At 65.8% G+C, this 49,129-nt stretch carries 71 protein-coding genes and 1 pseudogene (1 of these 72 cut by a window edge); 8 read left to right on the top strand and 64 right to left on the bottom strand.

Going from position 1 to position 49,129, the window contains the following annotated elements; genetic code table 11:
- Positions 1 to 514: 514 nt before the first annotated feature.
- Positions 515 to 769 carry a hypothetical protein gene (locus tag G6N47_RS00005; protein ID WP_003921282.1) on the bottom strand — a complete coding sequence of 85 codons (255 nt, stop codon included), beginning with the start codon at positions 767 to 769 and terminating at the stop codon, positions 515 to 517.
- Positions 766 to 1,140: a hypothetical protein gene (locus G6N47_RS00010; RefSeq protein ID WP_139799290.1), complete on the bottom strand. Its 375-nt coding sequence runs from the start codon at positions 1,138 to 1,140 to the stop codon at positions 766 to 768. The genes G6N47_RS00005 and G6N47_RS00010 overlap by 4 nt, the downstream gene beginning before the upstream one ends.
- A 91-nt stretch (positions 1,141 to 1,231) precedes the next feature.
- Here G6N47_RS00010 and G6N47_RS00015 point away from each other — a divergent pair, with 91 nt between their 5' ends.
- On the top strand, positions 1,232 to 1,444 hold the full coding sequence (locus G6N47_RS00015; RefSeq protein WP_003921285.1) for a type II toxin-antitoxin system HicA family toxin: 213 nt from the start codon (positions 1,232 to 1,234) through the stop codon (positions 1,442 to 1,444).
- The gene (locus tag G6N47_RS00020; protein WP_003921287.1) at positions 1,441 to 1,821 is read left to right on the top strand and encodes a nucleoside/nucleotide kinase family protein; all 381 of its coding nucleotides are present in this window, start codon (positions 1,441 to 1,443) and stop codon (positions 1,819 to 1,821) included. Before G6N47_RS00015 ends, G6N47_RS00020 begins: the two co-directional genes overlap by 4 nt.
- An 87-nt stretch (positions 1,822 to 1,908) precedes the next feature.
- On the opposite strand, the gene G6N47_RS00025 is transcribed toward G6N47_RS00020, so the two are convergent.
- The 24 genes and pseudogenes from G6N47_RS00025 to G6N47_RS00140 form a co-directional block, all read right to left on the bottom strand.
- Positions 1,909 to 2,466 carry a hypothetical protein gene (locus G6N47_RS00025; protein ID WP_083129693.1) on the bottom strand — a complete coding sequence of 186 codons (558 nt, stop codon included), beginning with the start codon at positions 2,464 to 2,466 and terminating at the stop codon, positions 1,909 to 1,911.
- Positions 2,463 to 2,801 carry a hypothetical protein gene (locus G6N47_RS00030; protein ID WP_003921289.1) on the bottom strand — a complete coding sequence of 113 codons (339 nt, stop codon included), beginning with the start codon at positions 2,799 to 2,801 and terminating at the stop codon, positions 2,463 to 2,465. The genes G6N47_RS00025 and G6N47_RS00030 overlap by 4 nt, the downstream gene beginning before the upstream one ends.
- Positions 2,798 to 3,634, bottom strand: a complete 837-nt coding sequence (locus G6N47_RS00035) for a hypothetical protein (RefSeq protein ID WP_163659457.1) — start codon at positions 3,632 to 3,634, stop codon at positions 2,798 to 2,800. Before G6N47_RS00035 ends, G6N47_RS00030 begins: the two co-directional genes overlap by 4 nt.
- Complete coding sequence (locus tag G6N47_RS00040; RefSeq protein ID WP_003921291.1) at positions 3,631 to 3,915, bottom strand: WhiB family transcriptional regulator; 285 nt, start codon at positions 3,913 to 3,915, stop codon at positions 3,631 to 3,633. The genes G6N47_RS00035 and G6N47_RS00040 overlap by 4 nt, the downstream gene beginning before the upstream one ends.
- Positions 3,912 to 4,067: a hypothetical protein gene (locus tag G6N47_RS00045; RefSeq protein WP_157139271.1), complete on the bottom strand. Its 156-nt coding sequence runs from the start codon at positions 4,065 to 4,067 to the stop codon at positions 3,912 to 3,914. Before G6N47_RS00045 ends, G6N47_RS00040 begins: the two co-directional genes overlap by 4 nt.
- Positions 4,064 to 5,233, bottom strand: coding sequence for a hypothetical protein (locus G6N47_RS00050; protein WP_232080079.1), 1,170 nt, complete (start codon positions 5,231 to 5,233; stop codon positions 4,064 to 4,066). The genes G6N47_RS00045 and G6N47_RS00050 overlap by 4 nt, the downstream gene beginning before the upstream one ends.
- Positions 5,233 to 5,835, bottom strand: a complete 603-nt coding sequence (locus G6N47_RS00055) for a hypothetical protein (RefSeq protein ID WP_083129696.1) — start codon at positions 5,833 to 5,835, stop codon at positions 5,233 to 5,235. The genes G6N47_RS00050 and G6N47_RS00055 overlap by 1 nt, the downstream gene beginning before the upstream one ends.
- Positions 5,835 to 6,053, bottom strand: a complete 219-nt coding sequence (locus G6N47_RS00060; protein WP_083129697.1) for a hypothetical protein — start codon at positions 6,051 to 6,053, stop codon at positions 5,835 to 5,837. The genes G6N47_RS00055 and G6N47_RS00060 overlap by 1 nt, the downstream gene beginning before the upstream one ends.
- On the bottom strand, positions 6,050 to 6,232 hold the full coding sequence (locus tag G6N47_RS00065) for a hypothetical protein (RefSeq protein ID WP_163659459.1): 183 nt from the start codon (positions 6,230 to 6,232) through the stop codon (positions 6,050 to 6,052). The genes G6N47_RS00060 and G6N47_RS00065 overlap by 4 nt, the downstream gene beginning before the upstream one ends.
- A gap of 168 nt (positions 6,233 to 6,400) precedes the next feature.
- Positions 6,401 to 6,643: a DUF3310 domain-containing protein gene (locus tag G6N47_RS00070; protein WP_139799360.1), complete on the bottom strand. Its 243-nt coding sequence runs from the start codon at positions 6,641 to 6,643 to the stop codon at positions 6,401 to 6,403.
- Between the two features lie 113 nt (positions 6,644 to 6,756).
- Complete coding sequence (locus G6N47_RS00075) at positions 6,757 to 7,581, bottom strand: DUF2303 family protein (protein ID WP_163659461.1); 825 nt, start codon at positions 7,579 to 7,581, stop codon at positions 6,757 to 6,759.
- A gap of 10 nt (positions 7,582 to 7,591) precedes the next feature.
- Positions 7,592 to 7,933, bottom strand: coding sequence for a hypothetical protein (locus G6N47_RS00080; RefSeq protein WP_139799291.1), 342 nt, complete (start codon positions 7,931 to 7,933; stop codon positions 7,592 to 7,594).
- Entirely contained in the window at positions 7,926 to 9,038 is a 1,113-nt protein-coding gene (locus tag G6N47_RS00085; protein ID WP_163659752.1) for a recombinase RecT, read from the bottom strand. Before G6N47_RS00085 ends, G6N47_RS00080 begins: the two co-directional genes overlap by 8 nt.
- 484 nt (positions 9,039 to 9,522) lie before the next feature.
- A pseudogene (locus G6N47_RS29435) lies at positions 9,523 to 9,951 on the bottom strand (YqaJ viral recombinase family protein); the annotation flags it as partial.
- On the bottom strand, positions 9,948 to 10,229 hold the full coding sequence (locus tag G6N47_RS00095) for a hypothetical protein (protein ID WP_083129702.1): 282 nt from the start codon (positions 10,227 to 10,229) through the stop codon (positions 9,948 to 9,950). The gene G6N47_RS00095 and the pseudogene G6N47_RS29435, both read right to left, overlap by 4 nt.
- Positions 10,226 to 10,576: a DUF7368 family protein gene (locus G6N47_RS00100; protein ID WP_428839051.1), complete on the bottom strand. Its 351-nt coding sequence runs from the start codon at positions 10,574 to 10,576 to the stop codon at positions 10,226 to 10,228. The genes G6N47_RS00095 and G6N47_RS00100 overlap by 4 nt, the downstream gene beginning before the upstream one ends.
- On the bottom strand, positions 10,573 to 11,142 hold the full coding sequence (locus tag G6N47_RS30240; RefSeq protein ID WP_372517489.1) for an NUMOD4 motif-containing HNH endonuclease: 570 nt from the start codon (positions 11,140 to 11,142) through the stop codon (positions 10,573 to 10,575). Before G6N47_RS30240 ends, G6N47_RS00100 begins: the two co-directional genes overlap by 4 nt.
- On the bottom strand, positions 11,073 to 11,261 hold the full coding sequence (locus G6N47_RS00110; protein WP_163659465.1) for a hypothetical protein: 189 nt from the start codon (positions 11,259 to 11,261) through the stop codon (positions 11,073 to 11,075). The genes G6N47_RS30240 and G6N47_RS00110 overlap by 70 nt, the downstream gene beginning before the upstream one ends.
- Before the next feature lie 58 nt (positions 11,262 to 11,319).
- Positions 11,320 to 11,733, bottom strand: a complete 414-nt coding sequence (locus G6N47_RS00115; protein ID WP_083129705.1) for a hypothetical protein — start codon at positions 11,731 to 11,733, stop codon at positions 11,320 to 11,322.
- On the bottom strand, positions 11,730 to 11,870 hold the full coding sequence (locus G6N47_RS00120; protein WP_163659467.1) for a hypothetical protein: 141 nt from the start codon (positions 11,868 to 11,870) through the stop codon (positions 11,730 to 11,732). The genes G6N47_RS00115 and G6N47_RS00120 overlap by 4 nt, the downstream gene beginning before the upstream one ends.
- Positions 11,867 to 12,178, bottom strand: a complete 312-nt coding sequence (locus tag G6N47_RS00125) for a hypothetical protein (protein WP_083129706.1) — start codon at positions 12,176 to 12,178, stop codon at positions 11,867 to 11,869. Before G6N47_RS00125 ends, G6N47_RS00120 begins: the two co-directional genes overlap by 4 nt.
- A 243-nt stretch (positions 12,179 to 12,421) precedes the next feature.
- On the bottom strand, positions 12,422 to 12,679 hold the full coding sequence (locus tag G6N47_RS00130) for a helix-turn-helix domain-containing protein (RefSeq protein WP_197945461.1): 258 nt from the start codon (positions 12,677 to 12,679) through the stop codon (positions 12,422 to 12,424).
- A 76-nt stretch (positions 12,680 to 12,755) separates the two neighbouring features.
- Entirely contained in the window at positions 12,756 to 13,562 is an 807-nt protein-coding gene (locus G6N47_RS00135) for a phage antirepressor KilAC domain-containing protein (RefSeq protein WP_083129708.1), read from the bottom strand.
- A gap of 109 nt (positions 13,563 to 13,671) precedes the next feature.
- Positions 13,672 to 13,908 carry a helix-turn-helix domain-containing protein gene (locus tag G6N47_RS00140; protein ID WP_083129709.1) on the bottom strand — a complete coding sequence of 79 codons (237 nt, stop codon included), beginning with the start codon at positions 13,906 to 13,908 and terminating at the stop codon, positions 13,672 to 13,674.
- Positions 13,909 to 14,100: 192 nt separating this feature from the next.
- Here G6N47_RS00140 and G6N47_RS00145 point away from each other — a divergent pair, with 192 nt between their 5' ends.
- Positions 14,101 to 14,751 carry a helix-turn-helix domain-containing protein gene (locus G6N47_RS00145; protein WP_163659469.1) on the top strand — a complete coding sequence of 217 codons (651 nt, stop codon included), beginning with the start codon at positions 14,101 to 14,103 and terminating at the stop codon, positions 14,749 to 14,751.
- 196 nt (positions 14,752 to 14,947) lie between these two features.
- On the opposite strand, the gene G6N47_RS00150 is transcribed toward G6N47_RS00145, so the two are convergent.
- Positions 14,948 to 16,048 carry a tyrosine-type recombinase/integrase gene (locus tag G6N47_RS00150; protein WP_083129711.1) on the bottom strand — a complete coding sequence of 367 codons (1,101 nt, stop codon included), beginning with the start codon at positions 16,046 to 16,048 and terminating at the stop codon, positions 14,948 to 14,950.
- A gap of 85 nt (positions 16,049 to 16,133) precedes the next feature.
- Here G6N47_RS00150 and G6N47_RS00155 point away from each other — a divergent pair, with 85 nt between their 5' ends.
- The 3 genes from G6N47_RS00155 to G6N47_RS00165 are packed head-to-tail and all read left to right on the top strand — an operon-like array spanning position 16,134 to position 17,169.
- Positions 16,134 to 16,544, top strand: a complete 411-nt coding sequence (locus G6N47_RS00155; RefSeq protein ID WP_163659471.1) for a hypothetical protein — start codon at positions 16,134 to 16,136, stop codon at positions 16,542 to 16,544.
- Positions 16,541 to 16,924 carry a hypothetical protein gene (locus G6N47_RS00160; RefSeq protein ID WP_163659473.1) on the top strand — a complete coding sequence of 128 codons (384 nt, stop codon included), beginning with the start codon at positions 16,541 to 16,543 and terminating at the stop codon, positions 16,922 to 16,924. The genes G6N47_RS00155 and G6N47_RS00160 overlap by 4 nt, the downstream gene beginning before the upstream one ends.
- Positions 16,921 to 17,169, top strand: a complete 249-nt coding sequence (locus tag G6N47_RS00165; RefSeq protein ID WP_163659475.1) for a hypothetical protein — start codon at positions 16,921 to 16,923, stop codon at positions 17,167 to 17,169. Before G6N47_RS00160 ends, G6N47_RS00165 begins: the two co-directional genes overlap by 4 nt.
- Before the next feature lie 195 nt (positions 17,170 to 17,364).
- Here the strand turns inward: G6N47_RS00165 and G6N47_RS00170 are convergent, their stop codons facing one another.
- The 36 genes from G6N47_RS00170 to G6N47_RS00350 all read right to left on the bottom strand — a co-directional run bounded on the left by G6N47_RS00170 (position 17,365) and on the right by G6N47_RS00350 (position 48,133).
- Positions 17,365 to 18,474 carry a PPE family protein gene (locus tag G6N47_RS00170; protein ID WP_083129662.1) on the bottom strand — a complete coding sequence of 370 codons (1,110 nt, stop codon included), beginning with the start codon at positions 18,472 to 18,474 and terminating at the stop codon, positions 17,365 to 17,367.
- A complete protein-coding gene (locus G6N47_RS00175; RefSeq protein ID WP_083129663.1) occupies positions 18,402 to 18,704 on the bottom strand; it encodes a DUF7427 family protein in 303 nt (100 codons plus the stop codon). Before G6N47_RS00175 ends, G6N47_RS00170 begins: the two co-directional genes overlap by 73 nt.
- On the bottom strand, positions 18,701 to 18,850 hold the full coding sequence (locus tag G6N47_RS00180; RefSeq protein ID WP_163659477.1) for a hypothetical protein: 150 nt from the start codon (positions 18,848 to 18,850) through the stop codon (positions 18,701 to 18,703). Before G6N47_RS00180 ends, G6N47_RS00175 begins: the two co-directional genes overlap by 4 nt.
- 9 nt (positions 18,851 to 18,859) lie before the next feature.
- On the bottom strand, positions 18,860 to 19,195 hold the full coding sequence (locus G6N47_RS00185; RefSeq protein WP_083129664.1) for a DUF2746 domain-containing protein: 336 nt from the start codon (positions 19,193 to 19,195) through the stop codon (positions 18,860 to 18,862).
- Positions 19,195 to 19,422 (bottom strand): hypothetical protein, encoded by a 228-nt coding sequence (locus tag G6N47_RS00190; protein WP_083129665.1) that lies wholly within the window; start codon positions 19,420 to 19,422, stop codon positions 19,195 to 19,197. Before G6N47_RS00190 ends, G6N47_RS00185 begins: the two co-directional genes overlap by 1 nt.
- A gap of 20 nt (positions 19,423 to 19,442) precedes the next feature.
- Positions 19,443 to 19,961 (bottom strand): hypothetical protein, encoded by a 519-nt coding sequence (locus G6N47_RS00195; RefSeq protein ID WP_163659478.1) that lies wholly within the window; start codon positions 19,959 to 19,961, stop codon positions 19,443 to 19,445.
- A complete protein-coding gene (locus tag G6N47_RS00200; protein WP_163659480.1) occupies positions 19,906 to 20,445 on the bottom strand; it encodes a PE-PPE domain-containing protein in 540 nt (179 codons plus the stop codon). The genes G6N47_RS00195 and G6N47_RS00200 overlap by 56 nt, the downstream gene beginning before the upstream one ends.
- Positions 20,442 to 20,777: a hypothetical protein gene (locus tag G6N47_RS00205; RefSeq protein ID WP_083129667.1), complete on the bottom strand. Its 336-nt coding sequence runs from the start codon at positions 20,775 to 20,777 to the stop codon at positions 20,442 to 20,444. Before G6N47_RS00205 ends, G6N47_RS00200 begins: the two co-directional genes overlap by 4 nt.
- Positions 20,777 to 22,042: an NlpC/P60 family protein gene (locus G6N47_RS29260; RefSeq protein ID WP_083129668.1), complete on the bottom strand. Its 1,266-nt coding sequence runs from the start codon at positions 22,040 to 22,042 to the stop codon at positions 20,777 to 20,779. Before G6N47_RS29260 ends, G6N47_RS00205 begins: the two co-directional genes overlap by 1 nt.
- Positions 22,039 to 22,872, bottom strand: a complete 834-nt coding sequence (locus G6N47_RS00225; protein ID WP_083129669.1) for a hypothetical protein — start codon at positions 22,870 to 22,872, stop codon at positions 22,039 to 22,041. The genes G6N47_RS29260 and G6N47_RS00225 overlap by 4 nt, the downstream gene beginning before the upstream one ends.
- A 9-nt stretch (positions 22,873 to 22,881) precedes the next feature.
- Positions 22,882 to 23,139, bottom strand: a complete 258-nt coding sequence (locus G6N47_RS00230) for a hypothetical protein (protein WP_003921248.1) — start codon at positions 23,137 to 23,139, stop codon at positions 22,882 to 22,884.
- Positions 23,139 to 23,687, bottom strand: a complete 549-nt coding sequence (locus G6N47_RS00235) for a phospholipase D-like domain-containing protein (RefSeq protein ID WP_083129670.1) — start codon at positions 23,685 to 23,687, stop codon at positions 23,139 to 23,141. Before G6N47_RS00235 ends, G6N47_RS00230 begins: the two co-directional genes overlap by 1 nt.
- A gap of 117 nt (positions 23,688 to 23,804) precedes the next feature.
- Positions 23,805 to 24,233 (bottom strand): hypothetical protein, encoded by a 429-nt coding sequence (locus G6N47_RS00240; RefSeq protein ID WP_083129671.1) that lies wholly within the window; start codon positions 24,231 to 24,233, stop codon positions 23,805 to 23,807.
- 71 nt (positions 24,234 to 24,304) lie between these two features.
- Entirely contained in the window at positions 24,305 to 25,429 is a 1,125-nt protein-coding gene (locus G6N47_RS30020) for a glycine-rich domain-containing protein (protein ID WP_163659482.1), read from the bottom strand.
- A complete protein-coding gene (locus tag G6N47_RS00250) occupies positions 25,426 to 27,792 on the bottom strand; it encodes a glycine-rich domain-containing protein (RefSeq protein WP_083129673.1) in 2,367 nt (788 codons plus the stop codon). Before G6N47_RS00250 ends, G6N47_RS30020 begins: the two co-directional genes overlap by 4 nt.
- Complete coding sequence (locus G6N47_RS00255) at positions 27,789 to 28,892, bottom strand: hypothetical protein (protein WP_139799286.1); 1,104 nt, start codon at positions 28,890 to 28,892, stop codon at positions 27,789 to 27,791. Before G6N47_RS00255 ends, G6N47_RS00250 begins: the two co-directional genes overlap by 4 nt.
- Before the next feature lie 14 nt (positions 28,893 to 28,906).
- Positions 28,907 to 29,044 carry a hypothetical protein gene (locus tag G6N47_RS29455; protein ID WP_157139268.1) on the bottom strand — a complete coding sequence of 46 codons (138 nt, stop codon included), beginning with the start codon at positions 29,042 to 29,044 and terminating at the stop codon, positions 28,907 to 28,909.
- Positions 28,995 to 30,656, bottom strand: a complete 1,662-nt coding sequence (locus G6N47_RS29460) for a Gp37-like protein (protein WP_232080081.1) — start codon at positions 30,654 to 30,656, stop codon at positions 28,995 to 28,997. The genes G6N47_RS29455 and G6N47_RS29460 overlap by 50 nt, the downstream gene beginning before the upstream one ends.
- Positions 30,653 to 31,741, bottom strand: a complete 1,089-nt coding sequence (locus G6N47_RS00265) for a hypothetical protein (protein ID WP_003921259.1) — start codon at positions 31,739 to 31,741, stop codon at positions 30,653 to 30,655. Before G6N47_RS00265 ends, G6N47_RS29460 begins: the two co-directional genes overlap by 4 nt.
- Complete coding sequence (locus G6N47_RS30025; RefSeq protein ID WP_083129678.1) at positions 31,738 to 36,516, bottom strand: phage tail tape measure protein; 4,779 nt, start codon at positions 36,514 to 36,516, stop codon at positions 31,738 to 31,740. The genes G6N47_RS00265 and G6N47_RS30025 overlap by 4 nt, the downstream gene beginning before the upstream one ends.
- A gap of 3 nt (positions 36,517 to 36,519) precedes the next feature.
- Positions 36,520 to 36,909, bottom strand: a complete 390-nt coding sequence (locus G6N47_RS00275; RefSeq protein WP_083129679.1) for a hypothetical protein — start codon at positions 36,907 to 36,909, stop codon at positions 36,520 to 36,522.
- A 55-nt stretch (positions 36,910 to 36,964) separates the two neighbouring features.
- A complete protein-coding gene (locus tag G6N47_RS00280; protein WP_099539500.1) occupies positions 36,965 to 37,444 on the bottom strand; it encodes a hypothetical protein in 480 nt (159 codons plus the stop codon).
- Positions 37,445 to 37,532: 88 nt separating this feature from the next.
- Positions 37,533 to 38,573: a hypothetical protein gene (locus tag G6N47_RS00285; RefSeq protein WP_083129681.1), complete on the bottom strand. Its 1,041-nt coding sequence runs from the start codon at positions 38,571 to 38,573 to the stop codon at positions 37,533 to 37,535.
- Positions 38,574 to 38,647: 74 nt separating this feature from the next.
- Positions 38,648 to 39,067, bottom strand: coding sequence for a hypothetical protein (locus G6N47_RS00290; protein ID WP_083129682.1), 420 nt, complete (start codon positions 39,065 to 39,067; stop codon positions 38,648 to 38,650).
- The gene (locus G6N47_RS00295; RefSeq protein WP_139799288.1) at positions 39,064 to 39,618 is read right to left on the bottom strand and encodes a hypothetical protein; all 555 of its coding nucleotides are present in this window, start codon (positions 39,616 to 39,618) and stop codon (positions 39,064 to 39,066) included. Before G6N47_RS00295 ends, G6N47_RS00290 begins: the two co-directional genes overlap by 4 nt.
- Positions 39,615 to 40,022 (bottom strand): hypothetical protein, encoded by a 408-nt coding sequence (locus G6N47_RS00300; protein ID WP_083129684.1) that lies wholly within the window; start codon positions 40,020 to 40,022, stop codon positions 39,615 to 39,617. Before G6N47_RS00300 ends, G6N47_RS00295 begins: the two co-directional genes overlap by 4 nt.
- A complete protein-coding gene (locus tag G6N47_RS00305) occupies positions 40,015 to 40,497 on the bottom strand; it encodes a hypothetical protein (protein WP_083129685.1) in 483 nt (160 codons plus the stop codon). The genes G6N47_RS00300 and G6N47_RS00305 overlap by 8 nt, the downstream gene beginning before the upstream one ends.
- 1 nt (position 40,498) lies before the next feature.
- Complete coding sequence (locus tag G6N47_RS00310; protein WP_083129686.1) at positions 40,499 to 40,825, bottom strand: hypothetical protein; 327 nt, start codon at positions 40,823 to 40,825, stop codon at positions 40,499 to 40,501.
- Positions 40,825 to 41,862, bottom strand: coding sequence for a phage major capsid protein (locus G6N47_RS00315; protein WP_083129687.1), 1,038 nt, complete (start codon positions 41,860 to 41,862; stop codon positions 40,825 to 40,827). The genes G6N47_RS00310 and G6N47_RS00315 overlap by 1 nt, the downstream gene beginning before the upstream one ends.
- 109 nt (positions 41,863 to 41,971) lie before the next feature.
- Positions 41,972 to 42,370 (bottom strand): capsid cement protein, encoded by a 399-nt coding sequence (locus tag G6N47_RS00320; protein WP_083129688.1) that lies wholly within the window; start codon positions 42,368 to 42,370, stop codon positions 41,972 to 41,974.
- A 1-nt stretch (position 42,371) separates the two neighbouring features.
- On the bottom strand, positions 42,372 to 43,703 hold the full coding sequence (locus tag G6N47_RS00325) for a DUF6582 domain-containing protein (protein ID WP_083129689.1): 1,332 nt from the start codon (positions 43,701 to 43,703) through the stop codon (positions 42,372 to 42,374).
- On the bottom strand, positions 43,697 to 45,103 hold the full coding sequence (locus G6N47_RS00330) for a phage portal protein family protein (RefSeq protein ID WP_232080288.1): 1,407 nt from the start codon (positions 45,101 to 45,103) through the stop codon (positions 43,697 to 43,699). Before G6N47_RS00330 ends, G6N47_RS00325 begins: the two co-directional genes overlap by 7 nt.
- A 180-nt stretch (positions 45,104 to 45,283) precedes the next feature.
- Positions 45,284 to 46,804 carry a hypothetical protein gene (locus G6N47_RS00335; protein WP_163659484.1) on the bottom strand — a complete coding sequence of 507 codons (1,521 nt, stop codon included), beginning with the start codon at positions 46,802 to 46,804 and terminating at the stop codon, positions 45,284 to 45,286.
- Positions 46,805 to 47,173: 369 nt separating this feature from the next.
- The gene (locus tag G6N47_RS00340; protein ID WP_003921280.1) at positions 47,174 to 47,500 is read right to left on the bottom strand and encodes a hypothetical protein; all 327 of its coding nucleotides are present in this window, start codon (positions 47,498 to 47,500) and stop codon (positions 47,174 to 47,176) included.
- Between the two features lie 7 nt (positions 47,501 to 47,507).
- Entirely contained in the window at positions 47,508 to 47,762 is a 255-nt protein-coding gene (locus tag G6N47_RS00345; protein WP_003921282.1) for a hypothetical protein, read from the bottom strand.
- On the bottom strand, positions 47,759 to 48,133 hold the full coding sequence (locus G6N47_RS00350) for a hypothetical protein (protein WP_139799290.1): 375 nt from the start codon (positions 48,131 to 48,133) through the stop codon (positions 47,759 to 47,761). Before G6N47_RS00350 ends, G6N47_RS00345 begins: the two co-directional genes overlap by 4 nt.
- A gap of 91 nt (positions 48,134 to 48,224) precedes the next feature.
- On the opposite strand from G6N47_RS00350, the gene G6N47_RS00355 reads away from it, so the two are divergent.
- Entirely contained in the window at positions 48,225 to 48,437 is a 213-nt protein-coding gene (locus tag G6N47_RS00355; protein ID WP_003921285.1) for a type II toxin-antitoxin system HicA family toxin, read from the top strand.
- Positions 48,434 to 48,814 (top strand): nucleoside/nucleotide kinase family protein, encoded by a 381-nt coding sequence (locus tag G6N47_RS00360; RefSeq protein WP_003921287.1) that lies wholly within the window; start codon positions 48,434 to 48,436, stop codon positions 48,812 to 48,814. Before G6N47_RS00355 ends, G6N47_RS00360 begins: the two co-directional genes overlap by 4 nt.
- An 87-nt stretch (positions 48,815 to 48,901) precedes the next feature.
- Here the strand turns inward: G6N47_RS00360 and G6N47_RS00365 are convergent, their stop codons facing one another.
- On the bottom strand, positions 48,902 to 49,129 hold the 3' portion of the coding sequence (locus G6N47_RS00365) for a hypothetical protein (RefSeq protein WP_163659486.1). The gene runs 135 nt beyond the window's last position; 228 of the gene's 363 nt are visible here — the last part of the coding sequence; its start codon lies off the right edge, out of view; the stop codon is at positions 48,902 to 48,904.

The raw sequence follows: 49,129 nt of genomic DNA on the forward strand, positions 1-49,129 counted from the left end.
GGTACTTCGTTCCGGTTACGTATTGCTAAGGTTAAGAGAGGACAAAGGTTTCAACGCTTCAGCACCTGTCGCTGCGACCACCCCCGCCCTCGATTTTTTTGCCGGGGTGGTATCTGCGCTGGTACGCGCCTTGTTGGCGTTCGCTAGCCGGTTACCATGGCCACTGCAGTGCTCGCGGCCCGATGTCGACCAGCTCCCGGTTTGCTCGTTTGCCGGTCAGCGCTGGTCGCAGGTGAGTCGCGCTGCCGTCTTCCGCGCTTCGCTGTTGCAGCCGGACCATGGCCAGCATGGCCAGGGTTCGGCCGGTCAGCGCTGGTCGCCGCGGCGCCGTTGCGCGCTGGTACGCTGGTGCCGTTGCGCCGGTAGACCTTGCGATAGGTACATGGGTTCGCCGCACCACCAGCAGGGTGTGCCGTCGATGTGCTGGCGTTTGAGGTGGGCGACTTGCTGTTTATGTCGGTGGCCCAGGCCGCGCTGGGTGGTGGTCTTGGTGTGGCGGCCGGGCATTGGCGCGCTAGGCGTCTGCGGCCAGCGGGGCCGCTGCGGCGGTGTCTGGTGTGACGTGGATGGTGAGGCTGCCGTCGTCGTTGTGGGTGACTGTGGTGCTGACCGGCAACCGTTCTGTGCGGTCGAGTGCGTCGGCGATGCGTTCTGCGAATTGCATGCCTTCGGCGACGGTGTAGATCTTGGATGCTGCTGCGCGTGTGGGCAGGAAGTCTTTGGGCAGGAACGCTCGTAGCTGTTCGGCCAGCGGGTTCGGTGCGGTCATTGGTGTGGGCACTCCGGGTTGATCTGCGTGAGGGTGCGGATTGCCAGGCGGCTGAGGTGGGCTTTCATGTCGTGGTCGACGGTGAGCGAGTAGAGGCGTTCGCCGCAGCGTTCGCAGTAGACGTTGGCGATTTTGTAGCCTTCGGCGTCTGCGGCGTGTTTGTCGTCGCGGTGGCCGATGGTGTAGCCGCGGCGTTCGAGTAGGTGGACGATGGATTCGCCGACGCCGGCCGCGAGTTGGTTGATGCGGTCGCGGGTTTCGGTGGTCTGGTTGAACTGGCTGAAGTGCATCAGTCGGCGTGGGCGGCCGTCTGGGTGTGGGAGGCTGTGGAGGCTTTCGGCGATGAGTTTGGCGGCGTCTGGGCGTGGCATGGCGTGGCTAGGCTCCCTATAGGAAAAGGGCCGATCAATAGGTGTTTAACCGCTTGACACTTGCGGTGTTTAGCGACTAAACTTTAGGCTTATGCGTGCTCGGGAAGTCAACCGGAAAATCGAAAAGCTCGGCGGCGTGCACATCCGCACCGTCGGATCGCACAAGCGTTACCGCGTCACCCGCGGCGAAATCACCGCGAGCACTGCGGTCCCGCAACACCCCGGCGACATTCCCACCGGAACACTGCACAAGATCGAACGCGACCTAGAACCGGCGCTTGGGAAAGGATGGCTGCTGAAATGACCTACAGCGTTCACGTCACCCGCGAGGGCGACGCGTGGCTGGCCGACGTGCCCGCCGTCGCTGGCGCGCACACCTTCGCCCACTCACTGGCTGGACTCGCCAAATCGGTACGCGAGGTCATCATCCTGATGGACGATCTTCCGGATGACGCCGATGTGGAGCTCGATTTTCATTACGACGTCGACGATGAGTCGGTGCTCGATGCCGAGCGTCTGCGCCGAATGCGCGAAGAGATCGAGCGCCAAGAGGCCGAATTGGTCTCGGAAACGGGACGCGTAGCATCCGCGCTGTCGCGCAAGTATTCGGTGAGAGACACGGCCGCGATGCTCGGTGTTACCGCTGGGCGAGTGTCCCAGCTGGCGAACGCTGGGAAGTGAAACGGCAGAGCGCCTTGGTGCGGGCATAGGTCGTCCGCCTGCAATCTGGTTCCAAAGGTAAGTCACACGCGTGTGATTTCGCAACTTTCATGCTGGTTTGTTCTCGCGTGTCGCCTCGATGAGCGCGTAGACGTCGGCCAGCCAGTACATCGGCTCGTCGCTGTCGTTTTGGCGCTGCGGTAGCCGCACACCGGCGCGGGTTTGGTAGCTGCGCGGTTTGAGCCAGCCGCGTTTGCACCAGGAGTAGAACGTGGATCGCGACAGTTTGTCGCCGAGCTGCTCGAGCGCGCCCGGGAGGTCGCTGACGCGGCTGCCGACGATCTGCACCGCCGATAGCGGCTCGTAGAGCAGGTGGTTGCGCAGCAGCTCAATCAGATGGTCGACCTGGTGCAGCGTGCCGCAGGTTGGGCATCGGACTTCGGTTGCGTCGCGTGGCGCGACGAGTTGCATTGCGCAGGCTTGGCGCCTGGTGACCAGGTGTGGGCATGGGCCGAGGAAGCGTGGGGGTTTGGGCCGGTTGATGCGGTATTCGATGTCGTCGATGAGTTTCTGGATTTCGCGGTAGCACCGGCCGGCGTCTTGGTGTGCTGCGATCGCGGTGACGTTGTCGGCGAGTGTGCGGGCCATCTGGACGGCGGTGGTCACGGCTGGTCCTTTCCTAGGATGGCGAGTGTTTCGGCGTTGCGGTTCACGATTTCGACCCAGCGGGCGAGCATTGCGTGCGCTTCGTTGAGCAGGTCGGATGCGGTCTTGTTGAACGGCAGCGGTGTCGTGTAGTCGGTGGAGTGGCGTACTGAGACGCCGAGCCGGGTTTGGCCGAGTGCGGCGTCGGTGAGGTATTGCAGCCAGCTTGCGCCGCGGTGACCGGATGGGAGCTCTTGGCCTTCGACGAGGCCGCGGAGCATGTCGCGCAGGTCGCTGGTGCAGCTCTGGCAGAGGAAAAGCTGTGCGCGGCAGCCGCAGTGCTGGCATTCGCTCATCGAAACCCTCCTCGGTGTAGCCGAGGAAACTCGCCGGGCGCGAACTCAGGGAAGCGGGTAAGCGTCATATCGGTGACGCCGGTTTCCTCGTCGGTTTCGACGTTGGCCACGGTTCCTGTGATGATGCGGCCGCGGACGTCCACGAAGCTGACACGTGAACCCCGCTGCGGAATCTGCGCAATTGCGCGGCGCTGGTTTTGCGGCACCACGGGATGGGTTACCACGCCGGGCGCTGTCAGCGGCTCCCATGTGCCGCCGATGCTGGGCGCAAAGTCGGCCAGGACGTCGACGACGTTGCCGTTGCGGCGGAGGTGTTCGGCTTTGAACGTCTGCGATGCGTCGCCGACCACCACCGTGAACTCGAATCGCTCCATGTCTTCGGTGATTTCGGCGTTGTCGGGGAGCGTGGTTCGCCACCAGCGGCGGTTCACGTTGAGCTGGAGTTCGGGCGTCAGCGCCAGACGGTAGCCGCTGAGCAGGTCGTGGATGGCTCGTCGGTGCGCGAGGGCGATGTCCCGCTGGATCCACTGCTCGAGCCACTCGAGGCCCGGTGGTATTTCGGCCGGCATGGGTCCGATGAAGTCTGAGCCTTGGCAGAGCACGCGGCTGGTGTCGGTGTCGGCGCGGTAGTCCTCGTCGTAGATCCCATTGGCGTACATCGCGGCGATGCGTTCGGTGATGGGCAGGCCGTGCCAGTGGCGGTCGCAGTGCGGGCAGCGCGGGTAGGTCGGGTCGCCGAAGTCGTAGCCGACGCGTGGTTCGCCATCGGCCATCTGCTCGTCGACGAGCCGGTCAATCTCGTCGAGGATCCGGTCAGCGTCGCGGATCGTCATCGCTGCGGCCGCTTTCCGATGGCGGCTTTGTGCTTGAGCTGGCGTTGGGCGTCGGCGTATCGCCGGGCGCGTTTGCGTTCGGGCACGTAGACGCCTGCGCAGACGACGGTTTCGAGTTGCTCGGACAGCGTGTACCAGGCGCATTGGGCGATGACCGGGCAGCCGTCGCAGATGGCTTGCATTGCCGCCATTTCGGCCGCGTGTGGCTCGCTGGCGGGCGTCCAGGCGGGGTGTGGCCGGCAGGCGGCGTGCTCGGTCCAGGCCAGCAGTGTGGCGCTCATCTGGCCTCCAGTTTGTCGAGCATGGCTTTGAGGCTGGCGATGGCTTTGTCCCAATCGAATTGGGGCTGGTCGCGTTGGTGGCGTTCGCGGGTGGCTTTGGCCGAGTTTCGGCGGGCGTTGGCGATCTGCTGAGCGGAGTGTCGAAAAGTCACTTGGCGCTGCCTTTCGCGAGTGCTGCCCGGACTGCGGCGATGCCGGCTTTGGTGGTTTCGGTTCGGTCGATGTGGTCGCAGACGTGGGCGCCGCGGTAGCCGTTGTCGTCGCAGAGATCGCAGTCGGTGATGGCGAGTTGTCGGTCGACGGCGAGTTGTGCTCGGCGGCTGGCTTCTTCGCGGGCTGCGGCTTGCTGGGCGCGTTTTTGCTCGATGTCGGCGTTGGCTAGCCAGCGGTCGTGTCGCTGCCGGTGCTCCTTGCAGGCGCCGCACGGGTCGAGGGTGCCGCCGGGCATGTGCTTTGGGCAGTGTCGGGGTGGGGGGTCGTTCGAGTCGGGTGGCGGTTCGTTGTCGGCGTTGGGTTCGCGCTCGCGCGCCCCCCCAACTTGAGAACTACCCAAGGTAACTGATCCATATCCAGATCCATATCCCTGGGGTTCCGTTGGGGTTTCGGAACCGTTCAACCGTTCAGGAACCGTTGCCGGAACCGTTTGCGGGAGGGTTTCGGAAGGGTTCGGCAGGGTTTCGGAACCGTTCAGTTGAGGTTCATCAAAATCGGGCTCAAAACCGGGTGGATCGATCGCGTCTGCAACCTGGTCAGCGTCAGCCTTATGCAGCCGGCGCAGCTCCTTGGCGAGCTCGTGACGCAGCTTCTCCGACGCCACCATGCGGGCGCAGCGCAACGCGTTCTTGAGAATGTTCGGATACCGCGCAACGTCGCAGTGCCGCATATACGAGCGAACGAACAACTCGTCGGTGTCCTCGTCGACGAACACAAACCTGTGCTGCTCGAGCACCTTCAGATCCGCGCACAGATCCTCAGCGGTTAGGTCGTTGCAGCCCTTCGCCCACTTCGCGACCTGCAGCGGCTGTATGCCGGCGCGGTCGAGCTCCTTCTGACTGATCAACTGCACATAGGTGGCCTGCGCGGTGCGCGGCAGCAGGCGCCAATCCTTGTCGCGCCAGATCGACTCCTTCAGCATCCCAGCCGAGTTAGCCACAGACTCCTCCATCTCTTCGTCGTCGCCAGGCTCGTATCCCGGGCAGTCGCAATCGACATGCCCGAATTTGGTCGCGTATTCGCGAGCTCGGCAGCGCCGGCCGGGGTCGATGTCGGCCGGTGTGTGCTCGCTCTCGTAGTGCAGGCACAGCGCGCATTCAGGCATCAGGCACTACCTACCTCGAACAGCGCGTCCATCTGGGCTTCGAGCGCAGCGGTGCGCGTGCGCTGGGCGGTCTGTGCGTGATGCTCGCGGTGGGCGCTCAGGATTTCGGGCAGTAGTTGGTCGAATGGCACGCGATACGGAGAGAATCGGGAGCGGCTATCGCCTACTGCGCGGTCCGGGTTGTTCAGCGTGCAGGCGTCCGTATCACCGATCACCGCGGTTGGGATGACCCAGGCGTGGATGAGGTCGCGTCGGTCGAGGCCGATCAGGACTACGACGGTCGACGCATTGCTGCGGGAGCTCCCGCGCAGTGAGACGAACCGGAACACCTGGCGAGCGCCTTGGCCGAATCGCATTATGCATTCGGCGGCGAATTTAACCTCGACGCGGATGCTGCCGAGCTGCACGTCCCAGCCGTGTCCTGTTGGCGTGAGCCGGCCGCCAGTGTGTCGTGCGACGACACCTTCCCACAGTCCATAGAACCGTGCTGGGTCTCCAAGCTGGCCGGCGCGGAGCGTCTCCACCGATCGGTATTCCGATGGCGAGAGCACATCGCGAAGCGGAACGCTTAAGCCGCCGCGGTTCTCGGGGCGGATCGGCATCAGCGGCCCTCCCTGATCATCCGCTGCAGCGCGTAGGCGCAGTCGACGTAGGAGTCGCGTTCGGCGATTTCTTCGGCCGTCAGTGGTGGCGCGTTGGGGTTTTGGCGCAGTATCGGCCCGAACGCGCGTAGGCATTCGCCGCATGGCTCACCAACCTGGCCGACAGGGTTCCGGCAGCCGGGCAGTACGCAGCTTGGGAGGGCGAGTTGAGCGGTCATGATGCGCCATCCATGAGGCTTGTTTGTTGCGGTGTGTCGATGTGGTTGCGGCACCAGGCGGCGAAATGCCCGTCGCGCCAGGAGATGTAGCCGATGGCGGGCGCGCCGCATGTGGAGCATGGCGGGGTTGGTGGGAGGCCGGCGCGGGTGCGGGCATCGAGCACGCGGTCGAGTGTCATGCGGTGGATCTCCCGTAGTGGACTATGCGGCCGTGTAGGGGGTGTCCGTTGATGGGCAGGTTTGTGCAGTCGTCGCCTGGCAGGGCGCCGCATTGTTCGCATTTGCGGGTGAGCGCAGCTTGGACGATGTCGCTGTTGCGGTCGCCGAGCTGGTCGAACAGGGTCGGCTCATGGCGTCTCGCTGGTCGGGTTGTCGAGCCAGTCACGCAGGTACCAGCAGGCTTTTTCGATGTCTTCGCGGTCGTTTGCTTTGCCGCCGAAAGCGACGCGCCAGATGTATTTCATGGCTGTTGCGAGCCGAAAGTCGCTGATGTGGCGGATGACTTCGATGCACTCGACGACTCTGGCGCCGCCAGTCGTCGCCGCTTTGATCCGCGGCCCGCGTGTGTAGTGCGGCGGGTGGTTCACCATGTCAGGCGCCGTGGCGGCGTGTTTCTGGCAGTAGCAGACGTCGCCGCGTTGCACAGGTGCGGCCGTCGGCCGGCCGCACTCTGCGCACTTGCGAAGTTTGACGGTTGGGTTTGTCACGGCTGCGCGTAGACAGGCTTGCCAGTCTGCTCGATGACCTTCGCGGCCAGGTCGAACCAGGCTTTGCGCAGGATCTGCCGGGTGGGCTTGAGCTTGATCGCCAGGAACAGGTCGCCGTCGGAGACACGGACCCGGAAATAGCCGTCTACGGGGTAGGTTTCGTGGTGGCCTTCCCACGGGCGCAGCTCGAGGCCGATGATTTGCGGTACTTCGAGTTGTCCTGTGCGGCCGGCTTTGACGGTGTGTTCTTGCTTGTAGACGAGTCGTTGACCGCCGTTGGCGCGTTCGATGCCTGACTCGAATTCGCCTTTGCTCGAGGCGCGGACGCTGTCGATGACTTCGAGTAGTTCAGCTTGGTCGGGGCTGGTGACAGTGTGCAGCAGTTCCTCGACCTTGTCGCCGAATTCCTCCTGCCGGAAGTACTTGCCCGACAAGGCGTGCCAGGCCGTCCAGTCCTCGTCGGCGGCGAGTTGGAGTTCGAGGCGGTCGTCACGCCAGCCCGCGGTGTCGCCGCGGTGGTCGTTGTAGATGGCGGTGAGTCGGCCGCGCTGCGCGTTACCCCACAGGGTGCCTTCGCTGGCAAGTGGCCGGCGTTCCAGCTCGTCGAGGAACGAGTCGAGCTCGGCGACGGTGCGGGTTCCGCTGACGCGGTACGGGTTCGGCAGCAGGTCTTCACGGGCGACGATTTCGTAGACCTGCATGCCATGCTCGGCCGTGGTCCCGACAGCCCATGAGACGCGGGGTTCATCCGGCTTGCGAACAATGACGATCTGCTGCTGGTCACGCGAGTGCTGAATAATGGTGGGGCCGTTGTCGGTCATGGCGGTCCTTTCAGTTATCTGCGGCGGCGGTCTTGTTGTCGGCGGGTTCCCACAGGGAGCCTTGGTTGGGGTCGTTGCGGTGCAGGCCGCCCTGTTCGTCGGCGAACCACATCGACGTGCGCGGGTCATCGGGGATCTTCGCGGTCACCTTGTCCTCGATGCGGAATGCGTTGGGAATCTTGGGAACCGGCTTGATTGCGAGCTCGACGATCACCTTGGCGTCCTTGCCGGTGCGCTTCACCGCTTCGACGGCCTCGCGCATCTTCTCCGACGCCTCATCGTGGGCGCGGCCTTTCGCGTGCTGGAGCAGCACGGCGGCGAATTCATCTGGGGTGTTGGGTGTTTCAGGCATCGGCGTTCCCTTCGGTGGTGGTGTCCTCTTCCGCGGCGAGTGTTGCGGCGTTGAGGATTTCGGTGATCTGCTGGCCGAGGACGCCTGCCTTGTTCCAGGCGTTCATCTGGTTGACGACGGCGCGCAGCTCGTCGTCGCTGATGGCGTCTCGGTGCTCGATCTCCCCGACCGGCAGGCCGGCCAGCGCGGCGATGACGATGAGCTGGTCCTGGCGGTCGTTGCAGTCGCCTTCGGACAGCAGAGCGAACATGCGGTTCAACCACTTGCGGCGCGCAACGTCTGACATGCCGGTTTGGTCCTGGTCACGCGAGTCGGGGGGAAGAGTGGCGCCCGACGACGGCTCAGCGTCCTGACTCGCGTCGTTACCGCCGTCCTGACCAGGAGCGGCATCATCGGCGCCCAGCGCGGCGCGTAGGCCGTCGACGCCGCGGCGCTGGCTGGGTACGCGGACCGGCGCGCCGTCGCTGTCGATGACCTGTCCTTGGTCGGTGCCTTCGAGGATGATGTCGGAGAAGTCGGCCGGGAAAGCCTTCTTCCATGCCTGCGCCTCAGCGCATTTGGCGAGCTGGTTGGCCGACATCTTGTTCCACATCGAGTTGAGCTCGCCGTTCTTGGTGTACTGGGCGAATTCCTCGAACATGACCGTCGCGGTGTTGGGCGCGCCGTCGACGCGGATGGTGTACTTCGCGGCGACTGGCTTGCCTTCTGACTTCGGCCAAAAGTCGCGCCACACACCGTCTTTGCCGCACCACAGCGGGTCGTCGTTGGAAACCACGACGCCTTCGCGGCGGGCGGCGCGCTTGCCGATGACGCGATAGCCCTCAATTCCGGTCTGGATCGTGTACTTCATCACCCGCTGCTTCTCGATACGGGTGTTGCCGTTGTCGAGTTGCACTCGGACGTTGACGTCGGTTTCGCGGCCGATCATGTAGATCTGGCGGGCGAACGGGTCCAGGCCGGTGCGCCGGCAGTGGTGGAAGAACACCTGCAGGTCGGCGTCGGTGGCGTCCTCGATTCCGATCTGCCGCAGCGCGGCGACCTGGGTTTCGGTGAAACCGGTTTGGCCGCCGGCGATGGCGAGTTCGGTGCTGGCCTGGTCGGCCAGGGCGGGGGGCGTGAGCTGTGGTCATGCGATCAGTTCCTCCAGTTCGGGCAGGTTTTTTGACGGAAAGGTTGAGCGCCACACTGCCTTTGGCGTGTTGGCGGCGGTCGGCGATGCGGAGCTCGCCGACGCAGGCGTATTGTGCGTTGCCCATCTGGTCCAGCAGCCGGGTCTTCATTCCCCGAAGCCGGGTTTCCATGCTCTTGCCAAGGGCCGATGCTCTGAGCAGAGCCAGCGCATCGTCGGGGTCGACTTGGACCGTCTCGCCGGGGTTGATTTCGGGGTGGAGCTTGCGCACGCACTCGTAAGTTGGCACGGAGTCGTCGAGATCCGGCGGCTCACTGCCCTTCAGGGAATGCCAGAACTCGCTGCAGCGCTTGTGCATCATCGCCACGACCTGCTCGTCGTATTCGATGACGTAGGTGTGCGCCTCGAAATACGGGCCCAACACCATCAGGTGCGCCGGGTGCTTGGTGTAGCCGGTGAACGCCATCAGCGCGAGCACCTGCGCGACATAGTCGGCCGGCGCCTGATCGGTGCCGAAATCTCCCCAATCCTCCAGGCGGCGCGCGGTTTTGAACTCCACGACCCTGCGGGCCCGACCGCGCCGACCGCGGCGGTCCAACGTCGCCGCGGCCGGATAGCCGAACTTGGCGTCAGCGACTATCTGAACCTCGCCGGGCGAGAGCTGCCAACCCGGGTTGCGGCGCTTCCACATCGCCGCCATCGCCGGCTCGAAGTCGTGGCCCACGTCGAAGATATCCTTTGGCGGCTCGGGGTCAACGAGTCCCTTCATGCGATGCCACAGCCTGTATGGCGACTCCCAGCGCGAAACACCAAGGATGGCCGCCACCTTCGACGACGTGATGATCCGATGCCACTCCGGCGAACCTGGTTCGATCACGACCCCGCTCACTCTGGTTCACCCGTTTCGAAGTCGCAGACGGCCCCCAGGCCCCGGCTGTCGAAACCGGCGACAGGCTCTCCGTGCTCGTCGTAGACGATCGTGGTCTTGACGTGTCGGCGTTCACGCTCATCCCAGAGCCGTTGCCGCATCGCGACTACGTCGTCGAGCGTGTACCCCGGAGCTGGGAGGCCGGCCCGGCGTGGGCGCCATCGACGCCGCAACGCGATCACATTCGCCACGAGCACCACCACCGCAGCGGCGCAGACGAGCACAGTCTCCGCAATCATGCGACAGCCTCGACGTCGCCGCGCAGACCCTCGACCCAGGCCAGCAGTTCGCTCATCGGTCGGTCGACGTCAACCGCGGCCAAGGCGATGACGAGCCATTCGCGCAGCTGCGCGTTGGTGGCGTCGGCCAGCACGTTGTGGAAGGCGTCGAGGTCGTCGCGCAGCTCGGCGGCAAGCCGCATCACATGCGCCGCTGATTCCTCCAGCTCGGCCTGGCGTAGCGAACTCGGCGGCACGGGACGGCGCGACATCGGGCATGGCATAAACGCCGTGTCCACATGAGCTTTCACTATGCCATCAGAGGCCCCGACAACGCGCCAGCAAACCGGGCAATTCAGCTGAATCATGAGGCAGCCTTCAGCTTCCGACGGCCGATGCGTTTACGCTCAGCGTGTTCGGCTTGCTGACGCTCATAACAGATTCGGCAACGCCGCGCCTTCGGGGCGTGTCGCAGCCTGAGTGTGTTCTCGTCGTCGTAGGGATGGCCAGCGGGGCAATGCGTCTTGTTTGCATTCGCATGTGTGCCATGTCGAACCAGGTCGAAGTTGTTCGTAGAGGGGCTGTCCCATCGCAGATTGTCTGCACGGTTGTTCGACGTGTCGCCGTCGTTATGGCAGCCAACAAACCCTGGTGGACAAGGGCCCACGAACGCCTCAAGGACGAGTCTGTGCACCTTGTGTGTGCGGTGATGGCCGTTCTTAGCCAAGGTGACCTGTCGATAACCACCCCTAGGATGGACAGCCTGCTTCAAAATCCGGAAGCGCCGCTTCAAACTGCGAACGCGGCCATCGCTACTAACTTCGTAGAAGCCTTCATAGCCGACAACGGGTAGCCAACGGTCCGTCACGCTGGCACCGCCCAGCGCGCGTCGTCGCGCACGTAGTCGAGTGCTGCGTCGAGCATCTGCGACCACGACGGGTTCAAATCCCTTGGTGTGGCGTCTGTTTCGTGCCAGACGATTTCGGTGAAGTCGAGCAGCACGGCCAGGTGGTCGTCCTGTGCGGGCGGTCTTGCTAAGCTGCTGTCTGACATTGGGAATCATCCCTTCCTGTTGTCGGCGCCCTCGGCCGTGGACCCGGCCGGGGGCGATTTACTTGTGGTGGACGATCTGTTCTGCCGCGTCCTCGAGCTGCTTGGACAGCGACCGGCAGTAGTGCGGCGCACCGCATCCGGCGTCGGCGGCCCAATCGCGCAACTGGTGCGCTGCGGCGCGCAGGAGGTTTGGATGCCCCGCCGGAGCAGCGCCGGGAGTGTCAGCGCTGGCGATCTCTCCGGCGGGGCGTTCCGCTGCAGCATCGGGAGGCGTCACCGGCGCAGCGGAAGAATCGGCAAGGTCTCGGATTTCGGCGACGAGGGCGTCGAGTCGATCGAGCGCGCTCTGCACAGCCAGCAGTTCGTCGTAGCTGGGCAGCGTTTCGCGCGGGCAGCAAACGTCCAATCCCATGCCGACACCGCGTAACAACTCGCGGCCGAGAGCGAACGGGAACGTCAACAGGGCTTTCACGCCGCCTCCTTGGTGCGCGCCAACGTGATTCGCATCCCCCGCTTGCAGCGCGGGCATTTGCCGCGTTCGGCCAGCCGGCATTTGTCGCCGCCGCAGCGGCGCCACTGCGCAATCAAGCTGTCGAGAAGAGCGCTCATGGCGCCATCCGATCCGCGTCCCGAAGCGCCCGGGCGGTCGCGAGCTGGTTTTCCAGCCGTGCGTTGTCTGCCGCGAGCTGGTCGGCGCAGGCGCCGTAGTGGCGGCCGAGCCAGCGGTTGAGCGCCGCATACTCCTCCAGCGTCGAATCCTCAGCGAACTCGAACTGGGCCCCACACGGGCAGCTGTAGTAGCCGACCGCAGCGGCGAACGCCTCACGCACCGAGTCGTTTTCGGCGCGCAGCTCATCGACCTGCGCCACCACGCTAGCGATAGAATGCTCCAGCACAACGGTGCGTTGCGTAGTCACCTCATCCTCCTCACTAGTTGGCGTCGCGCATGCTTGCCTTGCTGGCGGCGCGCAAACACCTGGAACTCAGCCGTGTCACGAAACCCGAACACCGCCGCCAGGATTCGACATTCGTCAGCCGTCAACGCCAACGCATCTAAACCAGCCAGGCGCTCACCGGTCACGATGTTCTCCGCAGCCACTCGAACCCGATCAACGACGCCAACGCGGCCAGCAGCGCGGCAACAGCAGTCAAAACATCAATCACGACGCGCTCCTTAGCTTCCGGCGCGACGTCGGAGTAAAAGACAACTGTCTCGACGGCCGCTCAGCCCGAACAGTGGTGTTGCGGTGCTTAGCGATCAGGTCATCGACGTCGTCTTGAGTCATCCGCCACGTGTGGCCGACCTTGTAGCCGCCGATCAACCCGCGCCGCAAACGCCGCTGCAACCAGCGCTCGGAGTCCTTCCACTCCGGCGGCAGCACCATCGCCGCCACCTCAGCCAGCGAATACGTTTTCACCGCGAAACCCCCAGCAAGAAAACAATCAACAGCCCGTACGGCGCCACCGCGGCCAACGTCCACCAGAAATCGCCGCTCATGCGTCGAATCCCTCCGCGGCCAGCTCCCACACCCACTTGCGCAGGAACTCCAACCCGGGCGGCCGAACATAGGTTGTGGCCGTGGGTATCTGCTCCCCGGTTTTGGGGTGCGTGTAGGTTCCTGGCACGACTTTGAAGTGGTGCGCGTAGCGCTGGTAGGGCAGGTTGTTGCCCTGCAGCACGCCGGCTCTGCGCAGTTCGCGCATCATGACGTTGCGGCCCCAGCCGAGGATCTTCGACGCCGCGAGCATGGAGTAGGTGCCGTCGGCTTCCATCAGCGCGTCGTAGAACTCGGCCTTGGGCTCGAGCTCGGCGATCCGTTCGTCCTTGGCGGCGAGCATCTTCTGGGCCTCGATGACGGCGTGGGCCAGCAGTTCGGGGCCGGAAAGTGCGGGCGTGACCGTCTCGGCCTCGCGGGTTCGGATCGCGAAATACGCCTGTGCGGCGGCGACTTCGGGCTTGTTCGGGTCGCCGTTCATCGCCACGAGGTAGGCGGCGAAGCGGGACAGCTCGCAATCTTCGGCATCAGGCCCCGACGCTGCGACTTTGCGGGATCGCGCAAAGTGGCGCTGCACGTCGTGTCCTTGGTTCTGCGCGGTCATCATGGCGCGCTGAAGCGGTACGCCGAAGTTGCGCCACGCGCTGTAGCCCATGAGTGGCATCAAGTCGCGAGCCGACCAGTACTCGGAGCCGTCTAGGCGGACGCGGCGGATGCGGTCGAACGGCGATGCGCCAGGCTGCGTCTTTTCCAGCGCGGCGAAGTAGCCGGTCGGCGGCGTGGACTCAGGCATGCGGATGCTCATCTGGCACCGCCTTCGGGGTGGGCCGCGCCAGAGGTGTGAGCCCGAATCTCTGCCCCTGGCGCGGCCCCGTCTCCTACGCCCAGCGGGTCGCCGTAGTAGTCGGCGCTCATCACGCAACCTCTTCGGCTGTGAAGCTGGTCGTGATGGCGGCGAGCGGGACGCCGAGGGTATCGGCGATCTTGCGGGCCATCTCCGGGGTGCACCGCTTACGGCCGGCCTCAATGTTGGACAGGTGCGGGTGTGTTGTTCCGATGGCGACGGCGAACTTGCCTAGTTTCCAGCCGTATGCCTCTCGGAGTGCCTTGATTGTGGCCCCGGTCCTCACCGGATCGTCGTTCCGCTCCATGCCGACCAACGGTAGGAACCGATTGGAACTATGTCAAGAACTCGGTGGAAACGATTCCGTGTCGCTCCTATTCATGCTGGTCAGAGCGGAAGTGCAATCCTGTAGTTTCCGGCGTGTGTTTCCGGTCTTGAGTGGTATCTCGCGTAGATCAGCTACTAGATGTTTCTCAATGTTTCCCTCACGATGGGGGGTATGACCGGCGCGGAATGGAAACGGGTGGGTGCGCACATCGTTCAGCGACGCATCGAACTCGGGATGAAGACGACGAAGTCCCTGGCCGAGAGGACGGGCTTGACGCCGCGGATGCTCGGAGACATCGAGAACGCGCGACGAACCAACTACTCAGCGGGAACGATCGCGCAGATTGAACTCGCTCTGAAGTGGCGCCCCGGCAGCATCACCGACATCCTCGCCGGCGGCGAGCCGTCTCCTGTCGAGGAACTGGAGGCAGCTCCGGGGCGTCGTTATGGTTTTCGTGCACGTTCTGAACTTGCGGGTGGGCCCGACCTCGCCACTGTGGAGCAGCTGCTGAGAACGGCTGTGGCGTTCGCTGATTTGGTGGAGAGACTTCATGATGCCGAGTTGTCCGCGCGGTGGAAACAGCTCGACCAAGCCATCACAAAGACCGCTGTCGAACAATTGAGCGACACAGGCAAGCAAACTCAATGGCTGCTGGACCAGCTAGCTCAGCGAATGGCTGATTTACCGCCTGATTGTGACCGTCCGGGTGGCGCGGCGTCGCCGGCGGGATCATCGGACGATGTGGAGTCTGGGCTTGCCGACCGGTTCCGGCGGTGGCGCGCTGGCATACCACACATCGAAGACCGCGATGAGGGCACGTAGCAGTGGTTCCGGCCACGACATGAACGGATGCTGGTCGAGACGGTCCAGCAGTTCGCGGCGCAACACATTGATGTCGGTGTAGTCCACGTGTTGAATAAGCGGCACGGGGGAAGCTGACGACCGAAGCGGCCCCCGGGGGCGCACCTTTGTCGGCGAACATGCGGAGTTTTGTCGGCCAGTGCCGGTAGATAGCTGATCACGCGGTTGGGCCCAGCAGTCTCCCGATCGCATCCGCTGCGGCTTGGGCGCTGCTGCGGTCCAGGTGCCCGTACAGGTCGATGGTTGTTTTGATCGACTCGTGGCCTAGGTGGCGCTGGATCACCGGCAGCGGAACCCCGGCGGTGATCATCCATGACGCGCACGTGTGCCGCAGGTCGTGGATGCGCGGCCGTGGCGGTGCGAGCTGAGCCCGCTCGACGGCCGGCCACCACACGTTGGCGCGGAAGTTCGGCGCCCGGACCGGGCCGCCTGCGGCGCGCCGGCCGCGGCCGGGGTTGGTGAACAGCCACTCGCCGCTGTAGTCGAGGTCGTCGAGCACGGAGGCCGGGACGTCGATGGTGCGCACCGACCGCTTGGTTTTCGGCGCCCCGAGGTGGTAGCCGCCGCCTCCGCGTTTCCATGCCCGGCTGATGCGGACGGTGTGCTCTGTGCGGTTGACGTCGTATGGTCGCAGCGCGGTGACTTCGGAGAGCCGGGCGCCGGAGGCGACGAGGAACCGCACCATCGGCCGCCACGGCTCGGTCACTTCCGCTAGGAGGGCGGCGAACTCGTCGCGGCTCAGGAATCGCATCTCGTCGCGTTCGGTGCGCGGCAGCCTCACGCCAACAGCGGGGTTGGCGGCGATGTGGCCGGCTTCGACGGCCGCGTTGAGTGCCGACGACAGGAAGCCGTGGCGGTTGGCGACGGACTTGCCCGACGCGCCGTCGTCGCGCATCTTCTCTACCCATCGGGCGACGTCGTCGCGCGTCAGCGACGTGAGCGGGATGTGGCCAAGCGTCGGCGCGATGTGGTTGCGCAGGTAGCTGCGATAGTCCTCCGGTGTGCGGCGCTCGACGCCTGAGAGGTGCTCGATGTGGTGCTCAAGCCATTTCGTCACGGTCGGGCCGCCGCGGATCGGGCGATCGATGCCGTGAACCTGCCGCGCCCGGGCACCGCCGACCGCTTCGACGAGGCGGCGGAACTCCTCGGCGTCGTTCGGGTCGTCGAGGGAGGTTGAGGTTTCTTGGCCGTCTACGCGGTAGCGGACTTGCCAGTAGGTGCTGCCGTCGATGCGTTGGCGGCGCCTGATTGTGGCCACGAATATGGACCGTATCACGCCCGAAATGTGGACTGCGGTGTGGACGGCTGCTATTCTCCATTTTTATAGGGTTTGACCTGCGGTTTTGGTGGAGCTGCCGGGAATCGAACCCGACGGGAATAGCCCCGAAACCGGCTCTGAGCTGCGGAAACACAATGATGTAAGGAGTGTGGACGGCATGCGGCGACCTGCGGAAACCCTCGAAGATGTGGACCGCGTCCACATCGACCTCCGGCGACCTAGAGACGCGTTAGATTCCCTCGCCGAGTTTGATTACGACGGATACGGCGAGGCGCTAAGAGCGCTCCACGACGCAGCCTACGAGTACGCCACCTGGGCGCTGTGGGATAGGCTGCCAGCAGGCGCACAGGGAGACATGAGCCAGAAGGCGAGGCAGGCACGTCGCGATATGGCACAGGCCGCAGCAGCGCGTTGGGTCGAGCTGTACCTACGGGTTCAGTCGATGAACGCACAGTACGAAGCGGGCGCGAAATGACCAGCCCAACCCAATCCGGCGCTTCCACGCCCGAGCCGGAAACCGCGGCCATCAGAACCACCGCGACTCCCGACCTTCCGCTGGCCTACAGCGACCTCGACGAGGACGATGAGGATCTGTGGAGCGACGCCGACGACCGGGCCTACGCGTGGGGAACCGTGAAGATCTTCGTGGGGCTGATGGCCGTCGCGGTTGCCGCAGCAGCGTGGATGGCAGGTGTCTGGTTGACGCGCCGCGACAACGCGCCGCGCTCGGCGCCCTCAACCCCGGCCGTTGCTGCTGCAGCTCCCTCGTATTCTCTCGCAGCTCCGGTGCCGACTTCCGCGCCCACACCAACTGTCGCGGCGCCCCGCCTGTTGCCGAGCCGCCGCCGACGGTGACGGTCACCGAAACCCCAGCGGTGGCGCCCTCAGCTCCCACCCAACGGTTCGCGCCACCGCCGACCATCGGCAACGGCTGGACCGAAGGCCAACTCGCAACCTCAACATGCAACGTCCTCTGGGACGGCGGCACCAAAACCGACGCCATCCAATTCGTCCAACGCATCAGCGGATGGGGGCTCGACCAAGCCACCCGTTGGACGACTGAGGCGCTTGCCGCCCGCTGCCCGACCGCCGCCACGTGAAAAAAGAGGCCCGGTATGAAATTCGTTCTCGCTATCCTCGCCACGCTGACCCTGGTCTTCACCGCTCCGGCGCGGGCCGACGACCATCCCCCGATGGATTGCTCCCGCCGCGCCGGGCGGTAGTTTGCCGTCCAGGCCAACCACGTAAAAGCCTGGCCTCCATCGAGGAAGAATCCGTCGACCCATATGTCGCGGCTAGCCTCCTGCCGGGTGTCGCGGTGGCAGCACTTTTGACACGTGCCCGTACTCGGGGTCTTCGCGGACGCGCCGCTGTGCGCTTCTGCCGGCGCTGGTAACTGGGACGGCCGGCGGCACAGGGATTCCCGCCTGGTATCTCTGCGCGGCCGGTGTCGCTACCGACACGTTCGGCGCGCGTCCCTCGAGGTTCCAGGGCTGCGTCGTCCAGCTCGGCGACGAGAACCTGCCGAGCGTCGACGCGCCACCCATGTTGGCCGTTACTTGGGTCGACACGAACGGTGTCGCACTGCTGACGCTGACAGGCTGCGGTGTCGCGACAGCGGGCCTGGTCGTCGCGGAGCTGACGGCCGCCCCCATCGCCGTGTAGGCGATGAAGTTTCCGAAGAGCTGGGCGATGTTGATCGGGTAGCCGCCGCTCACGGACTGCTCGAGGTACTGGCCGAGGAGGGTGCTGCTGTCGAGCCCGAGGATCGGAACGCCGTTCGGGTTGAGGATGCCGTCGATCTGGCTGATGATCGACCCGACACCGCCATTGGTGGTCGCTGGTTGGGCTGCCGCCTGGATGGCCGGGGCTGCCGGGTTGGCGGTTTGCGGTGCGGGCGTGAACGGCGTAATCGCCGACGTCGCAGCCGATGACGTCGCCTGGTACTGAACCATCGCGGCGGCGTCCTGCGCCCACATTTCGGCGTACTGCGCCTCGGTGGCCATGATCGCCGGGGTGTTCTGGCCGAGCAGGTTGGTCGCAACCAGTGCGGCGAGCTGTGCACGGTTCTCGGCGATCACGGGAGGCGGCACGGTCGCGGCGAACGCCGCCTCGTAGGCTTCCACAGCGGCAAGTGCCTGTGCGCCGATCTGCCGCGTCTGCTGCGCGGTCGCTTCCATCCATGCGATATATGGCTGTACCGCTGCGGCCATGTCCTGACTCGACGGGCCCAGCCACGCGCCGCTGACGAGTCCGGTGACGGCGGCGCGGTAACCGTTGGCCGCCGCTTCCAGCTCAGCACCCAGCGTCTCCCACGCCTGTGCCGCAGCGATTAGCGAGCCCGGGCCCGGGCCGGCGTACATGCGGGCCGAGTTGATCTCAGGTGGAAGCGCAGCGAAGTCCATCGAAACCCCTCCCCGACCAGATGTATCGGGTCGACGGCGTGGGGCAGCCGGCCGATCAGGTGCAGCACCACCGTGCCGATCACCCAATAGGTGAGCAGCGGATGCGTTTTGGCGTAGCGGCGGCTGGCGTCCGACAACATCTCATCGGGCGGGCACAGCGCATCCCACACACCGACAGCCGCCGCCAGCGCAGCACCCAGCACGATCCACGCCTTATCGGACGGTCTCACCTGAATCCTTGGCTGTAACGGTCGAGCAGCCTGTCAAGCATCGACTGCCATGTCCATTCGCGCTCGATCTCGCCTTGATCCCGCGCGGCGCGTAGTTGCGCCAGCGCGGTGGTGATCTGCTCAGTCAGCGGCGACCGCGCCTGCATGAGGTCACGTCACATCTGTTCGGGGTGGCGGCGTTTCGCCGTTTCGATGCGCCGCTCGAGGTCGAGCCGTGCTTCGCGCTCGTCACGCAGCTCGCCGCGGACACCGCCGATGTCCTGGCGGATGCCGCGCATATCGCGGCGCACGTCATCGAAACCGGCGCGGACCTCGGCCCGGAACTCGTCCAGATCTTCCCGCAGGTTCGAGTCGTGACCGTTGACGAGCTGGTCGCGGATGCCGCCGACTGCGCGTGCATGGTTGCGACTGTCGATCCATGCTTTTCCCCAGCCGCCGACCGTGATGACGACGAGCCCGGCCAGCCCGATCAGGGTGGTCGGCTCGCCCATCAGGAGGCGAACTGGTCGAGGTCGTCGATCAGCGGCTCTGCGGTCTTGATGAAGCCCGCCACAGCGGCAATCACCGCCAAGCCGCTGCTGATCGCGCCGGCCCACGTCTCGGGAAGGATGCCGGCGAACTCATGCAGCGCGTAGGTACCGACAGAGCCAGTGGCGGCCAGGACCGCGACCGCGGCCTGCGCTGCCTTGGACGGCTTAAACGGGAGTTTGATACTCATCTTCGATGACCTTTCGGGGTTTAGGCCGCCGCGCGGGCGGCTGTGAGTGTTGCGATGTTGTGCAGGAAACCCACGGCGTTGGCGACAAGGTTTGAGTAGCCGCCGATCTCGCCGACGTAGCTGATGTGCGGTGCGGTTGGGCCGCCGGGCGCAGCCAGGAAGTCGATGCCCTGCAGCGCGGCCTCGACGGCGGCCTGGGTGCCGGTGGCGTTGGCCTGCGGCCCGCTGATCAACCCGATCAGCAGTCCCTCGAGCGCGCCCAGTCCGGCGGCCGCCAGCCCGGCGATGCCGCCGGTGAACGCCGGGATCAGACCGAGATCTTTGACGGCCATGACCAGTGCGTTGACAATGTCGGTGGTCAGTGCGCCGAGGTCGTTGAACTGCAGGCCGGTGGCCACGGTGTAGACGTCGGTCATGTCCTGCCCGACTTGGCCGTTGGGGACGCTCGCGTACATGTCGAGGCCGGCGTCGCCATTGGCCGGGCTATGCACGTAGTCGGCCCACACGACCTGCCCGTCGCGCATCGGCAGCTCGGTCATGTTCAGCGACGAGATGCCGTGCCCCTGGGTCGGCGATACCTGGGGCGTAGAAACCGGCTCCGCGGCACGGGTTTCCGAACGTGTAGCCGCCCACGAAATTCGGGGCGTACTGCGCGAGAGGGCCGTCCATGATGTCGATCGCGACGCGTGACACCACCTCGGCGCCTTGGCTGTAGCCTCCGAGGACGAACGTCTGCAACGGGTTGGCGGCGAGCCATTCCGCGATCCAGTTGTAGCCGTCAGCGACCGACTGCTGGTAGCTCGGCGACGAGGCCGAACCGCCCACCGGGCCGAACGACGCCGGGTAGGGCACCGCAACCTCGTAGCACAACCCGTCATCGACGTAGGTGTTTAGCCCGGCGACCACCATCGACGGGTACTGGGTGCCCGGCGCCGACTCCCACGTGCCGCCCACGGTGAGCACAGCGTGCCGGACCTTCACAACACCGGAGATGCCGGCCTGCAGGTCCGCCCACCCGGTCATTTCGCGCTCGTCGGAAGACCGTTGGCTTTGCGCCACTGGATCGCGAATTCCATCAACTCGATCAGCACGTCCCCGGAGTCGCGTTCGATGCCGTCGGAGAAGACGTGCGTCCACGCGATCTGCTCGGCGACGGTGACCTGCTGCTCGAACGCGTCATAGGTGCCCTGATAGCTCTGACCGTTGTGGGTAGAGTTCCAGGGGCCGCGCGCCGGGTCGTTGACGATATCGCCGATGTTGCGAGGATGCCGCGCCAGCACGTTGCGCCACGGCATCGGTGTCCCATCGACTTTCACCCCAGAGACGTCGGCCTGCAAGCTGTTGGCGTCACTCATCATTGCTTCCCTTCGATAGAGTTCTTGACCGACGCGAGCGCGTCGACCGGCGTGAGGTTTTGGCCTTGCGCGTTTTGGCCGAGCTGAGGCCAGCCTTGACCGTTGGGTCCGCGCAGCTGGTCCCAGATCTCGCGGGTTTTCTGTAGCAATTCGGTTTGTTCGTCGTCGGTTAGTGCCATGAACAGCCCTCCTCCTAGTAGTGTTTGCAGGTCGCTGATCGACCCTCGGAATGCGTTGGCGTCCACGGACATTCCCGCAACCAGCGCGGCGTCGGTGAATTGCCAAATGACGGGGGTGGCGCCGCCGTAGCCGGTCCAGCCTTGGCCGTTGTCGCCGCCCGCGTCGGCGTATTCGGTGCTGGCGTAGTTGCCCTCTTCGTAGTAGGCCGACGACACCAGCCCGACCACACCGGACAGGTCGGGGGAGCCGATCTGTTGCCAATACCAGTGCGGTATATAGGACAGCCGCATGTTGACACCCGCCGCGACGAACGCGTTCCACACGGCCCAAAAGTTGGTGATGTCACCGGAGTTGGCTTCGAAGTCGAGCATGCACGGCGCCGCCCCGTTACTCGGGTCGTTCGAGAGGTATTTCTGCGCCTGCTGGGCCGGGTCGTCGGTGGTGACGTAGTGGTAGGCGACGACGATGTTGCCGGTCTGCTGCGCCCACTGCCACACGGTGGGCCAGTAGGGGTCCGCGTAGTAGTTGCCTTCGGAGCATTTGTGTTCGATCCACGAAAAGCCCTCGGCGATGATCTCGTTGAGGGTCGGCACGATCGACGCGGGCGGCGCACCGCCCCAGTTGTTGTTGGACAGGTCAACACCGAACAGAGTCATGGTTTCCCTCGTCAGGTATCTGCGTGCGTTGTGGAATGGGCCGGCCTGCTCGAGCGGTACTTCTTGCACTGGCCTGCCGTAGGTGGATGCTTGGATGACGTTGCCGCCGCCGGTGTAGAGGGCGGCGTGGCTGGCGTCGGGGTAGAAGGTGACGACGTCGCCGGGCTGCAGATCGTTGCGGTCGACGGGCTGGCCGCCGATGGCTTGCTGCTGGCTGGTGCGCGGCACGGTGATGCCGATCTGGGCGTAGGCCCAGAAGATCAGCCCGGAGCAGTCGAACGCGTCTGGGCCGGCCGCGCCCCACGCATAGGGTTTTCCGAGCGCGGTGCGGGCGACGTCGACGACCTGGGTCGCTGCGTCAGCTGCGGCCGTCGGCGCCATCAGCAACAGGGATGCGGCGGCGATGAGCGTGGCAAGCCATCGGCTCACGCCGCCGGTTCGGGTGCCGGATCGTCGGCGTCCTTGCGGGAGCGCCGCCGCGGCGCCGGTGTCAGCACGGGCCCGGTGTTCAGTTGCGCGAGATCGCGTGCGAGCTTGTTGAAGTCGACGCCCGCGGGGCTCTTGCCGCCGGTGAACATTTCCTCGGTGAGCGCGACCACGGCAACCGTGTTGAGAGTGGAATAGAACGGGGACGTGATGCCGCCCTCGGCGCCCCATGTGGGCAGCTGCGCAGTGTGGCGGTCGGAGGCGCCCCAGATCGGAATGTAGTGGCCGCCTTCGATGCTGTGGCGCCCGGCGATCAGGTGCCACGGCAGCCCGGCCTCGAACTGCGCCTCGGCGTAGTCGGGAACCTGGACACCGATACCGACCATCTCGAACAGGCTCAAAGCGATCAGCATCTCGTCCCAATCACCCGGTGTCAGGCCGGCGTAGGCGACGATCTTGTGCCGGTTGCCGTCCGCGTCCACGATGCCAGTGTTCTGCCGGAACTCGTAGAGTTCGTGGACGTCGGTGCCTTGGTCGCTGCCGGGATCGGCGGGGCTGTATCCGGTGATCTCCGAGTAGTTCTGCACCGCGGTGTCGTCGGTGAAGTTGACGGTGACACCGCGCAGCGCGTTCGCCAGCCGGATCTCCTCGATGCTTCCTGCGATAGCGCAGTCGCCGAGCTGGTCGTTCATGAACATGTGCGGCTCAATCAAACCGGCGTGGCCGAGCGGGAACTTCAGCGAATCAACGCTTGGCAGGTCGCTGGTGTAGTAGTCGCACAGCCGGACTCGCGGATGGGTGTGGACGGGCTTCAATCCGAGCTTGTATTTCACGGCGGTCTCCTATGCTTGCTCGAGTGCTTCGCCGAGCTCGGCGAGCGCTTTGTTGTGGCGGTTGTGGGCCAGGACGTGCCCGGCGGCGACGATGGCGGCGATCGGCCACTCGATCAGCTCGAGCGCTGCCAGCGCAGCCACACCGCCGTAGTAGGCCAGCTGGTCGAGCTCCGGCACCGGCACCGTGCCGAACAGCGGAAGCGCAATAGTGGGGCGGTGTTTGGCGGCCACCTGTTTGACCGCGGTTGCTTTCTTGGGTGCGGGCATCAGTAACCTTTCTGTTTGCCGAGCATGTTGGCGTGGATGGCGTCGATGCGGCCCCGGGCCTCGGCGGCGACGTAGGGGTCGGCGGTGACGCTCATTTCGTTGTCCTGCAAGCGTTCGCCCGCGTCGCTCCAGTTGGTTGAGCCCTGAACCACCCAAAGGTTGTCGACCACAACCATTTTCATGTGCATGATGCGGCCGTGTTCGCTTCGTCCGATAGCGATCGACGACGCCGGATAGTCCTGCTCGGCGAGCAGCTGGCGTTCGTGGACGCCGCCGGCCTGCGAGCTGTCCAGGGTGAGCTGCACGTAGCAGTGCTCTTGAACGAGCTTGCTGCGCAGTATTTCTGCGAGCTGCGGGTCGTCAAATCCGTACATGGCGACAACCAGGGAGTGCTGGGCGCTGTTGAGCAGATAGCACAATGCGCCGTGCACGTCGTCGACCGGGGCGTAGAGGGTGCGCCGGTGCTCGGGATAGCCGGGCGGCAGCGGTTGGGTGCGGTATTTGTCGAGCACCGACAGGCTGTAGAGAGGGTGAGCGCGGGTGCTCATTTGTTGTCCTTGTGGCCGTGATGGATGGCGCGGCCGACGTATTCGAGGATGGCGCCGATGGCAGCTGAGGCGAGGCCGCCGGTCGCGAAGGCGGTCAGCCAGCCGGTTGCGCTCATGTCAGGCGGGTGTGATGACGCCGATGCCGGCTGCCGACCAGTTCACCGCGAACACGCCGTTGGACGGGGACTGCACCCCGCCGAAGTCGACCCAGCCGATCAGCGGATCGGTTGCGGCTGAGCCGGTTTGGGCGTCGTAGAGCACTGCCTTGTACGCGGAGAATGTGGCGTTGGACCATTGCGCGTTGGCGCCGGTGAAATCCCAACCTGCTGTGGTGATTGCGATCGACCCGATCACCACACCCCCGGCGGTGTAGCCGGGGCCGCTGATCTCATACGCCTGCGGCGTCGACCAGAACTGGTCGGCGGCTTGGTTGGGTGTGTAGCCGGAGCCGACGAGCGCCAGCTTGAGTGTGTCCGATGTCAGGTTGATCTTTCCCTGCGCCAGCGCAGTGAAGAAGCTGTTGTAGAAGTGAGCGGTTACGGCCATGCTGATGAAGCCGCCTTTCTGCGGACGTGTTGTGCGGGAGGGGTTTTCGTTTGAGAGCCGCTGTCAGCGGGCTAGTTCCATTCGATGAGCGTGTAGCCGCCGCCGCCGGAGCCACCGGCGTACCAATTGGCGCCGACGCCGCCACCGCCGCCGCCACCGCCGCCGCCGTACAGGCCGCCGTTACCGCCGGTGCCGTTGCAGCCGCCGCCGCCGCCTGCGCCTCCGTTACCGGCGGCCGCGTTGGCTGGTGTCGCGCCGCTGCTACTGCTGCCCGAACCGCCGGTCACGGTCTTCGAGCTGCCGCCATTGCCGCCAGAGCCGAAGGCGCCCTCGCCGCCACCGCCACCACCGCAGCCGACGTTGTTGGTGGTGTCGCTGGTTCCGGCGCCTCCGTAAGTGGTGCTGCCCGAGCCGCCGGCGGTTCCGGTGTGTGTGGTCGCAGAAACCCCGGTCGCCGACGATGTGCCGCCAGCGCCGGCAGTGCCGCCGGTTGAGCCGCCGTGGCCGCCCCCGGCCGACAGCGCGACGCCGCCCGAGGTGAACGTCGACGCGGTGCCGTTGCCACCTGACGACGCCCCTCCGGCACCCACTCCGACCGAGTACGTGGAGCCCAGGGCAGCGACAGGGATCCATACCCGATCGATACGGCCGCCGCCACCACCGCCACCGCCGCCGCCGGACAGGCCGCCGTTACCGCCTGCACCGCCGCCGCCGATCAGCGTCACGTAGCAGCCTTTGGTGCCGGCCGGGACGGGCTGGTTGGTGCGCGCAGTGTTGGTCTCGTTGAACGGCGTGAACGACGAGACGGTCGCGGTGGGCGCCGGCATGGAGGCGGCCGCGGCCATCGCTGGGGCGGCGAGGTTGACGCCGCTCGATACCGCCGGTGCGGGCATGGAGGCGGCCGCCGACATCGCGGGTGGTGTGATCGTGCCGCTCGTTGAGAGGGCCGGCGCAGGCATGGTTGCGGTGGCGGCCATCGCCGGGGCCGGCACGATGACCCCCACCGTGGGTGCGGGCATCGTTGCGACGGCCTGCATTCCGGGAACCACCATCATGATGGAGTCCTGAATGCTGGGCGCGGGCATCTTCGCGATCGCCGACATGGCCGGGACGGTGACTGCTGCGTCGATCACCGGCCACCAGCCCGTCGACGAGGGCGGTGCAGACCAAACACTGTCCCCGAACGGCAGCGTCATGACTGGTACGCCCTAATCCATGCTTGGCCATCAGCGCCCGCGCCGCCGAACGAATACGGCGCCGCACCGCCGCCACCACCCCCGGGCGCGCTGCCGGCGAAGCTTTCGTTCGCCGTGCCCCCGCCGTAATAGATGACGCCGTTGTAGGTTTCGTTTCCGGGTGAGGCGCCGTATTGACTGGTTGGGATGCCCGATCCCCCTGCGCCGCCGGGACAGGTCAGTGTGTGCTGGGTGCCGCCAGGGTCGGTCCACTGGAATGTGGTCGCGGTGCCTGGAAGTCCGGCGGTGAAGTATTGAATCTGCTGCGGCCCACCGGCACCCACGGTGACGGTGATCGTGCCGCCGGGCGCAATATCGGTTCCGACAACCAGGGTTCCCACGTTCCAGCTGCCGGCCGAACCGCCCTGCCCTCCGCTGTAGCCTTGCTCGCCCTGGCCGGCGCCGCCGCCGCCGACGCCGGCAAGGTCGAGCTTGTTGCCCGCAACCATCCAAGGCGGCAGCGTGAAGGTGTATTGGCCGGCCGCGGTGTAGGTGCTCGTTACGGGTGGCTGGTAGTTCGGCGGTATGTTGCTCACCCCGAGCCCGACGTATGGGGTGTTGCCGGTGTAGGTGATGCCGCTCGATAGCGCGGTGGGCCCGCTGGATCCGGTGTTGCGGGTGAAGCCGGTCTGTTTCGTGTTCGCGCTCGGGTGGTTGGTTTGCCAAGATTGGCCCAGCCCGGCGATGTACACGGTGCCGGAGCCGACGACCTGGTATTCGACCAGGATGACATCGCCTGGGTTGACCGGGATTTCGTCTGCGTAGGGGAAGGTGTAGACGTTCCACTGCCCGGTCGTCGACAGGTTGGTGTGCAGGTCGCCGGAGCTGAACAGCGGCGTGATGTTGCCGGAGCTGTCCATCTTGGCGAAGTTCAGGTAGAACGCTGTGACGGTGCCGGAGTAGTAGCCCCACCACTGGTGAAAGCCGAGGGTTTTCGCCTGGCTGGCGCGCAGAAAGCCGCCGGCCGACGCGGATTGGGTCGCCGTCACCGTCGAGGGAGCCGAACCGGAGCCCAGCGATTGCAGGCTCATGTTGGACTCGACGGTTTCCTCAAGGCCGGCCGAGACCGCCCGGTTGTCCTGAATGCCGAGCGTGTTGGTGGCGTTCTGCGCCAACGTCATCGCGTTGACGGTGACGTGCGCGGTGCTCTGCACCGCCTGCGTCACCGTCGACAGCGGGTTGCCGCTGCTCGACACCCCCGACAGATTGAGCGCGTTCGCCAGTGTGGTGGCGAGGTTGTCCCACGTGTTTTGGATCGTCGAGCCGATGTCTTCGATGCCCTGAATCCCGTTGATGGCGGACGCGGGAACGCCGGACAGCAGATTCGAGGGGATCGTGTTGACCTTCTTCACCGAGCCGTCGTCGAACCACACCTGCCCCGCAGTCGCAATCGCGTCCACCAGGGGGCGCAGAAAGACCGTGTCAACGCTGCCGTCAATCGGGACGGTGAAGGTTTGCGAAAGCTGCTGCCACACCGACTGGCTCGCTGGCGGGTTGGTGAACTCGGCCAGCACGACCGATGACACGCGTTGCGGCACCTGCATACCGGCGAACTTGTACTGCAGCACCTCCAGCCGGATTGGGTTGGTTCCGGTGTAGACGAGACCGGCCCACTTCGCCCAGATCGACATGGCGAGCTGCTCGCCGGGCGTGACCGGGATCGGGTTGCCGACATCGGAGTAGAGGTATGCGCCGTCGGGTTGGATCAGCAGCGAACCGGGGTTGGTGCGCCCGGTGGTGCCGTCCCAGGTGATCTGCGGGGCGCGCGCCGACACCGACGCCGCGGTGTCGAAGCCGGGCGCCCACAGCAGTTCGGGGTTGATGTCGACGATGTGCGCGCCCGCGAGCACAACACCGGTTGCGGGGCGCAGCTGGCCGGCGATGTTCAATCCGGGGATGGCCTGCAGCGCGTTAGCGAAGTCCCCGAACGGGTTTCCGGTCGACAAGCCTTGCAGCGAGTTGACCAGCTGGTTGATCGCGTCTTTGCCTTGCGACAGGATCTGCGACACCGGGTTGTTGGTGCCGGAGCCGCCGAACAACTGGACCACGTTGTCGATGGCCTGCTGCACATCGGTTGCGGCGCCGTTGATGTCGGACTGCAAGGTGTTCGACCACGACGACAGCTGCGCGAGCACACCGCTGAGGTTTTGGCCGGTGACCACGCCGATCAACGCTTGGACAACCCAGCGCAGGAATCCCAGGACGAGCTGTTGGCCGATGGCCTCGATCTGCTGCGGCGTGAACGCCGGTGTGTTGAGGCTCGAGCCGGGCGCGTAGTGGACGCTTGGGTTGGGTGTCGTCCATGAGGGGGCCGGGTTGGTCATGACGCGACGGGTATAGCCCAGACGGTGAAGCGGCAGCGGCCGGTCGAATACTCGTCGTTGGTCGACGCCTGATCCTCGGCGTTGAGGAAGATCGTCGCCTCAGTGTTGGCTGGCACCTTCCCGTAACCGCTGGCGAACAGGCCGGTGCCCTCGGGGCCGATCACCGGCGGCGGCGGCGTCGCGCCCAACGTGCCGAAGCCGCGGCCGATCTCGGTGCCCGTCTGGGTGTTGTTGCCCGTGGCGTTCAGCCGCGCAACCAAATCAACCTGCGTGTTAGCGGTGCCGGAGACTTCGCAGGACGCGAACACGATCGGCACATATGCGGTCGGGCGCCCCTGGATCGTCAGTGTCTCGAGCGTGCGGATCTCCCCGGCGGACGGCCCGGTTGTCGGGATGCCGGTCACGTTGTACACGGCCGCGAAGGGGATCGGCTGCCATTGCGCCTTGGTGTTGGTGGCGTCGTAGCCGATCATGTAGCCCGCCAGCGGTGTGCCCTCAAGGTCGACGGGCTGCGGGTTGATCAGCGTGTTGGGCGCGGGCGCGCCCGGCTGGCCTTGCGGGATACCGAAAGCCAGCGCGTAGTGCGACGATTGGCCCGGGCCACCAGGCGACAGCGGAGTAATCTCCACCGTCGCCGGGGAGCCGGGCGAGAGCGTGGCAGCCGACGCTGAATCGAACAGCGCGGGCTCGCCCGGGGGCCCGTCGAACACCGGCGGCACGTTCACCACAGCCCCGTTGGGCCCGAACACGCACACCGCGGTTTGTGTTTCACCGGGGTTGAGGCCGCCCGGGAACAGGGTTGGCCCGTTGTAGAGCGCCGCACCGGCCGGGTATCCCTCCGGGTTGAATGTCCACTCCCCCACCGGGTAGCTCACGCCGCTGGCGGTAATGTCATAGTCAACCAGCAGCACCGCGCCGCTCGCGGGCGCGTTGGTGAACGTCAGCGTCGACGCGGCCGACTCGGTGTAATCGACGCCGAGGTGCAGCCGCTCGCCGTTCTCGTAAACCCGCGTGCTGCCAGTCACATACGGCTGGCTTGTCGCGAACACCTTGTTGGTGCCATTCACCGCACCAGAGGGTGTCTCACCGTAGATGCTCAACGTATTTCAGCTCCTTAGCTGTTCGGGGGGGCCAGCAGCGCGAGCATGGCGTCTTCTTCGAGGCCGACGATCTTGCGCTGAATGATCGTCATCGGGGCCTCTTCACGCCTGCCGTCGCCGACCTGGACGTCGATGCGGCCGCGCACCTGCACGTTGTCGGTGACCTTGATCTCGTCGAGATAATCCGTGTAGAGGGTGTTGCGGCGGATGATCGACGCCAGCGTGGCCGGGAAAACGTCTTTCCCTAAGCGCCAGGGCATTCCGTTGTAGAACGTGAACTGCGCGGCCGGGTAACCGGCCGTGTCCCACGACGCGGATATGGCGGCAAAGAGGGTGTCGATGTCGTAGGTCGACTGCGTCGGGAAGAACCGCTCCGGAAACCCATACGGACCGAGTTGCACACGGCGGTCGAAGAATTCGAACAGTTCGAACGCCAGGAAGGCGTTGTCCAGGATGCCATCCAGCAGCGTGTTCGAGATGCCGGTAATGCCGATCGTCATCATCAGCAGATCGACCAGCCACTCCAAGGTGGCGTTCATAGCGTCGTTGAGTCAGGTTTGCCCTCGGGCTTGTCCCCCCTCGGTTTCCCAAGGGGGGACAAGCCCACTGGGGCGATCGTCCCCCGAGGATGATTTGCCAGCACACCGGGTGGTGGTGGGCGATGTCCATCGACACGATGCCCGAGTCGTCGACGTCGGCGTTGAACACCACCCACGGCGGGTTGAAGTTCACACCCAACGTCGGTGCGATCTCAATGTTGGAGCCGGGCGGCACGTACTCGTTGTTCGGATTCAGGAACGGCGCCAGCGCGTTACCGAGCAGGCCGCCCTCCAGGTCCACCAGGTCTCGCACCGCGCCGTCTACGATCGTGCCCGTGGGGCCCGTAACCCCTTGGTAGTCCTTGAGATTGAAGCACATCGTGGCGACCTGCAGATCCCACAACAAGCCTTCGGGTTGCGGGTCGCCAGGCAGCCACAAATCCATCGACGCGTACAGGCCGTTGTCGGCGAGCTGCTGGCGCATCAGTTTCCAGCAGGTGTCCATGCGGCCGTGAATCGCGATCCACGGCGACGTGTCGGTGAGCGGGTCGGTTGGCACCACACACACCGGGGTGGTGACCATCTGCATCAAATCCGTCAGCGACAAGTCCTGCTGCATCAGCAGCGTGCCGAACCAGGTGCGCCAATCGAGATCAAGTGAGCCGAGGGTGTTGAACAGCTCCCACAACCCCAGCTGCAGGCGCATGCAGTTTTCGGCCACAAGGGTTTTGAATACCGTGATGGCGGGGCCGATCAGGATCGCCTCGGACGGCTGAATTTCGATGGGCAGAAAAGGCTCTGGCCATGCGGTTATCCGGTCGAGCATGGTCAGGTCGCCGACCAGCTCGCACTCCACCGTCTCGGTGCCGTCTTCGTAGAGTTTGTCGTGGGCGACGTCGACGCGGCCCGACCAGCGCAGCGCACCGTCGGCGATTTCGATCACCACCGGCACTACGGTGGTGTCGCAGGTCAACGCCAGCTGCGCGAACGGGTCGGCGCCTTTGAGTTTCAGCGTGCCGTCCGGCAGCTTCAACCTGGGGAAGGTGCAGGTCATTTCGATGTAGTCGCCGCACTGGCCTTGCGACACGTAGTAGTCGCTGTAGAGGCTGACCGTGATGTCGGTCGGTATCGCCTCATCCGGACGCGCCAGCTGGTAGGCAGCCTGCATCGCCGCAACCGGATCGGAGCCTGTGAGCGCCGCCAGCTGCTCGTTGGGGGCGCTCATTCAGGCCAGACCCTCATCGGTGTCACCGACGCCACCATTTTGCTCGCAGGGGTGCCCCCGGTGATGGAGCAGGCGATGCTGGCCACCTGCGCGTACTCCGGTTGCGTCACACCGGGAATCGGGTTCGTGTAGTTGCCGGTGACCAAAGAATTCAGCGGGCCCTGCGGCGGCAGGATCCCGAACAGCGACTCAAACTGCTGCAGCAGCGGCGGCACATTGTTGCCCGACACGAAGTTCACCAGCGCCTCGATCAACTTCTGCGTCGGCGTGAGGCTGGGCTGCTGCACCGCCCCCGGCGGCGTCAGGTCGACCACCCGCGGCAGCCGGGGAAGCGTGTTGAACTGCACGATCTGGCCGGCTTCGAGCGGCCCGAACGTGATCATGGTCGTCGAGCCGGGCCCGTTGGAGAACGCGAATGTGCCCGGCCCGTAACACAGAATGCTCGGGTAGCCGCCTTCGTCCTGGTCGCCGATGTTGAGCAGCTGCAGCCAGCCCGACCCGGAGCCGGTCCAGCCGTTCTTGCTGCGCGGGAACTGGTCGGTCGATGGCATCCCGAGCCAGAAAGCCAGATCGTTGCGGATCTTGTGCGTGAACTCTTGGTAGAGCACCAGCCGCGGCAGCTTCTGCAGCTGGTCGCTCCACGGCTCACCCCAGCGGGCCGGGAACCACCAATAGCCGCGGTCCAGCGTCCAGTACTCCAGCTTGCCCTGCAGGGTGGGTTTCCACGCGCCGATCCACTCCGAGACGAGCTTCGACATGCCCTGCGGTGTGTTGGCGTGCGCTTCGAGCTGCATCGTCAGGTTGCAGGTGTCGTAGACGGTGCCCGTCCAGGTGACGCCGGGCTGGCGGGCGCCTTTGAGGTCGATGTGCTTGAAACCCGGTGTCAGCCCGGACAATCCGCCCGACAGAATGATGCCGTCCTGGATTCCCGGCCACGGCGCCATCGCGCCGGACAGATAGAACTGCGAGTTGCTGTCCGGGCTGGTGAACCAGATGTTTTGAATGTCGCCGGACAGCAGATCGTCCGCGCCCTGCGGCAACACGATGCTGCTTCCGGTCGCGGCGATGACCGGGTAGGTGGTCATCGCGGCACCCGCATCGGCGCCGGATTCTGCCGCTGCGCGCTGCTCAAGCCGGCGGCCAGGGATTGGTGGAATTCGTCGGCGTTGTTGGCCTGCACCGTCACCGGGCCGTGCAGGTTGAGCTGCGAGCCGATCCGGTCACCGTTGTGGACGTCGTCGCCCCCGGTCGGTGCCAGCGGTGGCTGGGTTTGGCCGGCGCTGTTGGGTTGGGCTGGGCGCACACCGGAGATGCCTTTAAGGATTTTCCCGGGAAGCGTGTTTCCCCAATCGGATAGCGGGCTGTCGGCCGGGATGAGGGTGCCGAGGACGCCTTCGGCGGCGATGCCGCCCAACTGGCCGAGGTAGCCGGCGGTGCGGTTCAAGTCCTGGAAGCCGATGTTCATCGCTGAGGAGACGGCGCCGCCGGCGCCGCCGAAGGTGCCCATGTCGGCGCCCATCGCGGCGGCCTGGGTGGCCGCGCCTTCGAGGCCGCCGATGATGCCGCCGGAGAAACCGAGCCCCGGCGAGGGGGGCAGGTCTTGGCCGGGAAGCCGCTGGGATGCGCCGGGTTTGGCGACACCTTCCGGGGTGTGCGCGGAGCGGTCCTCGGCCGACACTTCGCTGGCCTGGGTGCCTTTGTTGCCCGGGCCCGGCGATTTCGGCGCGCCGACCGGCAAATGAGGCTGCCCGCCTGACTTCTGTTGCGGCGCGGCCGGTGGTTTCGGCGTCGGCGGCGGCGGCTGCGTCGGGTCACCGCCGCCGACCAAATAGACCGCACCACCGTGATTGCGATGCAGGGCATTACGGAACGCATAGACCGCGTCCTGGCCGCCCATCGCGCGCACGTCGTCGGCGTCGAATACGTGCTCGCCGGGGGTGAGCCATGCGGGAATGGTGTCGGTGCCGACCGGGCCGCCCGTAGCGAAACCGGGAGCGCCCAGCAACGAACCTAAGCCCGGGTCCGGTGGCCGGCCCTGGGGTGGCGCGATCGGGGGGGTGAAGATCGGCTGGCCGGGAAGCGTGTTGTACGTCGGGCGCCGGTTCGCCAGCTCGGGGTGCTGGCGCACGAAATCGGCGAAGCCTCCGTCTTGCGGGCCGTTCAAGCCGCGGAAGTGGACCGGCGGCGGGTTGTGGCCGATGTCTGGGCTGCCCGGGTACCAGTCTTTGTAGCTGAATGGGGGCGGCGGGTTGGCGCCGGAGCGGCCCTGGATTCCGGGCCGGCCACCGACGGGGGGGAGCAGCCAATCGCCGGCCGGTGGTGGCGCCGTGTTGGGGTACCAGTCCTTGTAGTTCACCGATTCGTGCGGTGCAGCCGAAGGCGTGCTCGCTGGTGCGGTGGATTGGTCGGCGCTGCTGGCCGCCGTGGGCGCGCTCGAGCCGCTGAAATCACCGCCGGTATACGCGGCTGGTGTGGCCGGCGCTGCGCCGCCGCCGGCCGCGGCGGCTGTCGGCAGTGGTGTGCCGTAGTCGCCGAGGTCGGCGTAACCGCCCGGCGCGCCGAAACCGCTGTCGCCGCTGCGTAGTGCGTTGCCGAGCATCGCGCCCTCGATCGGGCCGATCGCCAGGTCGGCCAGGAAGGTGACGATCCACTCCCCCAGCCCCTTGATGCCGCCGGACAGGCCGAAGCCTTCAGCGAGCGGGGCGCCGAACTGCAGACCGCCTAAACCACCCGCGCCGCCGCTGCGGCTGCTCATGCGGTGGAAGGTGCCCTGTTGTGCTTTGGCGAGGTTGCGTTGCGCGGCAGCCAGTTCGCGTTCGGCGTCGGTGACCTGGTTGTGGGCGCGGTCGCGTTCGGACTGCTTGGCGTTGGTTTTCTGGCTGACCTCGGCCTCGCGCTCTTTGGCTTCGGTGAGCCGCTCCTGGGCCTTCAGGTAGCGGTTGTTGGCGGCGTCGACCTTGGCGGGGCTGGGCGTGTAGTAGCCGGGTTCTCCGCTGGGCCCGACGCCGGGTGTGGATCCGGCCGGGACACCGCCGCTGCCGCCGAAACCGCCGATGCCGCCGCCGAATCCACCGCCGCCGTAGCCTCCGAAGCCGCCGCCGCCGTATCCGGCTGGGCCTTGCAGGTTGCCGATCGGCAGGAACATGTGATGGTCGAACTGTGAGCTCGTCGCGCCCGCGGCGCCGCCGCCGACGAGGAAATTGCCGTGGCTGCCGCCGGATTCGGCGTTCTCTCCATCGGAGAGGGTCATGGCGGCGTGGCCGGCGTTGCCGCCGCCGTGGTCGTACCAGCCCACGCTGATGGCGCCGGGTCCGCCGATTCCGGGCCGGAAACCCAGCGACGCCAGCCACTGACCCATGTTCACCGTCGACGGCAGACTGGATTCGGGCAGTCCGAGGGTGCGGCAGATGACCCGCGCGACCATTCCGGAGCAGTCGTGCCGACTGGCTTGGCTGTAGGGGGTGCCGACCATCGACGCCGCAGCGGCCACGTCGGGACCGATGGCCCCCCCGTATTGGCGGTGCAGCGCGTCACGGAAGGCGTAGACGGCACTGTGGCCGCCCATCGCGTCCACGTCGTCGGCGGTGAGCACGTGTTCGCCGTCGGCGCCCCAAAACAGCGCCGAGTCTTTGCCTTTCGGCCCGGACGCCCGCAGCGGGCCGCCACCGGCGTGGCCGGCGAGCTGGTGGTAGAGCCCTATGCCGCCGCCGACCAGGCCGCCGACGACGCCGCCCACGCCCGTTCCGATGCCGGGCACCACTGAGGCGATCATCGCGCCGGTAGCTGCCCCGGTTGCGGCGTCTGTGCCGACGACTGCGGCTCCATGCAGGAAGCTGTTGCCTTCGGTGGCGTGTTGGAGCGCGTTGCCGCCCAACTGTGCCCCGATACCGAGGGCGCCGAACTTGCCCAGATTCGACAGCGCACCGCCGAGCCGCCCGGCGGCAGCGGTCGCGGCGTCTTCCTCGGCCACCATCGTGCCGAGCGCTCCGACGATCGGCTGCAGGATGCTGCTGACGATGTTGGCCGCCTTGATCGCCAACCATGCACCGCCGAGCGCGCCGAGCGCGTCAATGACTGCGTGCATGATGGCGGGGTGCTGGGCCATCGTGTCGCCGATCGTCTTGGCGATGTTGGCGACATCGGTTGCGACCGGGACGAACACGTTGCCCATCTCGATCGCGGCAGCACTGAACGCGGCCTTCGCGTCACGCATTTTCGCGTTGAGAGTTTCCTGGGATTCGTGGAATCCCTTGACCGTTCCGTCCGCCTCCTGGGTGGTCTCGGCGATCGCTTTGATCTTGCCGTTGACCTCGTCGGTGTGCGCTCCGGTGGTTTGCAGCGCGACCGCGGCGCCGGACATTGTTCCGGTCACTTCGTTGAGTGCCTGGTTCAGCGTCTCCAGGGTCTGCCGGCCGCCGGTTAGCCGCTTGCTGAAGCCTTCGACCTTGTCGTCGAGCGCCTGGTATTGCTTGAGCTGCGTCGCGTCCTGCTCGTTCGACTTACGAACAACCATCTGGTATTCGCGGTGCGCAATTGTGTGGTTGTGCAACGCCTCAGCGGCCTGCCTCGCGGCCGGCGACATCTTGGTCAGCATCTCGTTCATGTCGTTGACCGCTTGCGCGCTCTTGAGCACATCGCCGGTGTTGAGCAGCTTTGTCGACGGGTCTACCTTCTGGGCGAGCGTGTTGTAGAGGTATTGCATCGTGCCCGCCAGGCCGCGCCCGTTCGGTCCGCCGAGCTTCTGCGACACGTCGTCTGCGTCAATCCCCCACTGCTGCATCGCCTGCCGCGCCGGAGCTTGCGCCCCGGACAGGGCGCGCATCGCGTTGTTGATTTGATCCGCGGCCTGATCCGCCGACGTACCAGACTGGGTGATCTGCGCCAGCGTCCCCCACACATCAGCCAATGAGAGGTGCAGTTGGGCGGCGGTCGGCTCAATCGTGTGTAGCGCGCCCGCGAATTCCTGCAAGGGAACCTTGGATTCGCCGACCGCGGTCACCATCTGCGACATGACTTTCGCCGCCTGGTCGGCCGGGACGTGGAAGTCCTGCAGCGACGTCGTCAGCGCGTTGACGACCTCGGGCAGCGGCGCCTGCTCCGCGTTGGCGCCCTGCGCCGCGGCCTGCAACACCTTGAGCCCGTCGGCGGCCGAGTATCCGGCCTTGGTGATGGTGTACATGCCCTCGGACAGCTCACCGGCGCTGTAGCCGACTTGGCCGGCCAGCTTCAGAATGCCGTCGGAGGCGGTTTTCAAGTCCTGTGCTGGAAGGCCGGCCGAGGCATGCAGTTTCGTCATCGCCTGCTGAAAATCGGCCGCCTTCTTCGTGGTGTCGACCATCGCGAAACCAAGCCCGGCCACCGAGGCGACCCCGACCGCGTTGAAAACCTGCCCGGCACGGCTGACCGTGTCGCTGGCCGCGCGGCTCGTGGTCGACAGCTTGGCGGCTGCGCCTTCGGTAGCCACCATCGCGTCGGCGTGGTCGCGCTGGGCTTTCGCTGCGCGGGCGTGCGAGTCGGCGAGCGCGACGTTGGCCGCCGCAGCCTTGCTGCTGTCGGCGCCGTATTTCGCGGTGATCTCACTGAGGCGCTTTTGGGCCACTTCCACTTGGCCCATCGAGCGCATCATCTTCGCCGCGGCCGCTTCTTCGGCCGCCGCGGTGGCGCGGTATTCGTCCTGCAAACCGCGCAGGGAGGCGCGGGCTGCGCTGCCGTCGATGACCGACAGCGCCTTGGACAGCGATCCGCCGAGTCCTCGGCCGATGTCGTCACCGGCTTTGGTGAATATCGCTTTGGCTTCGCGGGCGGCCAACTGGGCGGCGGCTACGTCGAGCCGCGACTTGACGTCGAGGAAAACTGGCACGGCTCACCGCCTTTCATACCCGTAGAGGCCAGAGTGGATATGGCTCTTAGCGCGCTCGCGCAACTGTTCTTCGGCTTTGGCTTTGCGCTCCAGCAGGATCGCGTCCAGCGGCTCGAGCAGCTCGGCGATGTTCGGTTGCGGGCCGCCGCGGTCGGCGCGCAGCGACGCCAGCTCGCGGGTGTTGCGCGCCAACAGCTTCCGGTCGAACGTCCAGTCGACGTAGGTCGCGACCACCTTCACGTCCTTCGGTGGCCGGCCAGCGGCCGGGATCAGCAGCAGACGCTGCTTGCCGCTGATTTCCTCAACGAGCCGGAAGGTTCGCTCGGACGCTTCTTTGAACTTCGACGTCTCGGGGAGCTCGTCAAGCAGCGCCAGCAGCTCGCGGCTGCTCATCTGGCCGTGATGCCACTCCCCGATGCTGCGATGATGGTAGAGGCTTAGTCCCGACTCAATCTGCGTCGGGAACAGCCTCCACAGCTTGATCGCCTCGGTTACTTTTCGGGTCGGCTTTGCGCCGCTCCGCAAGCTCGCGACCCATCTTCTGCCACACCAGATTCACGTCCACAGCGCGACCGCCGGCGGCCTTGAACGCCTCGTAGCGGTCCCCGAAGATCGCCTTCGCCAACTGGATGTTGTAGTTCTCAACCAGCACACCGTTTTTGCGGTTCGGCTCCTTGAGCGCACCGCGGCGGATGAGCTTGCCGTCGTCGTCGAGCTCGTCGTCCTCGCGGTCCCACGACTCGACTTCCAGCTGAAGTTGGTCGTAGCGGGCCAGCTGATCGTCGTCGAGCAGGGACGGGTTCGGGATCTCGAACGCGTCCCCTTTCGGGGTGACGATGCGCTCGCTGGCGGTGAAACCGAGGTAGTCGGCGGCCTGGGCGCGGGCCGCCTCGAACGAGTCGTGCGTGTTGGAGACGTGCTCCTGCATGGCTGAACTTCCTTGCCCTGCGTGGCGTCTGCGCGGCTCACCGCGGCGGCCGGCCACGCAGAAGCGGCCGCCGCGGTGATGTCGTGCGTTAGGAGTCAGTCGACGTGAACGGCGCCGACACCGGGCCGGTCACCGTCGCGTTGCTGCCCGTCGCGGTCACCTGCACCGCGTTGTACTGTGTCGATGCGGTGAGGCTGTCGATCGTCACCGTGGTGAAACCACCGGACACCGAAGGCGTATCGGACACCGTCGCCGGAGCGAAAGCACCGCCCGCGGCCTGCTGGATCGCCACCGAGTACTGCGGCGCCGTGACGTCGATCGGCGTGGGGAACACGATGTTGGCCTTCAGCCCGGTCACCGGAGTGACTGCGGGTACGGCGGTCTCGAAGTTCAGGTTGCCCGCACCCAACCAGGCTGAGCCGGCGCGGCACACCCACATCGTCTGCCGGGTGAACGGGTCGGGCAGCACCTCGTAGGTGAGCTCCGAGGAATCCGGGTTCTTGCGGGCAAGCTCGTTCTTGCCCTTCTTGTCGGTGATGATGCGCGGGAACACGCGCGCCACCAGGTTCGCGTCGGTGTCGATGCCGATCAGCACCAGCGTGCGCTCCCGGGGCGCATCGGTGTTGCCGCGAGCCACACCGTAGCCAGGTGTGCCGAGCGCCGGGATTCCCGTCAGCGGGAGCTCGAACTTCAGGTAGTCGATCAGCGGGTTCGACTCGATCGGCGTGAAGTTCACCTTGTCGTCGAGCTTGGTCAGCACGTTACGCACGGTGCGCACGAACTGCGCCGACGGCGTCTGCTGCAGCGTCTGGTCCGGGGTCCAGTCGGTGGCGTCCTCTTTCAGCAGGCCGAGGTCGTAGAGGTTCACAGCACTGTTCGGTGACGTGACCAACAGATCCTCGCGGATCGAGACGTTGTCGGCCGCGAACGGTGTGAACAGCTGCGCGGGTCCGCTGGCGGTTTGGACGGTGCCGAGCCCGACAGCCGGCGACGCCAGGTTGAACACGCCGGTCGGGTCGTAGTCGCGGATCAACCCGTGGGTGATCTGCCAGTACCGAACATTCAGCGGGTTCAGATCCTGTTCGAGAACTTGCGCCCACGTGCCGCCGGTCGCCGGTAGTCCTGCCATGATGATGTTTCCTCTCGGGTGCGAGAAACAGCGCCGAGCCGGAAATTGGCAAGGCGCACAGTGGGTTTGCGTGGCTATGCGGTGAAACGCAGCGGAATCACATACCGCGCGTAGTAGCGCATGATGAAAGGGTCGCGATAGGGCTGAAACACCGGCATCTGGTCGGTTTTCGGCCAGCCGGGTTGCGCGGTGGTGCCGTTGGGCAGCGTCACGTGGTCGCCGGGGGTGAGGCCGATGATCCGGTAGTGCGCTTTCCACGCCCACTCATCAGCTATCGCAACGCCTTCGGCCGGGGTGTTGCCTTTGGCGAAGGTGTGCAGGCTGATGATGGCGTTGAGAATGTACTTGTCGTCCGGTCCGGCGATTCCGTTGACGACGTAGGACGGCAGCGGGGTTTCCTCGTCGCGCATCGGCGCCACCGGAAGCCCGAGCGGCAGCAGCACGCCGATGCCGAATTGTGTTGGCGGCGGGGCGGTGCCGTAGTTGAGGCTCACCGGCCGCGCCTGCCTCTGCGTGGCCGGGCGGCTTTGAACGCCGCTGACCGTGCTGTGCGGGCTTGCTCGACACTGCGCCGCGCAGCGGCGATGTGATGCGCTGCAGCGCCGGTGGCGGTCAGCTTCGCTAGGTTCTCGAGCTCGCCGCGCAGTCGTTCATGCTCACGCGCCACGCCTTCGTCGGCCATCGAATCCCGACCACTCGACGAGAATGATGGTCCGCCTTCAGCGCCGAACATGGCCGCCGCCTTGGTGAACGGCGCATACTCCGGCATGTGGCGGGTGCCGATCTCGATCCACACCGCTTTCTTGTCGCGGGAGATGACGCGGCGGCCGCCGTCGGGCAGCGGCTCGACATGCACGGCGTTGCGGGCATCGCCGGGTTCGCCTTCGGCCGGCGCGTCACGATGCGGCGGCAGATCACCAAACACCGGGGTTTCAGACTTGACCTGCTCGCACACCTCGTGCGCGAGATGGTCGAGCGCTGCCTCGACCTCCGCTTCGTGCAGCCCGGCCGCCAGTTCGGCCATGATGGCGTCCTCGATGCTCATCCGGCCCGCCATTCGCACACGATCCACACGTGGTCGGCTGCGCCGTCCATGTCGTACTCCAGCTCAGGTAGTCCCATCACTTTGTAGTCGCGCTGCGCCAACGCGTCCGGGCGTTTCGGCCGAATCCAGTTGGCGTTGTTGATCGTCGCGACGACTTGGTTACCGTTCTCGTCGACGGCTGGGATACCGACCCCGGGCACGTAGGGCAGGAACGCCCACGCCCGCTCCTCGGAGGTGACGGTGTCGGACTGCTCTTCGATCGGGCCGCGCGAGTAGATGTCGAACACGCACCCGTACACCCACACCACCGAATCGGCGGTGATGTTCTCCCCCATCGAATCCGTTTGGCCCGTTGGGGTTTTGGTGACGATGCCGAGCGTGTCACCGCCGGGGTAGCTAGTCATTGTCGTACTGCCACCAGTCCCAGCCCAAATTGCCGAACTGGTCCGACCAGCATGTGGGCCAGCCCTGCGCCGCGTCGTCGGCGTCGAAATCGTTGGGCTGACAACTGGTCATCGGAACCGAGCGAAGCGGAATCCCCAACAGCATCTTGTGGTTGTCGGTGAACTCCAGCGCCTTCATCGGGTCGTCGAAGCTGCCGCCCTCCATGCGATGCCCGGTCGTGCGGGAAAACGTGGAGAGCTTGCTGTACTTCTGGTAGCGCACCGCGTTCGACACAACGTCCCACACCACGAACTGCGCCGTCGGATCAGTTACCGGCAGCGCGCTGCCTTGCGGCCCGTTGTTGTAGATCCACTGCGACGCCACCTGCAGCAGCAGGCCCACGATCGCCTGCTGCTGCGCGGTCAGCGGCGGCCCGTCCCACAGCGCCGTGAACCCGGCCAGGTTGAGGAACGGCGCCGGGGACGGCGCGGTCATTTCACCCGAGCAGCTCGACGAGATCCTGCTTGTTGAGCGCTTCCAGCTCGGCGCGGTCATGCCCCTTGGAGACGCCGTAATCCACCCACGCCTCCTTGGAGGCGACCTTCGCCGGCTTGGCCGGTTCGCCGTCGTCGGGCTGTTCGGCCTTCGCGGGCTGCGGCTTGTCGTCGATCTCCTCGACCAGGCCGAGACGCAGGAAGTGTTCGCGCTGTTGGTCGTTGAGGTAGGGGATGACGCCAGTGTTGTGCTGGTAGCAGTGATGGTTGCGGCCGACTTCGTCTTTGACGACCAGCAGCGGCACGTGCGGCGCAAGTCGGTACGGCATCACACACCCACAATCTGCACGATGGCCTTGGGCTCGATGACGATCGGCGTGGTGACGCGCCGGCAGCGGATCCGCCAGCGGTCCTGCTTGTCCTCACGCATCGTCTTGACCTGGATCATCGACCGGCCGTCGTCGTTGGCCGAACCGTCGGACTGCGAGCCGACGTAGCCGGGGGCGGGCAGTTCCTCGTCGACCATCGCGCCGAACACGGTGGTGTCGATCACCGCGGCGAACGGGGTGAACGGCCCGGTCGGCAGGTTCGGCGTGGCCAGCCACGTCTTGCCCAGCAGCCGCACCGCCAGGCCGGTGTTGATGCCCTCGAACACAGGCATCTTCGTCACACCGTTGGCGCCCATGTCCTCACGCGGCAGCGCCGGAGCGATGTTCGGGTCACCCATCACCGACGCGAAGGTCTGCAGGTCACAGACGACCGTGTTGGCGTTGTAGCCCTGCTTGAGCGAGCGCATCAGTTCTTCGGCGAACATGACGTCACGCAGAATGGTCGGCTTGTTACTGCCGGAGCCGTTCCAGTTCGCGCCGCCGCTCGGCCCGGATCCGCCGATCGAGCTAGCGCCCGCATTCACGGTCTCGGTGATAGAGCCGACCATCGCCGACATGACCACCGAGTCGATCTGGGCGACCATGCTGTTGACGATCTTGATGAACGCCCGGGACACGACGTCGAAGTTCTGCCGGGAGATCGACTCGTCGGTGATCAGCGTGTCCAGACCCCACTTGACCACGTTGGCCATCTGCGCGGGCCCCGTCGGCACAGGGGTCAGCGGGTACTCGTCGCCCGGCTGCACCGCTTGCGGCGTGTTCGCGGCGAAGATCGACTCGATCTGTTCGTAGATGATCGAGCCGTCTTTGGTGTAGAACTGGCCGGTCAGCACCTTGTTGCCGATGAAGATCTGGTCGGCGATCGTCCTCAGCGCACGCAACACCATCGTCGGGTCGTTGAGGTACCGGGAGATGCTGTAAACATCTTGTGTTGCAAGGTTTCCGGTGGGAAAACCAGGCGGTTCGAGGATTGGCATCTGAACCTATCCCTTTCTGTGAACAGCTGCGGCGCAGCGGGTTTCGGGGTTGAAAAAACCCCGGCCCACTGCGGGATCCGGGGTGCGCGTGGCTTGCTGGAGTGTGCGGTTAGATCTCGGCGAGCCGGACGACGACCTGGCCGCCAGCCGGGGCGCTCCAGGCGTGGCCGACGACCTGGTCGTAGGTGGTGCCGTCGCCGAGGTCGGCGACACCGCCATTGGCGGCCGCCACCACGGGGTCACCGGCGCTGATCGCGCCGCTGGCCGCCAGCAGGTGCACGCCACCGAAGTACACACTCACCGGCTGCCCCGAGGCGACGGTCTGCGCGGCGACACCGACAGCGGCCGAGGTCGCGGCCGACGTCGGCGACACGGTCGGAGTCACCCCACCGCCGCTGAGCGTGCCGCCTGTGATGGCCACCAGTTGGCCCGCGGTGATGTTGGCGCCGGCAACGCAGGAAACCTGGTTGCCGCCGGTGTAGAGCGGGACGTAATCCTGTCCAGCCATGTCAGTTCACGCTGCCTTTCTTGGTGGGGATGCCCAGCGACGCCATGATCCGGTCGTGCACATAGTCTTTGGCCTGCTGCTCGGGGTCGGGGGCTCCTTCGGAGCCGACATGGCCCTGCACGCCGGTGTGCCCGATCTCGCTGGTGGGAATCAGCCCGGCCGCCAGCGACGCGAGTACCTGCTTGGTGCCCTCACGGTCGGCCTTGAGCGCGGCCAGCCAGTGGTCCTTGCGGGCCGGCGCGATCTTGCCCTGGCCGATGGCGGCCATGACGGTGCGCTCGTCGTCCTCCGCAATCTGGCGTGCGCGCGCTTCGACGCCCTGCTGCGCGGCTGCTTTCAGCTCGTCGAGCTGCGCCTGCTCGATCTGCACCAGCCCGTTGACGACACCACCGGAAGCGGCGACCTGCTCAGGCTGTGTGCCTTCTTCGGGCGGCTCCTGTTGCGGCTCGGGCTCTTTCAGCTCCGCGATCTTGGCCAGGATGGTTTCCTCGTCGGCCGACGCGTCGACACCGAGCGCCTCCGCGAGCTTTTCAGGAAGTGCCACGATGGGGCCCCTTTCTGTGTCGGAAGCCTCCGAGGCTTCGATCTTGATGCCAAACTTCTTCGCCGCAGTCTTGATGCGGTCCTTGATTTGCGCCAATTCCTCTGGGCTGTAGCCCTTTTGGTTCTTGGGCATGTTGATGTACGACCATGCGGCCCGAACGTGTTCTTCGGTGTCGATCGGGTATTTGCCGTTCTTGGGGTCCGCGTACTTGACGTCGCCGTACGGCTTCGGGTTGTCGGCGGCTTCGACGCTTCCTGTCGGGGTGAACGTCTGCGGGTCGGAATGCGGTCCTTCGCCGACGATCAGCTCGATCGCTTTGCCGCCGACCTGTCCGGCCGCGGCGATGTCGTACAGCCGGGCCACGTCTTGGAGGCTTTGCAGCGATTCCACGCCTGGCCGCGTGGCGCCGAGCAGCGCCAGCCCGGTCAGCACGAACTCGTGGGAGCTGCCGTCGGGGGCGGTGTAGTCGTAGAGGCCCTCGATCGACCGGGATGGGTACGCGGACGGCAGGATCTCGGCCAGCCACTCCGGGACGCCGACCATGTCGCCGATCAGCGCCTGCCCATCCGCAGAGGCCCGCAGGTTGTCGAGCCAACCCACGGCCGGGTCGCCGGAGAAGCGGGGATCGTTGTGTCCCAGCCGGATTACCGGCTTACGCAGAATGCCCTTGGCGTGGGCGTCGATCGCGGCCGCGATCTCGGCCGGGGTGCATTCCCACTCCCCTGTCGACAGATTCCACTTGCCCGTCCGCATCAGCTCAACACCGGGGACGGTGACCAGGTTCACCACAGTGTGAGTTCTCCTTCGGGATGAATCGTCAACCGCCGCGTCCGGCCGGCCGATGCGTTGGCAGCGCCCTTGTAGGGCAGCGCGGGCAGCGCTGTCTGCACAGGCTCGGTGTCGGCGGGCGGTTCGGGCTCGTCGACCGTTTTCGGGAACTGCGCGTTGTTCTGCTCTTGCAGTTCGGGATCCGCGGCGGGCAGCCCCATCTGCTGGCGTTCGAACGCCTCTAACGCCGGATCCGGCGTCAGCAGGCCGGAGTTGACGAGCATCTGCAGCGCGGCCGCGGTGGCGTCCTGGCGCGAGCCGATCTCGTCGACGACCAGCATCGGGCACGCTTCGTCTTCGCCGAAGTTCGCGTCGACCAGGTCTTCGACGACGTGCGCCTGGGCGGTGTCGCGGATCGTCTCTGCGACCTGCTGCACACCCTGGGTGAACGTCGACTCCTGCACGCTGGCCAGGGCATACGAGCCGCCGCGGTCCAAGTTCAGGAAGTGCGCCAGCGCGGCGAGCGCCATCTGCTTGTCGTGATACTCGATCGCCTGCCGGACGTAGCCGGACGGCAGGGTGCCGTTGACGCCCTTCAGCTCGAACTCGGTGCCGAACGGCAAAGCGACACCGGCGCTGTTGCCGCCCCGGTACTGGCGCGCGATGTCGAGGTAGGGCTGCAGGTCGGCGCTGCCGACGCTGGCCTCCGACACCGACTCGGGCGCGGTCACCACCGGCACACCGACACCGTTGCGGCGCGCCGCGGTGGCTTCGATGCGGATCAACTCGTCTTTGAGCAGCCAGTGCTTGTACGCCGGGCGTAGCAGGCTGTTGCCGATCCACTGGCCGGGGTCTGGGTCACGCACGTATACGACGAGCCGCGACACCGGGATCTGTAGCTGCAGACCGGACATGCCGCCCTGCGTGGTGCCGTACGGGGCGCCGAACGACGTGCCGGGCGGGAACTGCGTGATACCGACCAGACCGCCGTCCAACGCGACGTCCCAATAGGCGATAGTCGACGACGGTCGGGGCGCGAGCTTACGCAGGTACGCGTGGCCGTCGTCGCCAATCCGGTACACCTGCTCGAACACCTGGTGCCCGAACAGCAGGTGGCGAAGCGCCAACTGCAGGTGCTTGTGCCACGAGAAGCGGTCGCGGGTGCGCGGTTTCGGCTTCGAGTCGTCGCCGCCGATGACCGGCAGCCCGAGATTGGTGGCGACGAACTCGGTTACCTCATCGGATGCGCCGTTGGGGTCGACGCGCCACGGCGTGCGCATGATGGGCAGCGCGATCGCGTAGTAGACGCTGGCGATGCGGGAGTCCTCGCGCCACATTCGCGTGTAGGTGCGCACACTGTTGGGCCACAACAGCTCCGGCACCTGCTCGAACTGGTCCCACTGGCTGAACGCCGACAGCATCCCCGGAAACGGGTTCGCAAACCCCGTCTCGGCGACCGGGACCGGCGTTTTCGTCTTGTGGCCGGCCGACCGCCGCGGCAGACGCTTGGCAGCGACACCTAAATGCGCGCCGGCTGCGCGGACGGCGGGGACATTGCGCGTTTGCGGCGCCAAAATCCCCTCCTCGGGTCGATTTTCGGGTCAGAAAGCCGCTGTCATCGCGTCAAATTCGCGCTCAAACACGCCTTCCGACGACGTTTCAGGCTTGTCCAACAGCGGCGGCGCGGAGCGTTTCGGCGGCTTGGCGAAGGCCAGCAGCCCCCAATGGGCGAGGGTGACGGCCATCAGCTGCACGATCGAGCCGCCTGGAGGCTTGTCCCAGGCGAAACGGCCACCTGGAAGGTCGCGTTTCACCGCTGAAACCACCGACGAATCGAGTGCCTCCTGGCCCGGATGGCTGACTTGGGCCGCAAGCGCCGCCTCGAGGAAGCCCTCGCAGCCCATCGCCAGCTCCGACGCGTTGGTCAGATGCGGGTCAATACCCGCCTCGGCGAGGTACGGCTTGAGCACGGCCGCCGGCGAACGCTGGTCGATCACCAGCGCCACTGGGTCGGCTTCGGTGACGACGTCGACCAGGCGCTCGGCGACGTCGGTCGGCGAGCCGAGCCCGGTCCATCCGAGCTCGACGTGCACGCCGCCGCCGCGAAGGTGCTGCGCGCCAGCTATCGCCCACGTCTTGCTCACGGGGTCGCGATCGACTCCGATGGTCTGGGGGAACGGATTCGCAACCGCCGGCGCGCGGTCGGTCAGTCTGTGCCACAGGTCCGCTCCGATGGGCGGCTGCAGCGTGTCTGCCAGCGTCGGCCAGTCGCCGATGCCCAGGCGTTCGACGAGGAAGATTTTCGGGGTGTGGATGAGCGCCTGGTACTCGTCCTCGATGTACTCGGGCGTGATCCGGTAGCCCATGCCGGGATTCGCCTGCGCCCGGTTGCGGGGGTCAGCCGGGTCGGCGCCGTCCTCGCACGAAAACTCCGCGTAGCACAGGCGCGGGCTGCTGCGCGCCAGCGCCCGTTTGCGCACGCTGGCGAACACGTAGCCCTTGTCGTGGATCTCCTGATCCACCGCGCTGCCCATGTACCACAGCTGCGGGTTCGGCCTGGCGGCCAGTGTCGGCATCAGCGCACCGATCGATGCCGACTCAAGGATCATCGCCTCGTCGAGAATGACGCAATCACCGGACAGGCCGCGGCCGCCGCCCTTGGTGCGCGTCTTGAACTTCACACGCTGACCGGTGGCGAGCTCGAAGCCCTCCTTGCCGTTCGACCGACTGGTGGTGAACTTCTCACCCGAGGCGTCCAGCCACTGCTCAAGGCGGCGCATCGTTTCCATCGCCGTGTCGAACAGGTGCGCCGAGTAGACGATCAGTTCCTCGTCCAATACGAACAGCCCGGCCAGCATCCGCGCCTCCGCGACGGCCGATTTGCCGTTCTGCCGCGGTACGCACAGGCCGACCTCGAACGCCGACCAGCTGCCCCCCGGCAGCTCGCCAAGGCTGTGCTCGAGGATGAGCTGTTGCCACGGATCGAGGATCAGGCCGACTGAGGCGGCGAACTCGATAGCCTCAGCTGCGGCGCTTGTCACCGCCGGCGGCGTCACCAGAATCCGCGGGGTCTGGTCGCCCAGCAGCGGCTTTTCTCTGACGCTCAGCGCGTTTCCGGGCAAGTTCGTCTCGCTTTGAGGTCTGCGGCTTCTTGATGGCCTCGATCTGCGCCAGAACATCGCTCAAACGGGCCGCCAGCGCCGCGACGTCGCGTGGTTGCTCGCAGACGTCGATTTCACGGGCCAAGCGGTTACGCAGAGCGCGTAAAGTCGCAGCGTGATCGCCTTTTCCGGCCACACCAGCCAGTGTTTGCTGGCACTTTGCTAGGGATGGCCGTTTCTCCCCACTGGCCACGGTCACCCTCCTGTTTTCGCATGTCGGGGAGAGAAATTCGTGACGGGATGGCGGTCGCTGCGACCACCCCCGCCCTCGATTTTTTTGCCGGGGTGGTATCTGCGCTGGTACGCGCCTTGTTGGCGTTCGCTAGCCGGTTACCATGGCCACTGCAGTGCTCGCGGCCCGATGTCGACCAGCTCCCGGTTTGCTCGTTTGCCGGTCAGCGCTGGTCGCAGGTGGTCGCGGCTGCCGTCTCCGCGTTCGCTGTTGCAGGGACCATGGAGTAGGCGGTCGGCCAGCTTGCCGCCGGTTGCGCGTGGGACGCTGTGGTCGCCGGCGAGACCTTGCGATAGGTACATGGGTTCGCCGCACCACCAGCAGGGTGTGCCGTCGATGTGCTGGCGTTTGAGGTGGGCGACTTGCTGTTTATGTCGGTGGCCCAGGCCGCGCTGGGTGGTGGTCTTGGTGTGGCGGCCGGGCATTGGCGCGCTAGGCGTCTGCGGCCAGCGGGGCCGCTGCGGCGGTGTCTGGTGTGACGTGGATGGTGAGGCTGCCGTCGTCGTTGTGGGTGACTGTGGTGCTGACCGGCAACCGTTCTGTGCGGTCGAGTGCGTCGGCGATGCGTTCTGCGAATTGCATGCCTTCGGCGACGGTGTAGATCTTGGATGCTGCTGCGCGTGTGGGCAGGAAGTCTTTGGGCAGGAACGCTCGTAGCTGTTCGGCCAGCGGGTTCGGTGCGGTCATTGGTGTGGGCACTCCGGGTTGATCTGCGTGAGGGTGCGGATTGCCAGGCGGCTGAGGTGGGCTTTCATGTCGTGGTCGACGGTGAGCGAGTAGAGGCGTTCGCCGCAGCGTTCGCAGTAGACGTTGGCGATTTTGTAGCCTTCGGCGTCTGCGGCGTGTTTGTCGTCGCGGTGGCCGATGGTGTAGCCGCGGCGTTCGAGTAGGTGGACGATGGATTCGCCGACGCCGGCCGCGAGTTGGTTGATGCGGTCGCGGGTTTCGGTGGTCTGGTTGAACTGGCTGAAGTGCATCAGTCGGCGTGGGCGGCCGTCTGGGTGTGGGAGGCTGTGGAGGCTTTCGGCGATGAGTTTGGCGGCGTCTGGGCGTGGCATGGCGTGGCTAGGCTCCCTATAGGAAAAGGGCCGATCAATAGGTGTTTAACCGCTTGACACTTGCGGTGTTTAGCGACTAAACTTTAGGCTTATGCGTGCTCGGGAAGTCAACCGGAAAATCGAAAAGCTCGGCGGCGTGCACATCCGCACCGTCGGATCGCACAAGCGTTACCGCGTCACCCGCGGCGAAATCACCGCGAGCACTGCGGTCCCGCAACACCCCGGCGACATTCCCACCGGAACACTGCACAAGATCGAACGCGACCTAGAACCGGCGCTTGGGAAAGGATGGCTGCTGAAATGACCTACAGCGTTCACGTCACCCGCGAGGGCGACGCGTGGCTGGCCGACGTGCCCGCCGTCGCTGGCGCGCACACCTTCGCCCACTCACTGGCTGGACTCGCCAAATCGGTACGCGAGGTCATCATCCTGATGGACGATCTTCCGGATGACGCCGATGTGGAGCTCGATTTTCATTACGACGTCGACGATGAGTCGGTGCTCGATGCCGAGCGTCTGCGCCGAATGCGCGAAGAGATCGAGCGCCAAGAGGCCGAATTGGTCTCGGAAACGGGACGCGTAGCATCCGCGCTGTCGCGCAAGTATTCGGTGAGAGACACGGCCGCGATGCTCGGTGTTACCGCTGGGCGAGTGTCCCAGCTGGCGAACGCTGGGAAGTGAAACGGCAGAGCGCCTTGGTGCGGGCATAGGTCGTCCGCCTGCAATCTGGTTCCAAAGGTAAGTCACACGCGTGTGATTTCGCAACTTTCATGCTGGTTTGTTCTCGCGTGTCGCCTCGATGAGCGCGTAGACGTCGGCCAGCCAGTACATCGGCTCGTCGCTGTCGTTTTGGCGCTGCGGTAGCCGCACACCGGCGCGGGTTTGGTAGCTGCGCGGTTTGAGCCAGCCGCGTTTGCACCAGGAGTAGAACGTGGATCGCGACAGTTTGTCGCCGAGCTGCTCGAGCGCGCCCGGGAGGTCGCTGACGCGGCTGCC

This window comes from Mycobacterium branderi (genome assembly GCF_010728725.1).
Lineage (GTDB): Bacteria > Actinomycetota > Actinomycetes > Mycobacteriales > Mycobacteriaceae > Mycobacterium > Mycobacterium branderi.

Excerpts from the sequence above, each read along its gene's own strand:
- G6N47_RS00005 (WP_003921282.1), bottom strand. The coding sequence starts at position 769 with ATGACCGCACCGAACCCGCTGGCCGAACAGCTACGAGCGTTCCTGCCC.
- G6N47_RS00010 (WP_139799290.1), bottom strand. The coding sequence starts at position 1,140 with ATGCCACGCCCAGACGCCGCCAAACTCATCGCCGAAAGCCTCCACAGC.
- G6N47_RS00015 (WP_003921285.1), top strand. The coding sequence starts at position 1,232 with ATGCGTGCTCGGGAAGTCAACCGGAAAATCGAAAAGCTCGGCGGCGTG.
- G6N47_RS00020 (WP_003921287.1), top strand. The coding sequence starts at position 1,441 with ATGACCTACAGCGTTCACGTCACCCGCGAGGGCGACGCGTGGCTGGCC.
- G6N47_RS00030 (WP_003921289.1), bottom strand. The coding sequence starts at position 2,801 with ATGAGCGAATGCCAGCACTGCGGCTGCCGCGCACAGCTTTTCCTCTGC.
- G6N47_RS00035 (WP_163659457.1), bottom strand. The coding sequence starts at position 3,634 with ATGACGATCCGCGACGCTGACCGGATCCTCGACGAGATTGACCGGCTC.
- G6N47_RS00040 (WP_003921291.1), bottom strand. The coding sequence starts at position 3,915 with ATGAGCGCCACACTGCTGGCCTGGACCGAGCACGCCGCCTGCCGGCCA.
- G6N47_RS00050 (WP_232080079.1), bottom strand. The coding sequence starts at position 5,233 with ATGCCTGAATGCGCGCTGTGCCTGCACTACGAGAGCGAGCACACACCG.
- G6N47_RS00055 (WP_083129696.1), bottom strand. The coding sequence starts at position 5,835 with ATGCCGATCCGCCCCGAGAACCGCGGCGGCTTAAGCGTTCCGCTTCGC.
- G6N47_RS00060 (WP_083129697.1), bottom strand. The coding sequence starts at position 6,053 with ATGACCGCTCAACTCGCCCTCCCAAGCTGCGTACTGCCCGGCTGCCGG.
- G6N47_RS00065 (WP_163659459.1), bottom strand. The coding sequence starts at position 6,232 with ATGACACTCGACCGCGTGCTCGATGCCCGCACCCGCGCCGGCCTCCCA.
- G6N47_RS00070 (WP_139799360.1), bottom strand. The coding sequence starts at position 6,643 with ATGGTGAACCACCCGCCGCACTACACACGCGGGCCGCGGATCAAAGCG.
- G6N47_RS00075 (WP_163659461.1), bottom strand. The coding sequence starts at position 7,581 with ATGACCGACAACGGCCCCACCATTATTCAGCACTCGCGTGACCAGCAG.
- G6N47_RS00080 (WP_139799291.1), bottom strand. The coding sequence starts at position 7,933 with ATGCCTGAAACACCCAACACCCCAGATGAATTCGCCGCCGTGCTGCTC.
- G6N47_RS00095 (WP_083129702.1), bottom strand. The coding sequence starts at position 10,229 with ATGATTGCGGAGACTGTGCTCGTCTGCGCCGCTGCGGTGGTGGTGCTC.
- G6N47_RS00100 (WP_428839051.1), bottom strand. The coding sequence starts at position 10,576 with ATGATTCAGCTGAATTGCCCGGTTTGCTGGCGCGTTGTCGGGGCCTCT.
- G6N47_RS00110 (WP_163659465.1), bottom strand. The coding sequence starts at position 11,261 with ATGTCAGACAGCAGCTTAGCAAGACCGCCCGCACAGGACGACCACCTG.
- G6N47_RS00120 (WP_163659467.1), bottom strand. The coding sequence starts at position 11,870 with ATGAGCGCTCTTCTCGACAGCTTGATTGCGCAGTGGCGCCGCTGCGGC.
- G6N47_RS00135 (WP_083129708.1), bottom strand. The coding sequence starts at position 13,562 with ATGAGCATCCGCATGCCTGAGTCCACGCCGCCGACCGGCTACTTCGCC.
- G6N47_RS00140 (WP_083129709.1), bottom strand. The coding sequence starts at position 13,908 with ATGGAGCGGAACGACGATCCGGTGAGGACCGGGGCCACAATCAAGGCA.
- G6N47_RS00145 (WP_163659469.1), top strand. The coding sequence starts at position 14,101 with ATGACCGGCGCGGAATGGAAACGGGTGGGTGCGCACATCGTTCAGCGA.
- G6N47_RS00160 (WP_163659473.1), top strand. The coding sequence starts at position 16,541 with ATGACCAGCCCAACCCAATCCGGCGCTTCCACGCCCGAGCCGGAAACC.
- G6N47_RS00170 (WP_083129662.1), bottom strand. The coding sequence starts at position 18,474 with ATGGACTTCGCTGCGCTTCCACCTGAGATCAACTCGGCCCGCATGTAC.
- G6N47_RS00180 (WP_163659477.1), bottom strand. The coding sequence starts at position 18,850 with ATGCAGGCGCGGTCGCCGCTGACTGAGCAGATCACCACCGCGCTGGCG.
- G6N47_RS00185 (WP_083129664.1), bottom strand. The coding sequence starts at position 19,195 with ATGGGCGAGCCGACCACCCTGATCGGGCTGGCCGGGCTCGTCGTCATC.
- G6N47_RS00190 (WP_083129665.1), bottom strand. The coding sequence starts at position 19,422 with ATGAGTATCAAACTCCCGTTTAAGCCGTCCAAGGCAGCGCAGGCCGCG.
- G6N47_RS00195 (WP_163659478.1), bottom strand. The coding sequence starts at position 19,961 with ATGACCGAGCTGCCGATGCGCGACGGGCAGGTCGTGTGGGCCGACTAC.
- G6N47_RS00200 (WP_163659480.1), bottom strand. The coding sequence starts at position 20,445 with ATGACCGGGTGGGCGGACCTGCAGGCCGGCATCTCCGGTGTTGTGAAG.
- G6N47_RS00205 (WP_083129667.1), bottom strand. The coding sequence starts at position 20,777 with ATGAGTGACGCCAACAGCTTGCAGGCCGACGTCTCTGGGGTGAAAGTC.
- G6N47_RS00230 (WP_003921248.1), bottom strand. The coding sequence starts at position 23,139 with ATGCCCGCACCCAAGAAAGCAACCGCGGTCAAACAGGTGGCCGCCAAA.
- G6N47_RS00235 (WP_083129670.1), bottom strand. The coding sequence starts at position 23,687 with ATGAGCACCCGCGCTCACCCTCTCTACAGCCTGTCGGTGCTCGACAAA.
- G6N47_RS00240 (WP_083129671.1), bottom strand. The coding sequence starts at position 24,233 with ATGGCCGTAACCGCTCACTTCTACAACAGCTTCTTCACTGCGCTGGCG.
- G6N47_RS30020 (WP_163659482.1), bottom strand. The coding sequence starts at position 25,429 with ATGACGCTGCCGTTCGGGGACAGTGTTTGGTCTGCACCGCCCTCGTCG.
- G6N47_RS00250 (WP_083129673.1), bottom strand. The coding sequence starts at position 27,792 with ATGACCAACCCGGCCCCCTCATGGACGACACCCAACCCAAGCGTCCAC.
- G6N47_RS29460 (WP_232080081.1), bottom strand. The coding sequence starts at position 30,656 with ATGAGCGCCCCCAACGAGCAGCTGGCGGCGCTCACAGGCTCCGATCCG.
- G6N47_RS00265 (WP_003921259.1), bottom strand. The coding sequence starts at position 31,741 with ATGACCACCTACCCGGTCATCGCCGCGACCGGAAGCAGCATCGTGTTG.
- G6N47_RS00275 (WP_083129679.1), bottom strand. The coding sequence starts at position 36,909 with ATGAGCAGCCGCGAGCTGCTGGCGCTGCTTGACGAGCTCCCCGAGACG.
- G6N47_RS00280 (WP_099539500.1), bottom strand. The coding sequence starts at position 37,444 with ATGCAGGAGCACGTCTCCAACACGCACGACTCGTTCGAGGCGGCCCGC.
- G6N47_RS00285 (WP_083129681.1), bottom strand. The coding sequence starts at position 38,573 with ATGGCAGGACTACCGGCGACCGGCGGCACGTGGGCGCAAGTTCTCGAA.
- G6N47_RS00295 (WP_139799288.1), bottom strand. The coding sequence starts at position 39,618 with ATGAGCATCGAGGACGCCATCATGGCCGAACTGGCGGCCGGGCTGCAC.
- G6N47_RS00300 (WP_083129684.1), bottom strand. The coding sequence starts at position 40,022 with ATGACTAGCTACCCCGGCGGTGACACGCTCGGCATCGTCACCAAAACC.
- G6N47_RS00305 (WP_083129685.1), bottom strand. The coding sequence starts at position 40,497 with ATGACCGCGCCGTCCCCGGCGCCGTTCCTCAACCTGGCCGGGTTCACG.
- G6N47_RS00310 (WP_083129686.1), bottom strand. The coding sequence starts at position 40,825 with ATGCCGTACCGACTTGCGCCGCACGTGCCGCTGCTGGTCGTCAAAGAC.
- G6N47_RS00315 (WP_083129687.1), bottom strand. The coding sequence starts at position 41,862 with ATGCCAATCCTCGAACCGCCTGGTTTTCCCACCGGAAACCTTGCAACA.
- G6N47_RS00320 (WP_083129688.1), bottom strand. The coding sequence starts at position 42,370 with ATGGCTGGACAGGATTACGTCCCGCTCTACACCGGCGGCAACCAGGTT.
- G6N47_RS00330 (WP_232080288.1), bottom strand. The coding sequence starts at position 45,103 with ATGCTGTCGGCGTTCAGCCAGTGGGACCAGTTCGAGCAGGTGCCGGAG.
- G6N47_RS00340 (WP_003921280.1), bottom strand. The coding sequence starts at position 47,500 with ATGCCCGGCCGCCACACCAAGACCACCACCCAGCGCGGCCTGGGCCAC.
- G6N47_RS00345 (WP_003921282.1), bottom strand. The coding sequence starts at position 47,762 with ATGACCGCACCGAACCCGCTGGCCGAACAGCTACGAGCGTTCCTGCCC.
- G6N47_RS00350 (WP_139799290.1), bottom strand. The coding sequence starts at position 48,133 with ATGCCACGCCCAGACGCCGCCAAACTCATCGCCGAAAGCCTCCACAGC.
- G6N47_RS00355 (WP_003921285.1), top strand. The coding sequence starts at position 48,225 with ATGCGTGCTCGGGAAGTCAACCGGAAAATCGAAAAGCTCGGCGGCGTG.
- G6N47_RS00360 (WP_003921287.1), top strand. The coding sequence starts at position 48,434 with ATGACCTACAGCGTTCACGTCACCCGCGAGGGCGACGCGTGGCTGGCC.